This is a genomic window from Enterococcus sp. AZ156, from assembly GCF_051714165.1.
GTDB classification, from domain to species: domain Bacteria; phylum Bacillota; class Bacilli; order Lactobacillales; family Enterococcaceae; genus Enterococcus_B; species Enterococcus_B pernyi.
Genome location: NZ_JBIORI010000001.1, coordinates 1,279,729 through 1,336,853, shown reverse-complemented (window position 1 = coordinate 1,336,853; position 57,125 = coordinate 1,279,729). Strand labels below are relative to the sequence as shown.

At 38.8% G+C, this 57,125-nt stretch carries 64 protein-coding genes (1 of these 64 running past the window's edge); 21 read left to right on the top strand and 43 right to left on the bottom strand.

Annotated features, from left to right (window positions below; translation table 11 throughout):
* Positions 1–393, top strand: partial view of a mechanosensitive ion channel family protein gene (locus IGJ95_RS06420; protein WP_010735586.1) — the 3' portion only. Its footprint begins 525 nt before the window's first position; 393 of the gene's 918 nt are visible here — the last part of the coding sequence; its start codon lies beyond the left edge, outside the window; the stop codon is at positions 391–393.
* 278 nt (positions 394–671) lie between these two features.
* Here IGJ95_RS06420 and cbpB read toward each other — a convergent pair whose 3' ends face one another.
* From cbpB to IGJ95_RS06380, 8 genes are all read right to left on the bottom strand, one after another.
* Positions 672–1,178, bottom strand: a complete 507-nt coding sequence (gene cbpB / locus IGJ95_RS06415) for a cyclic-di-AMP-binding protein CbpB (RefSeq protein WP_010735587.1) — start codon at positions 1,176–1,178, stop codon at positions 672–674.
* Between the two features lie 106 nt (positions 1,179–1,284).
* Complete coding sequence (locus tag IGJ95_RS06410; protein ID WP_010735588.1) at positions 1,285–1,797, bottom strand: metallophosphoesterase; 513 nt, start codon at positions 1,795–1,797, stop codon at positions 1,285–1,287.
* Complete coding sequence (rph, locus tag IGJ95_RS06405) at positions 1,798–3,150, bottom strand: ribonuclease PH (protein ID WP_034691725.1); 1,353 nt, start codon at positions 3,148–3,150, stop codon at positions 1,798–1,800.
* Positions 3,150–3,977: a glutamate racemase gene (racE, locus tag IGJ95_RS06400; protein ID WP_019724592.1), complete on the bottom strand. Its 828-nt coding sequence runs from the start codon at positions 3,975–3,977 to the stop codon at positions 3,150–3,152. The genes rph and racE overlap by 1 nt, the downstream gene beginning before the upstream one ends.
* A 212-nt stretch (positions 3,978–4,189) precedes the next feature.
* A complete protein-coding gene (locus IGJ95_RS06395; protein ID WP_010735591.1) occupies positions 4,190–4,846 on the bottom strand; it encodes an amino acid ABC transporter permease in 657 nt (218 codons plus the stop codon).
* A 14-nt stretch (positions 4,847–4,860) separates the two neighbouring features.
* Complete coding sequence (locus IGJ95_RS06390; protein ID WP_023519564.1) at positions 4,861–5,508, bottom strand: amino acid ABC transporter permease; 648 nt, start codon at positions 5,506–5,508, stop codon at positions 4,861–4,863.
* Between the two features lie 12 nt (positions 5,509–5,520).
* The gene (locus IGJ95_RS06385; protein ID WP_153830409.1) at positions 5,521–6,336 is read right to left on the bottom strand and encodes a transporter substrate-binding domain-containing protein; all 816 of its coding nucleotides are present in this window, start codon (positions 6,334–6,336) and stop codon (positions 5,521–5,523) included.
* A 13-nt stretch (positions 6,337–6,349) separates the two neighbouring features.
* Positions 6,350–7,087: an amino acid ABC transporter ATP-binding protein gene (locus IGJ95_RS06380; protein WP_010735594.1), complete on the bottom strand. Its 738-nt coding sequence runs from the start codon at positions 7,085–7,087 to the stop codon at positions 6,350–6,352.
* A 253-nt stretch (positions 7,088–7,340) separates the two neighbouring features.
* Here IGJ95_RS06380 and trpS point away from each other — a divergent pair, with 253 nt between their 5' ends.
* The gene (trpS, locus tag IGJ95_RS06375) at positions 7,341–8,354 is read left to right on the top strand and encodes a tryptophan--tRNA ligase (protein WP_062805322.1); all 1,014 of its coding nucleotides are present in this window, start codon (positions 7,341–7,343) and stop codon (positions 8,352–8,354) included.
* A 70-nt stretch (positions 8,355–8,424) separates the two neighbouring features.
* Here the strand turns inward: trpS and pheT are convergent, their stop codons facing one another.
* The 6 genes from pheT to IGJ95_RS06345 form a co-directional block, all read right to left on the bottom strand.
* On the bottom strand, positions 8,425–10,845 hold the full coding sequence (gene pheT, locus IGJ95_RS06370; RefSeq protein ID WP_010735596.1) for a phenylalanine--tRNA ligase subunit beta: 2,421 nt from the start codon (positions 10,843–10,845) through the stop codon (positions 8,425–8,427).
* Positions 10,846–10,849: 4 nt separating this feature from the next.
* Positions 10,850–11,893, bottom strand: coding sequence for a phenylalanine--tRNA ligase subunit alpha (gene pheS, locus IGJ95_RS06365; RefSeq protein WP_010735597.1), 1,044 nt, complete (start codon positions 11,891–11,893; stop codon positions 10,850–10,852).
* A 308-nt stretch (positions 11,894–12,201) separates the two neighbouring features.
* Entirely contained in the window at positions 12,202–12,543 is a 342-nt protein-coding gene (locus tag IGJ95_RS06360; protein ID WP_019724054.1) for a winged helix-turn-helix transcriptional regulator, read from the bottom strand.
* A gap of 66 nt (positions 12,544–12,609) precedes the next feature.
* Complete coding sequence (addA, locus tag IGJ95_RS06355) at positions 12,610–16,329, bottom strand: helicase-exonuclease AddAB subunit AddA (protein ID WP_324186878.1); 3,720 nt, start codon at positions 16,327–16,329, stop codon at positions 12,610–12,612.
* Positions 16,326–19,856, bottom strand: a complete 3,531-nt coding sequence (locus tag IGJ95_RS06350; protein WP_438761572.1) for a PD-(D/E)XK nuclease family protein — start codon at positions 19,854–19,856, stop codon at positions 16,326–16,328. Before IGJ95_RS06350 ends, addA begins: the two co-directional genes overlap by 4 nt.
* Positions 19,857–19,999: 143 nt before the next feature.
* Positions 20,000–21,463 carry a peptide MFS transporter gene (locus IGJ95_RS06345; protein WP_010735601.1) on the bottom strand — a complete coding sequence of 488 codons (1,464 nt, stop codon included), beginning with the start codon at positions 21,461–21,463 and terminating at the stop codon, positions 20,000–20,002.
* 373 nt (positions 21,464–21,836) lie between these two features.
* Between IGJ95_RS06345 and IGJ95_RS06340 the strand changes: the two genes are divergently transcribed.
* Positions 21,837–22,433 carry a nitroreductase family protein gene (locus IGJ95_RS06340; RefSeq protein ID WP_010735602.1) on the top strand — a complete coding sequence of 199 codons (597 nt, stop codon included), beginning with the start codon at positions 21,837–21,839 and terminating at the stop codon, positions 22,431–22,433.
* A gap of 68 nt (positions 22,434–22,501) precedes the next feature.
* Here the strand turns inward: IGJ95_RS06340 and IGJ95_RS06335 are convergent, their stop codons facing one another.
* Both IGJ95_RS06335 and IGJ95_RS06330 read right to left on the bottom strand, forming a co-directional pair.
* Entirely contained in the window at positions 22,502–22,990 is a 489-nt protein-coding gene (locus tag IGJ95_RS06335) for a hypothetical protein (protein ID WP_010735603.1), read from the bottom strand.
* A gap of 240 nt (positions 22,991–23,230) precedes the next feature.
* Positions 23,231–23,428, bottom strand: a complete 198-nt coding sequence (locus IGJ95_RS06330; protein WP_010735604.1) for a hypothetical protein — start codon at positions 23,426–23,428, stop codon at positions 23,231–23,233.
* A gap of 271 nt (positions 23,429–23,699) precedes the next feature.
* Between IGJ95_RS06330 and IGJ95_RS06325 the strand changes: the two genes are divergently transcribed.
* Both IGJ95_RS06325 and IGJ95_RS06320 read left to right on the top strand, forming a co-directional pair.
* Complete coding sequence (locus tag IGJ95_RS06325; RefSeq protein ID WP_153830407.1) at positions 23,700–24,449, top strand: C39 family peptidase; 750 nt, start codon at positions 23,700–23,702, stop codon at positions 24,447–24,449.
* A 59-nt stretch (positions 24,450–24,508) separates the two neighbouring features.
* The gene (locus IGJ95_RS06320) at positions 24,509–24,931 is read left to right on the top strand and encodes a hypothetical protein (RefSeq protein WP_066026276.1); all 423 of its coding nucleotides are present in this window, start codon (positions 24,509–24,511) and stop codon (positions 24,929–24,931) included.
* 92 nt (positions 24,932–25,023) lie between these two features.
* On the opposite strand, the gene IGJ95_RS06315 is transcribed toward IGJ95_RS06320, so the two are convergent.
* Entirely contained in the window at positions 25,024–25,395 is a 372-nt protein-coding gene (locus IGJ95_RS06315; protein ID WP_010735607.1) for a YxeA family protein, read from the bottom strand.
* Between the two features lie 159 nt (positions 25,396–25,554).
* Between IGJ95_RS06315 and IGJ95_RS06310 the strand changes: the two genes are divergently transcribed.
* Positions 25,555–25,740: a hypothetical protein gene (locus tag IGJ95_RS06310; RefSeq protein ID WP_019724087.1), complete on the top strand. Its 186-nt coding sequence runs from the start codon at positions 25,555–25,557 to the stop codon at positions 25,738–25,740.
* Positions 25,741–25,903: 163 nt separating this feature from the next.
* On the opposite strand, the gene IGJ95_RS06305 is transcribed toward IGJ95_RS06310, so the two are convergent.
* Positions 25,904–26,092 carry a hypothetical protein gene (locus IGJ95_RS06305; protein WP_010735609.1) on the bottom strand — a complete coding sequence of 63 codons (189 nt, stop codon included), beginning with the start codon at positions 26,090–26,092 and terminating at the stop codon, positions 25,904–25,906.
* Between the two features lie 22 nt (positions 26,093–26,114).
* Positions 26,115–26,378, bottom strand: coding sequence for a hypothetical protein (locus IGJ95_RS06300; protein ID WP_010735610.1), 264 nt, complete (start codon positions 26,376–26,378; stop codon positions 26,115–26,117).
* Positions 26,379–26,548: 170 nt separating this feature from the next.
* Here IGJ95_RS06300 and IGJ95_RS06295 point away from each other — a divergent pair, with 170 nt between their 5' ends.
* Positions 26,549–26,803, top strand: coding sequence for a hypothetical protein (locus tag IGJ95_RS06295; RefSeq protein ID WP_010735611.1), 255 nt, complete (start codon positions 26,549–26,551; stop codon positions 26,801–26,803).
* A 73-nt stretch (positions 26,804–26,876) separates the two neighbouring features.
* Here the strand turns inward: IGJ95_RS06295 and IGJ95_RS06290 are convergent, their stop codons facing one another.
* Positions 26,877–27,311, bottom strand: coding sequence for a universal stress protein (locus IGJ95_RS06290; protein ID WP_023519554.1), 435 nt, complete (start codon positions 27,309–27,311; stop codon positions 26,877–26,879).
* Between the two features lie 341 nt (positions 27,312–27,652).
* Between IGJ95_RS06290 and IGJ95_RS06285 the strand changes: the two genes are divergently transcribed.
* Positions 27,653–28,249 (top strand): LysM peptidoglycan-binding domain-containing protein, encoded by a 597-nt coding sequence (locus IGJ95_RS06285; RefSeq protein WP_016249999.1) that lies wholly within the window; start codon positions 27,653–27,655, stop codon positions 28,247–28,249.
* 63 nt (positions 28,250–28,312) lie between these two features.
* Here the strand turns inward: IGJ95_RS06285 and IGJ95_RS06280 are convergent, their stop codons facing one another.
* On the bottom strand, positions 28,313–28,867 hold the full coding sequence (locus IGJ95_RS06280; RefSeq protein WP_010735616.1) for a ClbS/DfsB family four-helix bundle protein: 555 nt from the start codon (positions 28,865–28,867) through the stop codon (positions 28,313–28,315).
* 344 nt (positions 28,868–29,211) lie between these two features.
* Positions 29,212–29,646 (bottom strand): arsenate reductase (thioredoxin), encoded by a 435-nt coding sequence (gene arsC, locus IGJ95_RS06275; protein ID WP_062805334.1) that lies wholly within the window; start codon positions 29,644–29,646, stop codon positions 29,212–29,214.
* A 261-nt stretch (positions 29,647–29,907) separates the two neighbouring features.
* Between arsC and IGJ95_RS06270 the strand changes: the two genes are divergently transcribed.
* Both IGJ95_RS06270 and IGJ95_RS06265 read left to right on the top strand, forming a co-directional pair.
* On the top strand, positions 29,908–30,090 hold the full coding sequence (locus IGJ95_RS06270) for a helix-turn-helix transcriptional regulator (protein ID WP_010735618.1): 183 nt from the start codon (positions 29,908–29,910) through the stop codon (positions 30,088–30,090).
* Between the two features lie 21 nt (positions 30,091–30,111).
* Positions 30,112–30,366: a hypothetical protein gene (locus tag IGJ95_RS06265; protein ID WP_010735619.1), complete on the top strand. Its 255-nt coding sequence runs from the start codon at positions 30,112–30,114 to the stop codon at positions 30,364–30,366.
* A gap of 212 nt (positions 30,367–30,578) precedes the next feature.
* Here IGJ95_RS06265 and IGJ95_RS06260 read toward each other — a convergent pair whose 3' ends face one another.
* The 4 genes from IGJ95_RS06260 to IGJ95_RS06245 form a co-directional block, all read right to left on the bottom strand.
* A complete protein-coding gene (locus IGJ95_RS06260) occupies positions 30,579–31,025 on the bottom strand; it encodes a GNAT family N-acetyltransferase (protein WP_010735620.1) in 447 nt (148 codons plus the stop codon).
* A gap of 24 nt (positions 31,026–31,049) precedes the next feature.
* Positions 31,050–31,241, bottom strand: coding sequence for a hypothetical protein (locus IGJ95_RS06255; protein WP_023519549.1), 192 nt, complete (start codon positions 31,239–31,241; stop codon positions 31,050–31,052).
* A gap of 175 nt (positions 31,242–31,416) precedes the next feature.
* Positions 31,417–31,875 (bottom strand): GNAT family N-acetyltransferase, encoded by a 459-nt coding sequence (locus IGJ95_RS06250; protein WP_153830406.1) that lies wholly within the window; start codon positions 31,873–31,875, stop codon positions 31,417–31,419.
* Complete coding sequence (locus IGJ95_RS06245) at positions 31,865–32,353, bottom strand: ASCH domain-containing protein (protein WP_062805336.1); 489 nt, start codon at positions 32,351–32,353, stop codon at positions 31,865–31,867. Before IGJ95_RS06245 ends, IGJ95_RS06250 begins: the two co-directional genes overlap by 11 nt.
* Positions 32,354–32,603: 250 nt before the next feature.
* Here IGJ95_RS06245 and IGJ95_RS06240 point away from each other — a divergent pair, with 250 nt between their 5' ends.
* Entirely contained in the window at positions 32,604–33,110 is a 507-nt protein-coding gene (locus tag IGJ95_RS06240) for a phosphoribosylanthranilate isomerase (RefSeq protein ID WP_153830405.1), read from the top strand.
* Positions 33,111–33,397: 287 nt separating this feature from the next.
* Here the strand turns inward: IGJ95_RS06240 and IGJ95_RS06235 are convergent, their stop codons facing one another.
* Both IGJ95_RS06235 and IGJ95_RS06230 read right to left on the bottom strand, forming a co-directional pair.
* Positions 33,398–33,736, bottom strand: coding sequence for a metal-sulfur cluster assembly factor (locus tag IGJ95_RS06235; protein WP_019723739.1), 339 nt, complete (start codon positions 33,734–33,736; stop codon positions 33,398–33,400).
* Between the two features lie 248 nt (positions 33,737–33,984).
* Positions 33,985–34,914 (bottom strand): YitT family protein, encoded by a 930-nt coding sequence (locus tag IGJ95_RS06230; protein ID WP_034691361.1) that lies wholly within the window; start codon positions 34,912–34,914, stop codon positions 33,985–33,987.
* 174 nt (positions 34,915–35,088) lie between these two features.
* Between IGJ95_RS06230 and IGJ95_RS06225 the strand changes: the two genes are divergently transcribed.
* Positions 35,089–35,583: a YajQ family cyclic di-GMP-binding protein gene (locus IGJ95_RS06225; RefSeq protein ID WP_019723741.1), complete on the top strand. Its 495-nt coding sequence runs from the start codon at positions 35,089–35,091 to the stop codon at positions 35,581–35,583.
* Between the two features lie 58 nt (positions 35,584–35,641).
* Here the strand turns inward: IGJ95_RS06225 and IGJ95_RS06220 are convergent, their stop codons facing one another.
* Positions 35,642–37,990 (bottom strand): ATP-dependent DNA helicase, encoded by a 2,349-nt coding sequence (locus IGJ95_RS06220; protein ID WP_438761570.1) that lies wholly within the window; start codon positions 37,988–37,990, stop codon positions 35,642–35,644.
* A 315-nt stretch (positions 37,991–38,305) separates the two neighbouring features.
* Here IGJ95_RS06220 and IGJ95_RS06215 point away from each other — a divergent pair, with 315 nt between their 5' ends.
* The 3 genes from IGJ95_RS06215 (at position 38,306) to IGJ95_RS06205 (ending at position 40,647) form a co-directional block, all read left to right on the top strand.
* Positions 38,306–38,932, top strand: coding sequence for an MBL fold metallo-hydrolase (locus tag IGJ95_RS06215; protein WP_010735633.1), 627 nt, complete (start codon positions 38,306–38,308; stop codon positions 38,930–38,932).
* A gap of 23 nt (positions 38,933–38,955) precedes the next feature.
* A complete protein-coding gene (locus IGJ95_RS06210) occupies positions 38,956–39,660 on the top strand; it encodes a histidine phosphatase family protein (protein WP_010735634.1) in 705 nt (234 codons plus the stop codon).
* A gap of 153 nt (positions 39,661–39,813) precedes the next feature.
* Entirely contained in the window at positions 39,814–40,647 is an 834-nt protein-coding gene (locus IGJ95_RS06205) for an undecaprenyl-diphosphate phosphatase (protein WP_153830404.1), read from the top strand.
* 115 nt (positions 40,648–40,762) lie between these two features.
* Here IGJ95_RS06205 and abc-f read toward each other — a convergent pair whose 3' ends face one another.
* A complete protein-coding gene (gene abc-f, locus IGJ95_RS06200) occupies positions 40,763–42,346 on the bottom strand; it encodes a ribosomal protection-like ABC-F family protein (RefSeq protein WP_153830403.1) in 1,584 nt (527 codons plus the stop codon).
* A 111-nt stretch (positions 42,347–42,457) separates the two neighbouring features.
* Positions 42,458–42,592: a hypothetical protein gene (locus IGJ95_RS06195; protein ID WP_023519545.1), complete on the bottom strand. Its 135-nt coding sequence runs from the start codon at positions 42,590–42,592 to the stop codon at positions 42,458–42,460.
* A gap of 261 nt (positions 42,593–42,853) precedes the next feature.
* Here IGJ95_RS06195 and IGJ95_RS06190 point away from each other — a divergent pair, with 261 nt between their 5' ends.
* Together IGJ95_RS06190 and IGJ95_RS06185 are read left to right on the top strand one after the other, a co-directional pair.
* Complete coding sequence (locus tag IGJ95_RS06190) at positions 42,854–43,186, top strand: PadR family transcriptional regulator (RefSeq protein ID WP_019723123.1); 333 nt, start codon at positions 42,854–42,856, stop codon at positions 43,184–43,186.
* Entirely contained in the window at positions 43,183–44,139 is a 957-nt protein-coding gene (locus tag IGJ95_RS06185; protein WP_010735639.1) for a permease prefix domain 1-containing protein, read from the top strand. The genes IGJ95_RS06190 and IGJ95_RS06185 overlap by 4 nt, the downstream gene beginning before the upstream one ends.
* A 181-nt stretch (positions 44,140–44,320) precedes the next feature.
* Here IGJ95_RS06185 and IGJ95_RS06180 read toward each other — a convergent pair whose 3' ends face one another.
* Genes IGJ95_RS06180 through IGJ95_RS06165 form a run of 4 tightly spaced genes read right to left on the bottom strand, consistent with a single transcriptional unit; the run spans position 44,321 to position 46,565 of the window.
* Positions 44,321–44,560: a hypothetical protein gene (locus IGJ95_RS06180; protein WP_010735640.1), complete on the bottom strand. Its 240-nt coding sequence runs from the start codon at positions 44,558–44,560 to the stop codon at positions 44,321–44,323.
* 22 nt (positions 44,561–44,582) lie between these two features.
* Positions 44,583–44,909, bottom strand: a complete 327-nt coding sequence (locus IGJ95_RS06175) for a hypothetical protein (RefSeq protein WP_010735641.1) — start codon at positions 44,907–44,909, stop codon at positions 44,583–44,585.
* Positions 44,910–44,911: 2 nt separating this feature from the next.
* Entirely contained in the window at positions 44,912–46,150 is a 1,239-nt protein-coding gene (locus IGJ95_RS06170) for a hypothetical protein (protein WP_153830401.1), read from the bottom strand.
* Entirely contained in the window at positions 46,137–46,565 is a 429-nt protein-coding gene (locus IGJ95_RS06165; protein WP_062805341.1) for a DUF1310 family protein, read from the bottom strand. Before IGJ95_RS06165 ends, IGJ95_RS06170 begins: the two co-directional genes overlap by 14 nt.
* 434 nt (positions 46,566–46,999) lie before the next feature.
* Between IGJ95_RS06165 and IGJ95_RS06160 the strand changes: the two genes are divergently transcribed.
* The 4 genes from IGJ95_RS06160 to rpsT all read left to right on the top strand — a co-directional run bounded on the left by IGJ95_RS06160 (position 47,000) and on the right by rpsT (position 48,772).
* A complete protein-coding gene (locus tag IGJ95_RS06160) occupies positions 47,000–47,455 on the top strand; it encodes a DUF441 domain-containing protein (RefSeq protein WP_010735644.1) in 456 nt (151 codons plus the stop codon).
* A gap of 70 nt (positions 47,456–47,525) precedes the next feature.
* Positions 47,526–47,651, top strand: coding sequence for a hypothetical protein (locus IGJ95_RS06155; RefSeq protein ID WP_010735645.1), 126 nt, complete (start codon positions 47,526–47,528; stop codon positions 47,649–47,651).
* Between the two features lie 195 nt (positions 47,652–47,846).
* Positions 47,847–48,116 carry a hypothetical protein gene (locus IGJ95_RS06150; protein ID WP_010735646.1) on the top strand — a complete coding sequence of 90 codons (270 nt, stop codon included), beginning with the start codon at positions 47,847–47,849 and terminating at the stop codon, positions 48,114–48,116.
* A gap of 401 nt (positions 48,117–48,517) precedes the next feature.
* On the top strand, positions 48,518–48,772 hold the full coding sequence (gene rpsT / locus IGJ95_RS06145) for a 30S ribosomal protein S20 (protein WP_010735647.1): 255 nt from the start codon (positions 48,518–48,520) through the stop codon (positions 48,770–48,772).
* A 114-nt stretch (positions 48,773–48,886) separates the two neighbouring features.
* On the opposite strand, the gene holA is transcribed toward rpsT, so the two are convergent.
* The 8 genes from holA to rsmD all read right to left on the bottom strand — a co-directional run bounded on the left by holA (position 48,887) and on the right by rsmD (position 57,046).
* Positions 48,887–49,933: a DNA polymerase III subunit delta gene (gene holA / locus IGJ95_RS06140; protein ID WP_194179716.1), complete on the bottom strand. Its 1,047-nt coding sequence runs from the start codon at positions 49,931–49,933 to the stop codon at positions 48,887–48,889.
* A gap of 36 nt (positions 49,934–49,969) precedes the next feature.
* Positions 49,970–52,246, bottom strand: coding sequence for a DNA internalization-related competence protein ComEC/Rec2 (locus tag IGJ95_RS06135; RefSeq protein ID WP_153830399.1), 2,277 nt, complete (start codon positions 52,244–52,246; stop codon positions 49,970–49,972).
* Complete coding sequence (locus IGJ95_RS06130; RefSeq protein ID WP_010735650.1) at positions 52,239–52,721, bottom strand: ComE operon protein 2; 483 nt, start codon at positions 52,719–52,721, stop codon at positions 52,239–52,241. The genes IGJ95_RS06135 and IGJ95_RS06130 overlap by 8 nt, the downstream gene beginning before the upstream one ends.
* A 19-nt stretch (positions 52,722–52,740) precedes the next feature.
* A complete protein-coding gene (locus tag IGJ95_RS06125; RefSeq protein WP_010735651.1) occupies positions 52,741–53,394 on the bottom strand; it encodes a helix-hairpin-helix domain-containing protein in 654 nt (217 codons plus the stop codon).
* A gap of 122 nt (positions 53,395–53,516) precedes the next feature.
* The gene (locus IGJ95_RS06120; protein ID WP_228065576.1) at positions 53,517–54,659 is read right to left on the bottom strand and encodes a hypothetical protein; all 1,143 of its coding nucleotides are present in this window, start codon (positions 54,657–54,659) and stop codon (positions 53,517–53,519) included.
* Positions 54,660–54,963: 304 nt separating this feature from the next.
* Positions 54,964–56,007 carry a SepM family pheromone-processing serine protease gene (locus IGJ95_RS06115; RefSeq protein ID WP_010735653.1) on the bottom strand — a complete coding sequence of 348 codons (1,044 nt, stop codon included), beginning with the start codon at positions 56,005–56,007 and terminating at the stop codon, positions 54,964–54,966.
* Positions 55,997–56,488, bottom strand: coding sequence for a pantetheine-phosphate adenylyltransferase (coaD, locus tag IGJ95_RS06110; protein WP_010735654.1), 492 nt, complete (start codon positions 56,486–56,488; stop codon positions 55,997–55,999). Before coaD ends, IGJ95_RS06115 begins: the two co-directional genes overlap by 11 nt.
* Positions 56,489–57,046: a 16S rRNA (guanine(966)-N(2))-methyltransferase RsmD gene (rsmD, locus tag IGJ95_RS06105; RefSeq protein WP_023519532.1), complete on the bottom strand. Its 558-nt coding sequence runs from the start codon at positions 57,044–57,046 to the stop codon at positions 56,489–56,491.
* Positions 57,047–57,125 lie beyond the last annotated feature (79 nt).

Sequence of the window (57,125 nt, the reverse complement as noted above, 5' to 3'; positions counted from 1 at the left end):
GTTGGTATCCGGACACTGCAACTCAAAGGTGTTGACGGTACCGTCCACTTCATTCCAAACCGTAGTATCACAACGATCAGTAACCTTTCTCGTTCCAATATGCAAGTCGTTCTTGATATTCGGATCGTTCCGGAAGAAGGCTATGATAAGATCTATGAGATCATTCAAAAAGTTAATGAAACGTTAGCTGTAAAATACGAAGAGGAATTACAAACTGAGCCATCGATCTTTGGATTGGTCGATATCGGCAACAGTAACTTTGCGATTCGGACAATTTGTTACGTTTTAAATGGTAAACAGTTCGAATTGAAAGAAGAATTTTTGAGTTCATATGTCAAAGAACTGACAGCTGCCGGTTACAGCATCCCAAATACACCGATCGTGTTGAAATAGTTTATGTAGTGTCTACGCTGGGAGTGGGACATTAGCCCTCTCCTACCATCTAAAACCGAATGAACAGAAGTGTTTAGGTTTGACCTCTTTTTTAATCATTAGAAAAATGTCTAAAATGACTAAATTATTTGATTCTCAGGACAAACTTTATTCCCACTCGTGCCATTCCTTAATACTTCAAATGAAGCGACGTCCAGAAGTTAGAAATATAATCTAACTTTTAGGCGTCGCTTCATTTGTTTTATGTCTTTCTATTTTGTGAGTAGGATCAATTACCTTTAACTAACGATATCGATTCTTTCTCTTAAATCATCTACATCTATTTTTGGTGATACAATATTTTGACGTTCTAATTCGTGTACCATGTAATTGACTGCTTTCAATAACTCTTTTCGTGTGATGATTCCTTTGAACACTTTATCCTCTGTGACAACTGGCAAGAACGAAGCATCCACTAGTAAATGAAGAACTTCTTCTAGTTCCCAATTTTCATCAATGGTTGGTACATCGGTTTCCATTACATCAGCAACTGTTAGGCCTTCTAATGGTTCCATACTGATTGTTTGTAGGTCCATCATCTTATTGACAACATTCGACAGACTGACTAGACCAACAAAGCGATCATCTTTCCCTAAGACAGGAATTTTAGTGTAGCCAACTTTCGATAAAACTAATAGTCCATGCGATAACGGATGTTGATACATAACATTTGCCACGTTTTCTGCTGGAACCAAAAATGTCTCTTGATTTTGCAGTAATAACTCTCTTACAATTGGTCCAATCATGTATTGGCCCTCCATTTCAAATTCTTTCAATATCTCTATTTTACCGAAAACGGATGCAAAATCTATACAAACATTTCTTTTTTTAGCAAAAATTAGAGTTTGTTTGTCAGCGTTTATATTCAAATGCCATGTTATCAATTTTTTTGTGTGATCGATTATAGTATTGGACAGCAAGTGTCTCTTTCGTACTCTCAATGATTGCGTAAGCTGGGATTTGGATCATTCCTCGAGGTTGGGAAATGCTTCCTGGATTTAAGAACAAGATACCTTCTTCAAATTCACACCCTAGTTGATGGGTGTGCCCAAAAAGAGCAATCGTTGCTTGTTGCTCTTTTGCTTCAAGGGCTAACTGAGTCAAACCAAAGCGGACATTCGATAAATGGCCGTGCGTCATATATACCCGATCAAGCCCAGTATCTACAACTCGTTTGGTCTCAAAGTCTGTGCCGAAATCACAATTGCCTTGTACACCGAGATAAGTTTCCCAAACTTCATCTGTTGCGTCAAGTTCTGAATCGCCACAATGAAAGAAATAATCAACTTGATTTTGATACTGGGTCAGCAATTCTTTGATGATTGCTCGATCCCCATGGTTGTCACTAACGACTAAATAGCGCATCTACTCCACTCCTTCCAACCATCCCTGCCAAACTTGGCTTAGTTTTGCCATAGCCAAGCCTCGGTGACTGTGGTTATTTTTTTCTTCACTTGAGATTTCTGCCGCTGTTTGAGTGTACCCATCAGGAATGAACAAAGGGTCATAGCCAAAACCATTTTCGCCTTTAGGTATCCGACCAATTCGTCCAGGCCACTCTGCTTCCACTACTAAACTTTCTTTATTTGGCTCAGCGAAAACCAACGTACAATGAAATTGTGCGGTGCGTTCTTCATCAGCTACATCGGTTAATTCAAAAAGTAATTTTGCGTTATTTGCCGCATCACTCTTATGTTCGCCAGCAAAACGGGCAGAATAAACTCCTGGTCTACCACCTAACACATCGACTTTCAGGCCAGAGTCATCCGCCAATACTGGCTGGTTCAATACTTGAGCAATCGTTTCTGCTTTTAACCGAGCGTTTTCTTCGAATGTTGTACCTGTTTCTTCGACATCAGGTATCTCAGGATAATCAAACAATGTTTTGACTGTATAGCCTTCTTTCGCAAATAAGGTACGGAATTCTTCTGCTTTGCCTGCATTTCGAGTAGCAATCACAATCGTTTTTTCTGTCGGTTCAGGCGTAGTGTCTGACCATTCACTCAACAAAACATTTTTTTGTTCAAAAATCAGTGATTCGATCGCTGTTTTGCCATAAACAAGCATTTCGTTCAATTGTTCACCATCAAAGGTAGCTTCTTCGCCTGTCCCTTGGATTTCCACAAATTTGCCCGATTCCGTCATCACTAAGTTCATATCGACTTCTGCTGCAACGTCTTCGTGATAATCCAAATCAGTCACACATGTCCCATCAGCTAAAATCCCTACACTGATGGCGGCTAAATGTTCTTTGATTGGATCATTCGCTAACACTTTTTTCTGTAATAATTTTTCGATAGCTAATCTTAAAGCCACAAATGCACCGGTAATACTTGCTGTTCGGGTGCCACCGTCTGCTTGGATCACGTCACAATCAACGATGATACTGCGTTCACCAAGTTTCTCGAGATCGACGACCGCACGCAACGAACGACCGATCAAACGTTGGATCTCCATCGTCCGTCCACTTAACTTACCTTTGCTGCTTTCACGACGATTTCTCGTATTCGTGGCGCGGGGCAACATACTGTATTCTGCTGTCACCCATCCTTTACCAGTCCCTTTTAAAAACGGGGGGACTGTCTCTTCAACCGTTGCCGCACAAATCACTTTCGTATCGCCAAAGCTGATCAAAACTGATCCTTCTGGATGCTTCAGCACATTTGTTTCAATCGTGATTTTACGTAAATCTTGGACATTTCTTCCGTCATGACGCATCATTGCTCTTTTCCTCCTAAATCAATCGATTCAACGATCAGTTCTTTTAATCCTAACCAATCTTGGGCAATCTCATGGAACATTTTAGCTGATCCTGTCGTATAAAACTGACAAAGCGTTCGGCCATTTTGTGGTGAATTACTGATTTCAAAATAGTCAAGTAACATCGAAACTTCGCCAATCGTTTCTGCTCCTGAATCGATTAGCATGACTTTATCCCCCATAACATTCTGAATGATCGGGCGAAGGAGTGGATAATGGGTGCAACCTAAAATCAAGGTGTCGATCCCTTTTAATTCTAATGGAGCTAAAGTTTGGGCCACGATTTTTTTAGCGACTGATGATCGGTATTCTTTACTTTCTACGACTGACACAAACTTTGGACACGCCAAGCTGGTGACTTTCAGTTCGGGTGCTTTATCCAGCAAGGCCGTCTCGTAAGCGGCACTTTTGACGGTTCCAATTGTTCCAATCACCCCTACTCGGTGATTTTTCGTTTGTTTGACTGCCGCTCTCGTTCCTGGCAAAATCACACCGATCACTGGAATCGAGAGTGTTGCTTTGATTTCTTCTAATGCGACCGCAGTTGCCGTATTACAGGCAATCACAAGCATCTTTATGCCTTTTTCAACTAAATAATTCGTCATTTCCCATGTATAAGCGATCACTTGCTCTGCTGGTCTTGGTCCATATGGACAGCGCGCGGTATCGCCAACGTATAATATGTTTTCATTCGGCAATTGCTTCAATGCTTCTTTGACGACTGTAAGACCGCCAACTCCTGAATCAATAAAACCGATCGGACGTTTATCTGTCAATCGAATCATCCTTTTTCAAAAAAATTCTACCTTCTATATTGTGGACTTTTTGACGTGATTTATCAAGTCCTACAATCTGCTTTCCTGCTCTTTTTCCACATGACGACTCAACACGTGTCCCGATGGATTTTTTGGATAACGTAAGAAGGAATCCACAAAAAATTTTTAAAAAAATTTCGTGGATTCCTTCTTAATTCCCATTTAAAATACGATTTTTTCTACTAATAACTATACTTTCTTCTTTCTAGGTAAGAAGAAAGTAAAGAAAGTGCGTAACATACGACAAAATACATGAAAGTCATCATAACGAACATTGGTAAGACATAATTGGTATTTTGACCGTAGACGATCCGCGCTTGGTGTGTCAATTCTGGCAACGAGATGATCACCGCTAAAGAAGTGTCTTTGATCAACGAGATCAACTGACTGACGATAGCAGGGATCATTGACTTAAATGCTTGCGGCATGATGATCGTACGCATCGTTTCCACATAGCTTAATCCCGTGGAAAGCCCTGCTTCCATCTGACCTTTCGGCACAGCATTCAAACCTGCACGGAAAATCTCTGATAACATGGCAGATTCAAAAATCGTCAATGCTGCAACTGCTGACCAAAAGATGTTCATTTGGATACCGATTTGCGGTAAAGCAAAATAAGTGAAAAAGATGATCAGCAATAATGGCAGATTACGAATGATGTCGATAATCAAACCTACTATTTTTGATAAATAAGGAATACTCGCAAAACGAAGAACACCTGTCAGCCCACCGATCAGAAAACTAAAAATGATGGAGAAGAGCGAAACTTCGATCGTTACTTTTAGTCCTTCCAGTAAAAAGCGAATATTCATCCATGAAAATGCACCACTAAAATCCATTGAGATTCTCCTTTCTATGAACGAACTGCCCATTTTTTCTCAAGATAAACCATCAAATAAGACAATGGTAAGGTAATGATCAAGTAAAATAAACCGACGATGATATAGGTATCAAACGTGTTGAAAGTTTCACTAGCGATCAAATCCCCTTGATACATGATATCCAAACCAGCAACAATTGCTAAAATCGATGAATTTTTGACCAAATTGATAAATTGATTGCCTAATGGTGGGATAACGATTTTAAATGCCTGTGGCAATACGATGTAACGCATCGTCTCTGAGTAAGTAAATCCTGATGAAAGACCAGCCTCCATTTGACCTTTTGGCACAGTTTGGATGCCCGAACGAACGGTTTCTGCAATAAATGCGGAAGTATAGATCGTCAGCCCGATCGTTCCTGCTTGAAAACCATCAAAGCTGATCCAATAAAGTGGTAATACGACATAGAAGAACATCACGATGATCAATAACGGGATATTCCTAAAAAATTCAACATAGGCTTTCGCTAAACCACGAATCCATTTATTGTGTGACAATTGAAAAATCGCCATCAACGTTCCGATGATCAAACTGAATAAAAGTGCCAAGACACTTGATAGGATCGTTACTTTAAATCCATCAAGGAAGGCTGGCCCATAAGTTTGTATCAATTCACTCATTGTATTCCCTCCTTAATCAATTTTTCCCTGAGTCGTATCTGGGAACCATTTTTCATAAATCTTATCGTAGGTGCCGTCTTCAACCATTTCCGCTAATGCTTGGTTGACTGCATCTAAGAAATTTTCTTGTCCTTTGTTGATTGCAATACCATAAGGCTCTTTGGTAAATGTTCCACCTGCTAATTCATAGCTAGGGTTCTCCGCTGCCATTCCGAGTAAGATCGCATTGTCTGTCGTCATGGCATCACCTTGCCCCGATTGTAAGGCAGTAAATGCTTCTGCATAGTTCTCTAACTCCAAGATCAGCGCATCAGGTGCATGTTCTCTGATGTTGGCAGCTGAAGTCGAGCCTTTTACCGCTAGAACAGTCGTTTCAGCGTTTAAATCCTCCACACTTTTGATGGGACTACCCTTTTCAACGAGCAATGATTGTCCGGCGTCAAAATAAACTGAAGAGAAATCGACTTGCTTTTTACGTTCTTCGGTAATCGTCATCGTCGCAATGATGGCATCGATATTCCCATTTTTTAATAATGGGATTCTTGTTTTAGAAGTGACTTCGACAAACTCTGCTTTTCCGTCCTCTCCTAAAATCTTCTTCGTGATTGCTTTGGCGATATCGATATCAAACCCTTGAACAGTGCGGCTTTCGATATCCATCATCCCAAACAATCGTGTATCGTATTTGACACCCCAAATGATCTCGTTCGTTTCTTTACTACGAGTTAAAATATCTTTTTCTGCCAAACTGCTACCTTTACAGCCGCTCAATACTAGAAATACTAGCCCAAAAAGAAATAATAAACGAGTGAATGTTGTCTTACGCATATCGTTCCTCCTATCAATGATTGATTACTTTACTGATAAATTGTTTTGCACGTTCCTCTTTTGGATCATCGAAGAAATTGCGTACATCGCGACTATCTTCTAATACTTGTCCGTCCGCCATAAAAATGACACGGTCTGCCACTTCTTTCGCAAAGCCCATTTCGTGTGTGACCACGATCATTGACATGCCATCTCTTGCCAATTTTTTCATTACGTCCAATACATCACCGATCATCTCTGGGTCCAAGGCAGATGTTGGCTCGTCAAATAACAGCATTTCGGGATTCATCGCTAAGCCGCGAGCAATCGCTACACGCTGTTGTTGTCCACCAGATAACATGGAAGGATAGGAATCTTTTTTATCTAGCATATTGACTGTCTTTAAAAACTTTTCCGCATTTTTTACAGCAGTTGCCTCATCTTGTTTTAATACTTTGATTGGTGCCAATGTGATGTTTTCTAAAACTGTTTTATTGGGGTAAAGATTAAAATGTTGAAAGACCATTCCGACATTTTTTCTAATCTCCGTCAATTTTGTGTTTTTATCGCGAATATCGACATCATTGATCAAAAGCTTTCCTGAAGTGATTGTTTCTAAGCCATTGATACAGCGAAGCATCGTACTTTTTCCTGATCCTGATGGACCAATGACAACGACAACTTCCCCTTTTTCAAACTCAAGATTGATGTTTTTCAACGCATGGAATTTGCCGTAATACTTTTCCACGCTATCAAATTTAATCATTGTCATAACATTACACTCCCATTATTATTTAGTAAGATTTCATTTAAAGATATATAATAGAACACATTATATCCGAAAGCGAAGCAACTTGTAAAGTTTCCAAGAAAATTCCTTTGTCCGTTTTCTTTTACCATTTGTATAAATAACGATTTCCTGACTGATTTTTTCAATGATTTTCGGTTTATCCTGTTGTTAATTCTGCAAAAAAACGGTAAGATATTAAGTATTAGTCTTAGAAATTACAAAGAGGTGTTCTTTTTTGAAAAATATTATTTTAACAGGAGACCGTCCTACTGGCAAACTACACTTAGGCCATTATGTCGGGTCTTTGAAAAAACGTGTAGAAATGCAAGCGGATGAGAACAATCAGTTGTTCGTAATGATCGCAGATATGCAAGCCTTGACTGACAATGCGAAAGACCCTGAAAAAGTGTCTTCCAATGTATTAGAAGTTGCTTTAGATTACTTATCGGTTGGTTTAGATCCTGCCAAATCAACATTGTTTATCCAGTCGCAAATCCCTGAATTAGCTGAGTTGACAATGTATTACTTAAACTTAGTAAGTATTGGTCGTGTGCGTCGTAACCCGACTGTTAAAACGGAGATCGAGCAAAAGAAATTTGGCGAAAGTGTCCCAACAGGCTTCTTTATCTACCCTGTCTCACAAGCTGCTGACATCACTGCGTTCAAAGCGAATCTAGTGCCAGTTGGTGAAGACCAAAAACCAATGTTGGAACAAACGCAAGAGATCGTCCAAAGTTTCAATCACACTTATGGAGAAGTACTAGTTGAACCGAAAGCCGTCTTCCCTCCTAAAGGAATGGGTCGTTTACCTGGGATCGATGGTAACGGAAAAATGAGTAAATCATTAGGAAATGGCATCTACATTTCTGACCCTGCGGATGTTTTACAGAAAAAAGTGATGAGTATGTATACTGATCCAAATCACATCCATGTCCAAGATCCAGGACAAGTCGAAGGCAATATGGTCTTTACGTACTTAGATGTTTTTGGTACAGACAAAGAAGCAATCGAAGAGATGAAAGCCCACTATCGTCGTGGTGGACTCGGTGACGTGAAAATCAAGCGTTACTTGATCGACGTATTAGAAGCAGAGTTCGCACCGATCCGCGCACGTCGTGAAGAATTGGCGAAGGACCCACAAGCCGTGATGGATATCTTACGTCATGGTAGTGAAGAAGCGGCTAAAGTTGCGGCAGCCACACTTTCTGAAGTGAAAGCGGCAATGGGCATCAATTATTTCAATCAGTAATCACACAAAAAAGCTGGAACAAAAATCATTGAATGATTTTTGTCCCAGTTTTTTCTTCTATTATTAAGGTTTAACGAATACTTGCATCAACTGTTTCTGTCAACGCCTTTTCAACCTTGCTCATTGCTTGGTTGATTTCTTCATCTGTCAACGTTGCTTCGGGATTTTCAAAGCTTAACGTATAGGCGACTGATTTATGCCCTGCTTCAATATTTGCTCCTTGGTAGACATCGAATAGTTCGACATTTGTCAAGAATCGGCCAGCAGCTGCTTGGATTGTGCGAACGATTTCTTGATTCGTCACTTGTTCAGCTACTAACATCGCAATGTCACGCGTCACACTTGGAAATTTTGTGACTGGTCGGAAAGTGATGCCTTTTTGTGATGCTTCCACAACTGTGGCTAAATCAAACTCTGCCACATAAGTTTCTGGAATATCGTAAGCTTTAGCAGTCATAGGATGCACTTGGCCAACAAACCCGATCATTGTTTCACCTAAATAAATGGCCGCCGTCCGACCTGGGTGAAGTTCATCGATCGTTGTCAACGCTTGATAAGTGATTTCCTCATTGATGGAAAGTTGTTCGAATACATTTTCTAATATTCCTTTTACTGTAAAGAAATCAACCGCTTGTGGCTTACTTTGCCAACTCTTCTCTTCCCATGTGCCAGACACCGCAAGAGCTACGTGAGTGACTTCTTGTGGTAGATGAGTCAATGGATCGTTTTCTTGATAGAAGACGCGACCTACTTCATAAAATGCGACATCTGAATTTTTACGTGCCGTGTTATATTGGACGTTATCCAAAAGACCACTGATCAAGTTCATACGTAAGACAGAACGGTCTTCACTCATCGGCCAATCCAAGCGAGTGATGGCTGTTTCTTTCAAAGCGAATTGACGTGATTTATCTTCCGTTGTCAGTGCATAACTAATGGCTTCAGTTAGACCACTGCCTTCAAGTAATGTACGGATCTTTCGTGTTGTCGCTTGTTCTTGTGTCAAACTACCTGCAACTGTTTCGCCGCTTGGTAACGTTGAAGGTAAACGATCATACCCATAAATACGTGCCACTTCTTCGATGATGTCTGCTTCGATCTGGATATCCCAACGTCTTGGAGGTACAACAACAGTATAAGTTTCTCCATCGAGGTGATAGCCGAATCCTAATGCTTCAAAGATCTCACTTACTTCAGCGACATTTAAGATTGTGCCAAGGTACTGGTTGATGCGCTTCAATGTGATCTGTACTTCGACTTCTTTTGCTTGATACTCAGAACCTTTGACCGCTCCTTGTAACACTTCTCCTCCTGCTAAAGCAACGATCATCGCTGCTGCAACATCGCTTGCTTCGCCGACGGTTCCTTTATTGATGCCTTTTTCAAAGCGCGCAGATGATTCACTACGTAAATTGAAACGTTTGGCTGTGCGGCGAATCAAGATGGGATCGAATAAAGCGGATTCTAACGCAACGGTTGTCGTTGTTTCCGTAATCTCTGAGTCTTGTCCGCCCATTACTCCAGCTAAAGCCACTGGCACTTGTCCATTTGTGATGACCAAGTCTTCTGAAGTCAATGAACGCGTTTCGCCATCTAACGTCACGATGTTCTCTTCTTCTGCTGCATGACGCACCACGATTTCTTCTGAACCTAACTTATCATAGTCGAATGCATGTAACGGTTGACCGAACAATAATAAGATATAGTTTGTGATATCAACGACGTTATTGATTGGTCGGATTCCTTCATTCATCAAGATATTTTGTAACCATTGTGGACTCGGTTGGATCTTGACGTTTTCAATGATGCGGATTTGGTATGCTGGTACCAATTCTTCGTCTTCTACTTTTACCGCAATTTTCTCTGAAGCTTTACGTTCAACTTCTACTAACTTTTCATCATTGAATGTTGGTTTTTGGCGGTAGATCGCGCCAACTTCATATGCCACACCTCTCATTGATAATGCGTCGGCACGGTTAGGTGTGATCGATAGTTCGATGATAGCATCGTCCATATCTAGATAAGAAAAGACTGGTTCTCCATTGACCGCTTCTTGTGGCAAATAGTAGATGCCTTCTGAATATTCTTTCGGTACGACACTGTCAGAATAACCGATTTCTTGTAAGGCACAGATCATCCCATTCGAGACTTGTCCACGCATCTTGCCTTTTTTGATTTTGACATTGCCCGCAATCCGTGAATTTGGTAAAGCCACGATGACTTTGATTCCTGCTTTGACATTTGGTGCGCCACAAACGATTTGTGATAATTCTTCTTCGCCGATGTCGACTTGACAGATCGATAGATGATCCGAATCAGGATGTGGAATACATTCTTTCACTTCTCCGACAACGATTTTCTTCAAGCCTTCTTCAGGTACAGTTACACCTTCGACTTCGATTCCTGTGACTGACATTTTGTCTGCAAGTTCTTGCGGTGTCACATTTGATAAATCAACGTATTGATTCAGCCATTTATATGATACTAACATTCTTTTACTCCCCCTTGAACTGACTTAAGAAGCGCAAGTCATTTTGATAGAAATTACGAATATCGTTGACCCCATAACGTAACATTGCGACACGATCTGGGCCAAGTCCAAAAGCAAATCCGGAGTATTCTTCAGGATCGATCCCTGACATTTCCAAGACATTTGGATGAACCATACCAGCACCTAAGATCTCGATCCAACCTGTGTGTTTGCAGACGTTACAGCCTGAACCACCGCATTTGAAACAGCTGACATCGACTTCAACAGATGGTTCTGTAAATGGGAAGTAGCTTGGGCGTAAACGGATCTGGCGATCTTCACCAAACATTTTCTTCATCACGACTTCAAGTGTTCCTTTTAGATCACCCATCGTCACGTTCTTGTCGATCACCAATCCTTCGATTTGATGGAATTGATGGCTGTGTGTTGCATCATCAGTATCACGTCGGAAAACTTTTCCTGGTGAGATCATGCGTAGCGCACCTTTTGAAAAATCATGTTTTTCCATGGTACGTGCTTGCACAGGCGACGTATGCGTACGGATCAAGATTTCTTCTGAGATATAAAAAGTATCTTGCATATCACGTGCCGGATGGTCTTTTGGTAAATTCATTCGTTCAAAGTTATAGTGGTCTGACTCGACTTCATATCCTTCAACGATTTGATACCCCATACCGATAAAAATATCTTCGATTTCTTCCATGATCTGCGTCAAGATATGGCGTGTACCTTGTTTGACTGAGCTACCTGGAAGCGTTACATCGATGGTTTCTTTTTCTAATGCTTCATTCATTGCAGCGGTTTCCAAGACTGCTTTTCTTTCTTCGATTTCTTGTGTCAATAGATCACGGATCTCATTGGCAAAGCTTCCCACTTTCGGACGCTCTTCGGCACTTAGATCTTTCATTCCACGTAAGACCTCAGTGATCGGTCCTTTTTTCCCTAATGTTTCGACACGGATTTGATTTAGTTCTTTCAAATCCTGCGCCTGCTTGATCTTGACGATCGTTGCTTCTTTCAAGCTTTCGAGTTGTGCTTGTAAAGACATGCGATTTCCTCCTTTAAATTCAACTACAAAAAAGACCTCATTCCTATCAAGGAACGAGGTCTTCGCGTTACCATCCTAATTTACGATCCCAACGAGATCGTACACTCATTTTAATAACGACAGACATACTGCCGGTCTGAAAAATCTCTCAGACGAACTCGGAAAGTGAACTTCATTTTTCAAACACAGGATCTGCTTTCAGTCCATGACAGATCTCCCTATACTGGTTTAGCCAAACTACTCTTTTTCGTCAACATTCTTTTTGTCTATTCAACTAAAAACTAGTGTACAAGATTTTTGATGCAAAATCAACTGCATTCTTCGGGTGTGACCCATTTCTCACTCCAAAGCTGCAACTGGACCATCGCTTTTTGTAGATCTGCCCCTTTTTCTGTCAGCATATATTCTGAACGACTGGATTCATTACACGAAAAATTACGGGTAACGATCTTTTCTTTTTCAAGCTCTTTTAATCGTTCGACCAAGACACGGTCACTGACCATCGGGATTTTTGCAGAGAGATCAACAAAGCGCTGCGGACCATTTTCGAGTAATACATCGATAATCAATCCATTCCATTTTTTCCCTAAAATCGAGAATGTTTTTTCAAATTTGGGACACAGAATGAATTCTGTCTGTGTTAGCTCCATCTTACTCACCTCTTTTCATGAGTATAGCATATTACTTACAAAGTGTAAGTCCAGTTTGCTCACTTCTTATTCTTTATTAAGATTTATTATTTTCTTCGCCTGTAACAAAACCAAAAAGACATCTTGAACGGGTTTATTCAACGCTTCACTCAATGCCCGTTGGTATAAGTTCAATTGCCCGCGGTATTTGCTGATGACCTTAGTGATTTCCTCTGGGTTTTCAGGATGTAAAATAAAATCAGTCTTGAAATCATAAAGCTGCACATACTCCCCAAAATCAAGATATCCATCGACGATCCCATGGATCAATAATTCATCGTCTTCATTCGGGTAGTGATCGAATACCTTTTCTGCTTGTAGAAGCATTGAAAATGGTTGTTCGCGTTTCACTTTTTCTGGATGTTCGATCAGTGATCGGCCAAGGGTAGATTCATAAAACCATAAGATGGAATCAATTGGCATACGTTTCGCTACTTGTTCATCGACTAAACGTTTTTTGACGAGGGTCGTCAGTTCTTTTTCGATGCTTTCTTTCGTCAACTGTTCCAATGGTAGGACTTGTAACAGAAAATGTGTTGCTGTTCCAACAGCTGCGGCAGAAACTTTGCGCTCTTTTTGTACAAAGCGTGGTTCAGCTAATTGGTCTTGCGTATACCTGAAAGGCTGAGCAAAGGCTTTTTTATCACTGCTTTCCCAAGTCAAACGTGCCTCTGGAGAGTCGTCTGGATCTTCAAACAATCGTTTGATCTCAGAAACTGATTGATAACTCGTTGTTTGTGCAGAAGCCTCATAAGGATAACTGAAGGCTAAACGTGCTTGTAGTTCAGTCGTTAATGGGGTTAGATCTCCTTTTTGCTCTTCTGCTTGCTCTCCTTTGACTGTCAATGCTTGGCGTTGGGTTAAAATCTCTTGTTGATCCATCCAGGTGATCGTAAAATCTCCCGGTGAATTTTTCAGTTGTGGTAAAGGCGTGACTTCTGGAAAATATTCGGTCATTTTAGGATGACGGATCAAGCTGTAACCGATCCAATTCATCAAGCTACTCGAACTTTTCAGGCGAATCACAGGATCTAACACTACATCCGTTTGCTCACTTGCTTCTGACCAGGCTTTGAACGTGTCTTCTTTGCTTTTGTACGAACCAACAATAAACAATTTTTGCTCTGCTCTAGTCAGTCCTACGTATAATTTACGCATTTCTTCGGAAAGCAATTTCTTCTGTTTGGCTAATTTGATGGCTTGATAAGGCAATGTATCAAACAAGACCCGCGTGTCTGGCTCCATGTAGCGCACGCCCGCACCTAGTTTTTCTTCGAAGGCATAACGGTTTTTCAAGTCTTGCAGATTGAATTGCTTCGTCATATCTAATAAGAAAACGATGGGGAACTCTAATCCTTTACTTGCATGGATAGTCATGACACGAACGGCATTGTCACTAGAAGCAATCACTGGTTCCGCCAAGTCTTTGTCTTTCTCCTGCATTTTCTCAATAAATCGTACAAACTGATAGAGACCACGAAACGAGCTTTGTTCATAAGCTTTGGCACGATCCACTAACGCATACAGATTCGCTTGACGTTGTGCACCAGCTGGCAACCCAACGACATATTCTAAATACCCTGTTTGGTAATAGATTTCCCATAATAAGTCCGTGATCGAAGAACGCCGCGCTAACTCTCGCCATTGTTCCAGTTGCTCATTGAAATGAAGCAATTTAGCCGCTAATTCATCTTGGTTATTATTTTGATAAGCTAAGACTGCATCATAGTAAGTATGCGCCTTATCGGCTAATCGGATACGTGCTAACTCTGGTTCGATCAAGCCCACGACTGGTGAACGTAACACTGAAGCTAATGGGATATCCTGATAAGGGTTGTCAATCAATTGGAGCAATGAAATCATGATCCTGATTTCTGTCGCTTGGAAATAATTTTGGGCGTCATTGAGTTCCAACGGAATATCAAACGTTTTGAATACTTCTAAAATCGTCAAATTATTTTTCTTCGTTGGTGTCAATAACACGATATCTTTGAATTCGATCGGGCGCTCTTCTTGACTTTTTTTGTCGTAGATCATGAATTTTGAATCGATCAATTCACGGATTTTCAAACCAGTCATCAAGAGTTCCCCTTCTGTTTTGTCTTCCAACATATCGTCCATCGGCAACTCGATTTCTGTCGTTTCTTGTTCCTTTTCATAGATCAAGACTTCTGGTGCAAATCGTTCATTTTCTGGAAACCCAGAAAAACCTAGAACCAGCCGAGCCGCTTCATCATAAGCGATTTGTCCAACTGTTGGGTCCATCAACTGCTCAAAAATCAAGTTGGTAAATGTTAAGACTTCCTGCCTTGAACGGAAATTCTCAGCTAAGACGATTCGTCGTCCCCCTTTTTCTTCCGAGAATTTCTCATATTTATTGATAAATAGAGTTGGATCTGCTAAACGAAAGGAGTAAATCGACTGTTTGACATCTCCCACCATAAAGAGATTGCCTCTCTCTTCATCTGGCTCTCTGACCCAATAGAGCAATTCTTCTTGCAATTGATTGACATCTTGGTACTCGTCGACCATGACTTCTTTAAACTTTCTGCGATAATAAACCGATGCTTCGCTTGGTAGCCACTCTTCCTCTGTTTGTTTCGTCAATATTTGTAACGCCAAGTGTTCCAGATCATTGAAATCTAGTACGCCTTTTTCACGTTTGCGCGCACTGAAGCCTTCCATGAAAAGCTTAGTGACTTCGGTCATTTGTTCCACGAGGGGGAACGCTTTTTGACTCAACTCTTCAATTTGTGCAGGTGAAACCGGGAAGTGGTTTTTGCCAATTTGTTGTAAGATTTTTTTGGCACGGTCTCTCAAGGTTTTTACTTCAGCAGAACGCTCTTTCAACTCTGCTTTCCGACTGCTTTTGAAGGTCGAAAACGTCAGGTTTTCTAAAGCTTGGTAAGCTTCGTCCAACTCATCACCCAGGAAACGTTCATAGATTTGTTGGATACTCGCTTGTTCTTGTGAGACTTGATCAAACATCTTTTCAAGTCCTTCTTTTTGTGCCAAAACGACCATTTCTTCGTATAGCTGCGTACAATGAAGTAAATCAGCCAAGACGAGCGGTCGGATCTGTTCTTGGTACAATGCAGAAGCTGCTAATCCCTCTTCTAGCCGATATGCTTCTGGTAAACGATTCAACCAAGCCAACGGATCAGGGTTCGCTCTGGCAAAATCATAGAGAGAAAACACGAGGTTAGTCAAACCATCGTCTGAGCGATCATTTGAAAAGTTCATCGTCAGCTGAAAAAAAGCTTCGCGATTTTCTGCATAAAGTTGTTCTCTGATCTCATCCCAGACATCTTCTTTCATCAAGATCGTTTCCGTTTCATCCGTCAACATCCGAAAGACTGGATCGATATCGATCAAATAGTAATATTTACGGATCACCGTTAAACAAAACGCATGGAGTGTCGAGATATTGGCGGTGGGTAGTAAAACGAGCTGTTTCGTAAAATGTTTTTGCCAGACCGGATCACTTTCACTATTCACTGCTTCTTGCAAGGCTACTTGGATCCGTTCCTTCATTTCTCTTGCTGCCGCTTCTGTAAACGTCACGATCAGCAACTCGTCGATATTGACACCCATTTTTAACTTTTCGATCACTCGGCGGACTAACACAGTCGTCTTACCTGAGCCAGCGGAAGCCGAAACAAGTAGGTTGTCGCCTTGGTCAAAAATCGCTTGCCATTGTTCATCGGTAAAACGTTCATTTTCCGGTTTTAAAGGAATTGATGTCACTCGTCTTCACTCCTTTTTAGTATTCTGCGCAATGCTTCATCTTTATCCAGTTTTTCTAAACGATGATAATTATTTTCTTTGAGCATGACATCAAACGTACAAATACTTCTGAACGGACAATGCTCACAAGCAATCCGTTGTTTGTCTTTGTAAGCGGGATTCAGTTTGATCTCCCCTGAGGTGATCGCTTCCCCAGCTAAACGCATATTCTCACGATTATGGTTCATGAATAATTGAAGTTCTTCTTCTGTATAGAATTTCTCTTTACTATAACTGCCCTTTTGCAACTCGTCTTTGGCGTTTTTCTTCACCGGATAGATCAACGAACTTTCTTTTGCTTCCAATGAATGATCGAGCACTTCTAACAGACCAGGATCATCGACAAAAACACCGTCATAGCTGAATTTCTTCAAGGTATTCTTCTCGACGTCTGTCGTATCCGTCAAGACTGGATTATGCACATGCAAGTAATAAGAGCCTGCTGGTTTGACTGCAGCTTTCCCAGTCAATCGTACAGCATCCATCAATGCCACATCAAGATATGTCAATAGTTGCATCGCCATGCCGTAGTAAGCTTCAGTCACATCAAACGAACGACCACTTGATTTATAATCGACTACACTTAACCATGTATCACTTTGTTCAGTTGCCACATCGATGCGATCGATTTTTCCGCGAACGTGGAGTTTTCCGCCTTTGTCTAAAGGTATTTCCAAACCTGGTATCCCTCGTGCACCAGCGATCTGACCAAATAAAATCTCGGTCTGTAATGGCTTCATGCCCGTATTCTTGCTTTGTTTTTGTAACGCCCAAGCCACTTTTTGGATCGTTTGCCCTAATTGGTAACGAATATAGTTCATGCGGGCAGAGCTATCTAAAATCTCAAAGCGTAATTCACCAAATACTTCTTGTAAGACTTTTTCAGTAAATTCTTGTCGTTCCTTCTCCGACATCGCCACAAGTGACAGTTGATTCGAGAACAGCAATTTGAAGAAGCGATCCAATGATTCATGATAAAAGTCTCCAGTGGCAGCTGGTGTCAGTCCATAGATATTACGTTCTTTCAGCTTCAAACCAAACTGGACAAAGTATTTATATTCACAGTTATAAAAGTTTTCCATGCGTGAGATCGACGTATAGATTTCTTTGCCATAAAGAGCTTCTGCCATTTCTTCTGATAAGGAAACTGGTACATTTAGATGATCTTGACTTTCAAAAATCGTCAATGCAAAATTTCGTTGATCCGAACGCAGAACTAACTCTTTTAGTTGTTGCCAATAAAGTGGTACTGCTTGTTTGGCTTCTTTCGCTAAACGATAGACCCGATTGATCGTATTGATCCCACTACGGTAAGTGCCAACGTAACAATCTGGCTTACTCGTCAATTGCAACTGGCATTTTGGCTCGACTGGAACACCTAGATAGTCAACGACTCGTTTCAAATACGGAGACATTTTTAACCGATTGGTATCATAGCTCTGCGCGTAGCTCAAGTACAAACGTTCCGTTCCCGAAACAAACACTAAATACGCTTGGAAAGGTTCGAAAGACATACTTTCTTTTGCTGGATCGAATAAAAACTGATCCTCTCCTAACCCTTGATTCAACGCTTCACGTTCTTCACTCGATAATAAACCTTTAGTTTCATGGCGATCTGGAAACACTTGGTCATTCAAGCCGACCGCAAATGTTACTTTTGCTTGATTGGCACGTACAAGTTCCAACCGGTTGATCCTCACCTGATCGATTGCTGTAGGGATCTTCCCATAGCTGAGATTTTCTAGACCACTCGTGATGATCTCTTGAAATAATGACCAATCGAATACTGTTTCTCCGTAGATCAATGAATACTCGTCCAGAAGATCCATCAAAGCACCCCAAGTTTGTTCATGGTTTCTAGCCGCAGCTAACCCGCCACGCGCCACTTCTTGGTCTCGCCAAAAAAGCAATTGTTGTTGTACGCCGCTTTCGATCAAGAAGCGATAAAACAAAGTGACTGCTTCTTGCCCTGTTTGGCATTTTTTGATGTTCTTCAAAAACACCGGCACCATGTCGCGAAAAAGTCTCCTGATCGTATTTGATTGCTCTTCTAGTTGTTTGACGTCTTCTAGCTGTTCTGCTTCAAAATCATAGGCAACAAATTGCCAATCTTTTTCGCGAAGCCAATACTTCCCTTGGTAGTTGTACGCTAGTGCTACGTTTTCCGTGATATCTAAATTCGTGCGGAATTGATTTCTAGTAGCTTCCCAAGTAGCCAGATCGAGCTCTTCATCTGTCCGACCGATCGTCAACTCCGTCTTGAAGAAACGCATGATGTCGTTTAGGCGATATTGATAACGATCCAAAGCAAACAAACTGTTGATCCATTCGATCAATGGATGGTTTTCCATCAGTTGCTCTTCATCCAGATAAAAAGGGATCGCCATCTCTTGGAAAATTGGTCGCAATAAATTGCCATACAGTGTCATATCCTTCGTCAACACTTGGATATCTCGATAGCGAAATCCTTCTTGACTGACCAAACGACGGATCTCCACCGCTAATTGGCGAACTTCTTCCGTTGGATTCTCTGCCTCCCACAGATGTAATGTCTCTTGCGCGCCAAGTTTCACAGGTTGGCTTTTCTGCTGGCTAGATGTTTCTTCCCACATTTGTTGTAATGTTTGAAGTTCGTTTTGGTGTTCTCGATTCGGTGCATAATGATCGACAGCCACAGGAACATTCAATTCTCTTGCTGCGTTGAGAAGTTGGAAATAGATCTTTCCTGTATTGAAGAACAAGGTCAACGGATCGGGTAGATCAGATTTGTAGGGACGATCCAATAGCAAATCGACCACTAGATGTCCTTTTCCCATCATTTTTTGCAGCAACTGGTATTCTTGGGCATTGATCCGGGCAAAACCACTCACTAAGAACTTGATCTTATGATAATCCTGCGTCGCCATATAATTCGCTAACACCGTCAGCGCATCTTCAGATTGTAGGGCGCGTTGGACTAATTCTTCTTCAAATGCAGAGAAAATCAGTTGTAGATCCTTCATTTTCAATTGTCGGTCTTCTTCTTTTGGAGATTCTCCTGTCACAGAAGTTAACAGATCAACAGGGGAAATTTTTCCGACTTGTAGTTCGCTATATAGCTCTTGTAACTGACGGATAAACCCTTTTTTGCGGATTTCTCCTCGAAATATCGTCAGTTCTTCTTGTTTTTTTTCTAAAATTTGGCGGAGGATCATCGCTGAACCAGATTCGGTCAATTCACTACCTGTCAGCAACGTAGTTTGTTGCAATAAGTACCAAGCCAAACGATAGAAACTGAATACTTGCATGTTGGTTGTGCTAAATGAGCTTTTTCCGCTTTTTTTACGCATCTCAGCGAGTAATTCTTGCTCTTGTTCAAATTTATTATAGTTAGGTACAAGGAAAAATACTTGATTGTCTTCATCTTTGTCAAGCCAAGCGGCGGCTTCATCGATCAGTGCTTTGCGGTGGTCTTTTTGACCATTCCCTAAGATAAATTGTAACGACACCTTATTGCCTCCTTTTCCTGGTTGATATACCTCTTCATTATAACAAAGATAGCTGAACATTTGTTCTATTATCGTTTAAATTTTGGAAATAAAAAAAGCCGGAGCAGGACGACTGTCCTCTCCGACAAATGATGTAGATCCAATCAGTGGATCGACCCCATTAATTTTTTGATTGGCTCTTTGATTGCAAATAAAATCACTGCACCGACGATTGCAACGACGCCGATGATACCAAAGTAGGCAGATTCAGTACCTGGTGTATAGAACCGTGCGATTTGTGCATTGATGGCTTGGGAAGAAGCATCTGCTAAGAACCAGATCGCAATCGTTTGCGATTCGAAGGCTCTAGGCGCCAATTTCGTCGTCACTGATAGGCCGACAGGTGATAAGCAAAGTTCAGCAATCACGATGATGAAAAAGCTACCGATCAGCCAAAGTGGGCTGACTTTTCCAGCTGTTCCATATAACATTCCTGGCAACATCAGTAATAGGTAAGACAATCCGGCAAATAACAACCCTAGAGAGAATTTCACTACAGTTGATGGTTGACGTTTACCTAAACGAGTCCATAAAGTAACGAACACAGGTGTCAAAATAAAGATGAAGATCGGGTTCAATGATTGATACCAACTTGCTTGGATCGGAACACCCATCAAGGTCGATTGTGTTCGTTCACTTGCAAATAGGGCAAGGATCGATGACCCTTGTTCTTGCAATGACCAAAAGATGATTGCTGCTAAGAATAATGGGATATATGCCCATACACGTGGTTTTTCTTCCACTGAAACATCTTTTGAAGTCAACATTTTGATAAAGTAATAGAGTGGTAAAACGATTCCTAAGACACTGATCGTATTAACAAAGAAATCGATCGTCAAATGTCCAGTCAGTTGCGCTCCACCAAAAATAATAGCAAATACGATCAAAGCGATCACAACATTACGGATAAATCCTTTACGTTCGCCTTGTGTCAAAGGATTTGGAGGTGTCATACCCACTCCATCCAATGTCTTACGTCCTTGGATCACATATTGCAATAACCCGAAGAACATACCGATAGCGGCTAATGAGAAACCTAAATGGTAGTTATACTCTTGACCAATCGTACCGACGATCAACGGCGCGAGCAATGCGCCTAAATTGACACCCATATAAAAGATCGAAAATCCTGCATCTCTTCGTAAATCGGTTTTCGTATATAAATGCCCGACCATTCCCGAAACGTTTGGTTTTAAGAAAGCTGTACCGATGATGATCAACGCCATCGAGATAAATAAAGTAGAGACACCAAACGGCAATGCCAAAACAACATGACCGATCATGATGAAGACCCCACCAATAAAGACGGTTTTTTTGGCTCCTAACACACGATCAGAAAACCAGCCGCCTACGATACTCGACATATAAATCAACGAACCATAGATCGACATGATCGACAACGCTGTGGCACGAGGTAAACCAAGGCCTCCATTTGCTACCGTGTCGTACATATAATAGATCAGTAAGGCACGCATACCATAATAACTGAATCGTTCCCACATCTCTGTGAAGAACAATGTAGACAATCCCTTCGGCTGACCGAAGAACCCTTTGTCTTGTTTTTCCATATTCCCATACCCCAATTCTTTTAATTTTCAGAAAATAATACACATATTTACCGAAAATCCGTGTAAAAATATTTATTTAAGAAATATATACTTATTTTCTATAAATACAACAAAAATTTAATGGGAAAACAATAAGAAAAAACATAGGTTATTTTTAATAATTATATAGTCTACTTTATGTCATAAAGCTTAAATGTCGGTATATTCAGTATGTAAACGGTATCGTAACGAATTTTTTATGTAAAAGAACATCTTTTTTCTATTCGTACATTTTGTTAAGCGTTTTGTTTTACTTACTTTTTGTAAGGTGATATACTTCGTTTTGTCATCAAGAAAAAAAACGCAGAAAAGCGAATTAAAGGAGAACTAATCTATGACTGAATTTACAAATATCTTAAAAAACCGCCGTTCGATCTATGATCTAGGCCGTAACGTATCACAATCAAATGAAGAATTAACAACATTGATCCAAGAAGCAATCAAAGAAAGCCCTACTGCTTTCAATGCGCAATCAACACGTGCAGTAATCTTATTTGGCGATGCACATGAAAAATTATGGGAAATGACAGAAGAAGCTTTACGTCCACTGACACCTGCTGATGCATTCCCAAATACTCAAAACAAATTAGCTAGTTTCAAAAAAGGTTATGGTACTGTCTTGTTCTTCAAAGACACAGATGTGATCAAAAACTTGCAAGAGCAATTTGCATTATATGCAGATAACTTCCCTGATTGGTCAGAACAATCAAATGGTATTGCTACAGCCAATACTTGGGTGGCATTAAGCGAAGAAGGTTTAGGTGCAAACCTACAACATTACAATCCAGTGATCGATGAAGCTGTCGCAAAAGAATGGTCGATTCCTGCAAACTGGAAATTACGTGCACAATTAGTCTTTGGTTCACCTGAATCTCCAGCTGGCGAAAAAGAATATATGAACGATGCTGATCGTTTCCGCGTGTTTGGCTAATTCTACTAATACAAAAAGACAGCTCCTTCTACTAAAAGAAGGAGCTGTCTTTTTGTCATTTCAATGGATCATTCATCCTCATGCTCGATCATGATATCAAGTTCTGCATCATCATTTAAGTGTTTTGCTAAAAAAGGAATCAATTCTTCTAATGAGACAGAAAATTTCAATAACGGACCACGCCAACCGTTCCGGAAAAAATTCATTTTGACTTCTTTCGAATCTTTTGGTTGGTAAAGAACGACTTTGTTGATTTCAGAATATGGCACTCCACGATGGTCAAAGCTGTTCAAAACTAGCCCATCTGTAGTAAGTCCTCGACTATCTAACAAGAAACTCAATAACACAAGAGAAGCCAAGACGCCTTTCACTAACTCATCAGTGGTTGGTTGACTGACCAATGTATACCATAAAACCAGTAAAGCAAGGAACGGAACAACTAAATAGACCCAGCGATTCCGAACCGTTTTATAAACGATCTCTCGTCGTACAAGCCATAGAAATAAGCACATGACGATGACAAATAAAAAAAGAACTATTGTAAAAAAGGAAACCATCTTATCGATCCACACCTTTATTTTCAACTCTTGAAACTAGAAAATCAAAGGGGTAAATCATATCCCCTCTAACTGAACAAACGGTATTCAAGGAGCAGTACTTCGGTCATAAGCCAAAAAACTCAAAAATGAAATAGGCGTTTTCGTTTTTTCTATCTTATGCCTTAGTGTTCAATGCTCGTTTCATAACCTTAAAAGGACCTGCAACATGATCATTCGATGTTGCATGTCCATATCTTCTTATTCAAATGTATCATATTTAGCTACTACCATGCTAGCTTTTTCTTCTAATAATTCTTGATCTTCTATAGCGCATTGGGCAACTTTGACTACGGCGCAATTCGTCATTTTTGAAACAACTTCTCCAACAACTGATTTGGTAAAACCAATGGGCCTACATGAATATTGTTCTCCTAAATTAATCATTTCTTCCGTCATCAAAATCCTCCTAAACTACTCAAACAGTTTGCCACAGAAAATCATTTCGTTTTATCTGTGTGTTTCGTTAGTGGTGATTTGATCAAACTCTTATTTGATCTATCCGCATTATAGCGTACTGTTTTCGTTTTCACAAATTTTAACAGCTAAACATAATAAAAAAATCGTTTTTTGGACTGTTTTTCCTTGTTTTTTACATTTGATCAGGCAGATTCATGTAGTTTTTTTTAGAAAAACAATTATAATAGAAAGAAGTCTGGGGGAGTCTTTCATGTCAAAACAAAAAAGTAAAAAACGATTACTACTAGGCGGGGCAGTGCTAGTGTTGATTTCAGGCGTCTTTTACTTTACAAATAAACAATTAGAAGATAAAAAATCAATAACGGAGGAAAACATAGAGCAGACAATCAAAACCGAAGAAAAACAAGTACTACTCGACGTACCTCTTGAAAATCAATTCGATGAACCTGCACTAGAGAATGGCTGTGAAGTAACCGCCTTATCGATGTTGTTGCGCTTCTATGGCTACGAAACTACCAAGAATCAATTAGCCGAACAATTAAATTATGTCCCCGTTTTCAATGCTGATGGCACTCATGGCGATCCAAATGAAGGGTTCGTTGGTGAGATCTGGGGCGGTGACTGGGCAATGGGTGTCTATGTTCCACCAATCGCTACGTTAGCCCAAGAAATCCTGCAAACCGATTATCATACCGAACCGCAAACGGATGCAAGCTTGACTGACATCAAAAATACACTAAAAGAAGAAAAACCTGTATGGGCTTCTGTCACGATCGATTTTCAAGTGCCGACAGAAAATGATTTCATGACTTGGACGACTGCAAACGGTGAAGTACAAGTCACGCCATTAGTCCATGCCTGTGTTGTAACTGGCTACGATGATCAATCAATCTATGTCAATGATCCTTATGGCATAAAAAATCGTGCGGTACCAATCGATGACTTTGAGCAAGTATTTACTGCCATGGGCGGACAAATGCTTACTTTAGAAAAGAACTAGTATTTCCTAGAAAAATAGCTTATACTCAAGCTAACAACGCATGGAAGGAGCAAGAATCTGTGGAACGATTTATTCATAAAAAGGCGGATCCAAATGAAATCCCAATCATCTTCGTCCGTGATACTGCTGGTAATATCCAAAAAAAAGTGTCAGTCAATGAATGGACGAACCGATACAGCCCTGCTTCCCTCGATTTACTTGAAATCAAACTTTATCGACAAGCATTGGCTTATTATTCTGAGCAAGACTACGAGAAAGCCATTGATTTGTTGAAATTTTTGATCATTCAAACTGGCTATACTCATTTTGAGTACATCGAACGTCTAGCCACCATCTATCGTAAAATCCATGCAGAAGCACTTGAATATCAGTTGCTCTCTTCTGTCTTAGCATCCGCTGAGATCATCGGCTTGCCTGCTGGTTTGATCAAAAAACTGGAACGGCGGATCGATCAATTGAAATTGAGCATGGCGAGAAAATAAAATAAACCTAAGAACGAATGATTAAGTTATTAATCAATTATTCTTAGGCTTATTTTTTAATTCAACATTTAGTTTACATAATAAAAATAAAATCAACCAATTATAGCTAATGCTTCTTTAGGTACCTCTTCTTTGGGAATTTCTTCGTATGTTTCTACATGAGCGCCTTTATTCGTCAATCTCAAGTAACGGTCTTTTTTTAAAACAGATAACCCGTTAAATTCAATCTCGCGTTCGTTGCCATTTGCATCAACTGCCTTTTGGATATATTTTGCTGTCCCAAATGAATTGACTTCATCAGGCTGTTTTGTTTTGACATACACTTCTCCCTTTGTGACTAACGGATTCAATTGGTCTATAACTGCTGGTAATTCTCCAGTAGCGTCTTGGGTATAAAACTTCAAGCCAAATAACGCCAACCCACTAAATACAACGGCACCTACTAATACTTTGATTACTTTCATTTTTCTACCTCCTCTTTACTCTTTGAGTATAGCTTGTAAAAAAATCACATTCATCCGTCTCTAGATCGAGTTTTTTATCGGACTTTAGCACAGAAGTTATTTTTACAAAATTTCATATATTTTTGCTATTATATTAGGAAAGAAAGGATGTGTTTCATTATGAATAAAGAAGAAATACTTCAGAAAATCAAAGATCTGGTCCAAAGTGGCAATTTCACTGAAGCCAAAACATTTTTCGAAGAGCATAAAGAACAACTAGGTCCTTACAAAGAAAAAGCCCAAGAATTTCTCCAAAATGTCGATTTTCAAGGAATAACGGATAAATTCAAAAATCTATTCAAATAAAATTTATATTTTCATAGGGATGATCGGAGCGAGTCTGTCATGATCTAGAAACAAAAAAATCCTCAACAATCAAGGATTGTCGGGGATTTTTTGTTAGGATTTCTTGTGTTTCAAAAATAAGCGATTGATCTCCAAATCGCCACACTTCTATCAAAACCTACTTTTAATACAATCTTGATGGGTCATAGTGGTACGTCACATTACCATTCAGTTCGGCCTTTCCAACAACAAACTTGCGATTCTCAATTTTTAACCACGCTTCACGAAAAGCCATGACTTCCTCACGTTTGACCTCTATTTTTTGGATTTTTCCATCCATCAACTCTTGGATCATTTGTTCATAGGGATTCATCTTTGATTGCCTCCAGCTTATTTCAATATTCAGTGAAGATCGGTGCATGTATTTCTTTCGTATCTAAATCTTTTCGCACGTTCACTTTCGTATAAATCACTTTTTCAACTGGAATACTGTAGTAACTTTCGTCTCCATCGTTAAATTGATGGACATCCGTTTTTGATAAAATACCATCGATTTTGTTCATTAACACTCGCGGTTCCACACTATTACTAACAATATAATAGCAAATACGGATATTGTTTACTAAATGTAGATCAACTTCTAATATCACTTGGTCCATGAAATACTACACCCTTTCTTTAAAAGAATTATAACAATAAGCACATCAAGAATCAAAAAAACAACTTTATTTAAAAAACAAGAAATTTTATAACATATCCTCTTGTGCACAAACATACAAAGTGTTATTTTTAATTATAGATTTCTTTTTTCCTTGGAGGCGTATATTATATGGACACTTTGGGACAATTGGTTTTTTATGTTCCTTTTTTTCTAATGACAACTTTAGCAATCTACTACACGAAATGGACGAAGCGTAAATTTTCCGTATTGCTGACACTTTTACCAGTCGCTTATTTTTCCCACAAAATATTTTCCCTTCGGCATTGGGAACCCACCCCAAAACTACTTTCACATGAATTAGGGTTGATTATTTCATTAACAATATTGATCTTATGGATTTATTACCTTTACAAACATCCTTAGTTAGCAGTACTACTCTTCACGAACAAAAAAGCCACGTTGGAAATCAGCAACGTAGCTTATCAGGAATCGGCATCTATTTAACGACCAACACATTACAAGGCGCATGAGTCACCACATAAGAAGCTGTCGACCCTACTAACGCTTGTTGGATCGAGCCTTTACCTGTTGCCCCCATCACGATAAGATCAATTGACTCTTGTTTTGGTAAGACAGTGGCGATCAATGTTCTTGGATCACCGGTCTCCACAATTGCATGAATTGTTTCAATCCCGAATTCTTTGGCATCATTGATTCTCTTCAATAGTTCCACTTCTGTTTTTTGTTTTTCTTCTGCATAGATTTTTGAGAACGCATAGGCACTATGTGTCAAATCGATTTTATTGATAATTGAAACGATCAATAATTCTGCTTGGTTATCTCTCGCTAATTCTAAAGCCTCGCCAAATGCTTTCTCTGCTTTTTCCGAACCATCAATCGCTACCATTATTTTTTTATACATATTCGTCATCCATCCCATCTCCTTGTTTCTTTTATTCTATCACTTCGTATAAATTTTATAAAAAATTCACTTTTTTCTCGGCTTTTCAAACTAAAATTGAGCATTTTCTATTTTTTTATTTTGAATCTTTCTAATAAAAAACAAATGTCAGAAGCGCACAATTCTTCATTTATGATGTTTTTCTAATTAAAACGCACATTATTTAAACACATTCTTGTTACAAAAAAGGAGCATTTGTCACAAACTGTTACGTATCTTTCACCTATGAAATATAATCCCATGGTAAAGTATTACTCGTTAGCGAAAACAGCTAATCAAAATAACTTTTTAAAATACGAAGGAGATCTTTCATGAAATCACTTAAAACTATTCTTTTTGGAACAACTTTGGCCGCCGGCGCTGCATTATTTATGGGTACTTCTGCACACGCAGACGAAGCCTACACTGTTCAATCAGGTGATACTTTATCAACGATTTCTCAAAAATACGTTGGTGACAACTCCTTGATCCAAACAATTGCCGAAGCTAACTCAATCTCAAACATTCACCTGATTTTTTCAGGTCAAGAATTAACTATTCCTACTGGTGAGCAAGCAACTGCTCCTGTCGCTACTCAAGCACCTGTAGAACCTGTTCAAGAAACAGCGCCAGTTGTGGAAACACCTGTAGTAGAACAAGCACCAGTTGTAGAACAAGCACCAGCTACTGAAGTCGCTGTTTCAACTGGTACGAACGATGCCAAAGAATGGATCGCACAAAAAGAATCTAGCGGTTCTTATACAGCAACAAACGGACGTTATATCGGCCGTTACCAATTAGACTCTTCTTACTTGAACGGTGACTACTCTGCTGCCAATCAAGAAAGAGTGGCAGAACAATATGTTGCTTCTCGTTATGGCTCTTGGGATGCAGCCAAAGCTTTCTGGTTAGCTAACGGTTGGTACTAAAAAGAACGATTTTGAAAAAATGGGAATCCTATTGATTCCTATTTTTTTTTGTTCTTGTTTCACTTAATTTCCCTTTTGTTTTTGCTTCTGCTTTTGACTTTGTTTGATTTTTTTGATTGCCCAATCATAATGACTCGAAGTAGCAGAAACGAAATAACTGCCAAGCGTTGTATTCCCCACCCAAGAATACTGGTTTTTTTGGAACAGTTGATCGTCATCGAAGGTTTTCGCCAGTAACATCACTTCTGCATGGCTTTCCTTCAACCAGTCAGACGCTTGTCGTAACGTAGTAGACTGATGTTTTTTTGTAAAGCCACGATTCATCTCGGCTGTCGTTCGCCAATTATAGGGTTCCGGCAAAAAAGATACGCCTTCTCCCAATTGATTACTTTTTACCCATGTTAATAATAAAGAATGCCACTCGTACAAATGGATCAACACGTCTTTGATCGTTTGATCTCTTCGCCAATGTGCTTCTTTTCTTTTTTCAAGAAATACTTCCTCAAAATCAAATGTTGCTTCCCTTTGTTCCACAGGTATTGAATCGATCAACTGTTGCAATTTTTCAAAATTTTTAGTTGCAAGTATCAATAACTCCTCTTTTGACTTTGGTCTCATCTTCTTCTCCTTATTAAAAATACATTCGTTTTAAAACGTTTCCAATCCAACTATAATTCTAGTATGCCTGATTTTCAAAAAAAAGACGAGTAATATCCTAGAATGAATATACATTCTAGATCATTACTCGTCTTTATCCACTTGATTCAACGATTTTCATTCCATGTCTTGACTGAAAACCACATATCACTATACACTTTTTTGAGCAAGTCATTCATTTAGCGGTACTCACTTTGGTACGCTGACAATTGCAAAGGCATCTTTTTCTTCCATTCAATCATCCATTGAATTCTCGTTGCCAAAAAAATACTGCATATTCTTAATTATCGACAGGCGTTTTTTCCTTAGTTAGCCATATCCTTTATTTTTTTCTTGATGATTTCGCGGGTCTTTCTAAATTCAGCAAAAATCTCTTCTTCTGTACCAGTAGCTTTTGCCGGATCTTCTAGATCCCAATGTTCATGACGGATATGAGCAGGAATCACTGGGCATTTATCTAACGCATCTCCGCAAAGCGTAATGATCAAGTCCGCATGGCTAAAATAATCTGGATCAATCAAGTCTGAAGTTTGACTCGTAATGTCGATGCCATCTTCTTCCATCACTTTTACTGCACGTGGATTTAATCCATGTGTCTCTACTCCCGCGCTACGAACTTCAAATTGATCTTCCAGATATTCGTGGCCATACCCTTCAGCGATCTGACTTCTGCAAGAATTTCCTGTACATAAAAAATAAACTTTCTTTTTTTCTACACTTGTTGACTTCTCCAAAACCATTCCTCCAATCCATTAATCCTTTGAGGATTAAGTGTATGATATCATAAATTCAAGGGATCGTTAGTTTATTCAAAAAAAAACGTATGGTTTTTAATAAAGCAATGATCCGCCAGTTACATAACAAAAAACTAAGAATACAGACAAAACAGCATTTTAAAGCATGTCAAAGACTTTTTACATGCTAAACCTGGCAATGACAAAAACCTTTGATCGTCGATTTTGACCTCTTCGATCACACTGAGATAAGAAGGAGCGGATACTATGGACTTAAGTCATCAAATAAAAAAATATCGCAAACAACTAGCTTTCTCCCAAGAAGAATTAGCCGAAAAATTATATGTTTCAAGACAAACGATTTCAAACTGGGAGAATGAACGTAGCTATCCTGATATTCATAATTTATTATTGCTGAGTGTCCTATTTGACGTTTCTTTGGATGAATGAATCAAAGGAGATATAGAAAAGATGAAAGAAAATGTTACCCTTACTGAACTGAACAAATATACTAAGATCATGCTAGTTTTCATGCTTCTCACCTTGATTTCAGTAGGCCCATCCTTATTTTTACCCGGTAATTGGCGATTAGCCCTTCCCTTGATCTTTTGGATCGCCAGCATGTACGGCTCAATAAAAGTTGAGGGACTCAAAACAAGAGAATATCAAAACCTACAAAGAAATCGTCGCATTCATGGAAAACAAAGAAGTAGCACCTCTACGTAAACAAAGAAACAAGGTCAGAAATCGGATCGAAAAAAAGTAGGCATCGTCATTTTGTTTGGACTCATTTGTGGAGTGATCGCTTTCCTCGCAAGTCTGCCGTTTATACTTCTTGATCGCTAGTAATCCCATAGAAAAAAACAAGATCCACCTTCAAAGATTGATCTTGTTTTTTTTCACCTAGGCGTTAGTAGACTGCCCATGGTTTGTAGTCATTAAATCTGTCTATTTCTTTCCCACACCATGAGGTATTCTTTCTCACCCGTCGATTCATCCATTTGTTCATCCACTTTTCTAAAGTCATTTTTATAGTAGAAACGGATCGCTCGTTTATTCTTATGATAAACATGCAAGCTTATTCGTTCTTTTTCTTTTTTAGCAGCTTCAATCAATTTTTGTCCAATTTTTCTATTTTGATATGTTGACTCTACAATAATTCCAGCTAAATAAGATTCATCTACGATGCCCATAAAGCCAACAATCTGACTATTCATTTCACAACAATAAATTTCTGCTTTTGGCAATTCTTTTTTCAACAACGCTTTTTTCTCATACCAATATTTCTCATCAATAAAATCATGTGTCCTGATATTGGTCGTTAACCAAATAGCTAGTAGTCGGTCCATTATCTCTTGGTCTAGTTTCTTCACTTTTTTAATCATCCCATTACTCCTGAAAGCTTATAGTTATTCTTCATACCTCTTCAAACGATCATTTAGATTGCCCGCATGGATGTTTACTGATACCCGCGAACGTCCTTCTTCAATTTTGAGGTCTAGAAGACGAAGTTGTTCTGTATAACAAAGAAGTTGTTCCGGAGTGATTTGAAAATCAATATGATTGTAGGTTTTGAGAAGCTTTGTCTGCTTATCTTCCATCAATGCCACCCACAGATCACCGATCAATAAGAATGTTTCTGGAATTAATGAGTATTGTTTTCCTTACTCGAATACACTTCTTTTGCATCAAAGATCTCCGTAAAGACTTCTGTCGAACATTTACGACCACGAACGACAACTGTCATGTGCGAGAGTTCCAACTTCGCTTTCTTTTTTAGTTAAGAATTTTTAGCATTACCAAACATGGATTCCATTCATCCCATAAGGTTGGGAACACTTCTAGCTCAACAAAACCCATCCTTCGATAGAATCCAATCGTCTGATCATAGATAGCGTAATGCCCTTCGGCGACCGTTTTCACTTGTAAAAATAGGTAATGTTCTCTTGCATAGGATTCTAGTTCATCTAGTAATCGCTTACCTAATCCTCGATGATGATAGGCTTTTTTTATCCCCATACAATAGATCTCACCGGTGGCTTTACTTGTTTCTTTTAAACTGATAAACCCTATTGATTCATTTGTTTCTTGCAAGACCCACAACGGATATTTTTGGCAGTTCTCGATGTATTCTTGTGTCGAATCTGGCAAGCCAAACCATTCTGGCAAATCATTCAAGACTTCTTGGACGATTTTTTTCTTTTCTATTGCTTCTTCTACTAAATCAATACGCATTGGTTTCCTCTTTTTTCGGCAAATATCGATCAACAAGTTGGAATCGTTCAAAGACGATTTTTGTTTCTTCATTGAGCAATAGTCCATGTTCTTTATAGTAAGGTTTGAAATAATTGTAATGCCCCTTTTGCCAATACATAAGAGATAAGTCGCCTTCACCTTCTGTAGCTGCCAGTTCTTCGGTGATTTCTTTCCAAGGTAGGATCAACACTTCGACAGTCTGGATAATGCCTATCGGTACTTTAGAGCTATTCACAACGACGGAGTAGTCACCAACTTTAGGTAATGGTTCGTTATCCATTTGGTAAAGCTCATACCCTGAGCTTGTCCCTGTTTTCTTCCCTTCCAATACTAGATCTGCTAATTCATCTGCGTGTTCTTTCGTATTTCCAAAAGCAAAAATTTCATATAATGACGCTTGTGACACACCATTTTTTAAGCAAAAGCTTTCCCAATATTTTTGTGCTTCTAGGTTCAATCTGTCACCAACTTTCTGATTGATAGTAAATCAAGTGTACCAAAAATTGGAAAACTAAGCCATTCACACTCAATTTTTTACAACTCCGATAGTCACATTTATAGTTACTCACCAACTTCACTTCTTAAATACAAGAAATAAAAAACTAGATTCACTTTTTGAGAGAATCTAGTTTTGTTTTCAGGATGAAATGGAAAATTAGACATCTACTTTGTTACAATAAATGCAACCAAAGAAAAGGACAAAATCCATGGAACTTTATTTCAAAGAGTTTTTATTGATCACGCAAAAATTAAACAGGCAACAGATCACTCCGCTACTACTAGGTTCATTAGGCTTGTCTTACTTAACAGATATCGACTGGCAACCAAGAGACATTGACATCCATGTTCCTGGCGATCCACGGGGTTGGGAGGCACCCGACAAAGATCGCTTGCACAATTGGCAAAGCATCATGAAAATTATGGAAACGTTGAATTACCAACTAGTTGATTTACACGAACATGAATTTGCAAAAGATTCTTATAACATCCAGTTTGGCAGCGTGGACAGTCTTCTCGGCTTTGCAGGTATTCCACTTAATGAACTCTCTCTAATCAGAATCGATGACTGTTCCTTTTACTTACCTACAGCGGAACAATATTTGAAAGTATATCAACGTTCTGCTAAAGATAGTTACCGTGCAGAGAAAAATAATCATAAGGATCTAGCAAAGATCGAGTATTTGGAAAAGTACTTGAATAAGAATAAGCAATGAGAAATTCTGAAGCCTTCAACCAATTATCTTTTCAAAGATAATTGGTTATTTCATGTTTAAGTCTCTTTATTCACTGAGACCCTTCCATAGTAAATCCCCTACCAGACGTGCTAAATAGCAGTGGGATATCTTAAGTTGAAATAAGTGAAAGCTACTCTCTTTTTCACAAAATAACCTATCTTCTAGCCAATCATCGACATAAAATTTTGCATAATAAAAAACTCTCCTATCAACTTTTCCTAAAAGTTAATAAAAGAGTTCAGCGTTCATTTAATCATTAGTTATTTCTAACGAATACCAAGCGCAATTCGTGCATAACGACTCATTTTATCGGTTGTCCATGCGGGATACCAGACTAATTTGACTTCTGCTTTCGACACTTCTGGCACTTCTTTTAGTGCATCATGGATCGATTCAGTCAAGATATCAGCTAACGGACAGCCCATCGTTGTCAAAGTCATTTTAACAACGGTATCTCCATTTTCAGGGTCAAATTCGATTTCATAGATCAAACCTAGGTTCACGATATCGATTCCTAGTTCTGGGTCAATCACCATTTCTAACGCGGTGAGAATTCGCTCTTTGATTTCATCTACTTCTTCAGCAGACCATTTTTGTTCACTCATTCTTCGGATTCTCCTTCTCACAATTTTTGTTTATCATACCTTTTTTTAAGAGGTTTGTAAATATTCATTTGGCTAGCAAGGTCTGGACAGAAGTCTTTCACCTCAAGAACTAAGGTGACAGCTACGCAAATTGTTTTTCAAATTTTTTTATAGATCCTCTTAGTTCCTAAGAACTTACTTCTTTTTCCACCAGCTATTCGGTTCAAAGGTGACAAACAAAGGGGTAGATTTGTTTGCCTATCACTTTTTTATTTGCTTTTTGCCTTTTTAGATGCATGTTTGATTTCAGGAAGAACCCCTGTTGAACGATACATTTTTTGTTCGTTCTCATTGGCAAAGCGACCAAAAACGGAATGCGTTGGTAAAATATTGATGAACGCATCTTCGTCGATCTCATGGACGATTTGATCAAGATCATACATTTCGTAACGTGTGATGACCATCATGATCATTTTTCCTTCACGTTTTGAATATCCACCAACTGAAGGTAAGAGAGTCATCCCCCGAACCATGCGTTGCGCAATTTCAGCAGTCACTTCTTCTGGTTTCACAGTGACAATCATGGCGGTCACTTTTTGGTGACTCGTATGGATCGCATCGATGACTTGAGTCATTGCATAGATCGAGATGATTGTATACAAAGCACTTTCCCAATTAAAGAGGAAGCCAGCTGCTACGACGATAATGCCATTTAAAATCAGCATATAGTTTCCTACGGTTTTCCCTGTCGTTTGAGAAAGAACCAATGAAATGATGTCCATTCCACCAGTCGTAAAACCCATTTTTAGAGAAATACCGACACCGACGCCAAGTAAAACACCACCGACTAATGCATTCATCAGTATATTATCTGTTACCTGTCCTGTCGGTAAAACTGTCGTCATGACTGACACACAAACAACGTTGATGAAACTAAGTACAGTTGCGCGTTTTCCGACTTTTAAAAAGCCTAGTATAAATACAGGAATATTCAATAGAAAAATAAACGTTCCAGTATCGACATCTATATGGACCCATTCAGATAATAGTGAAGCAATGATTTGGGCAATCCCGTTCATTCCTGCAGAAAAGACGTTGGCTGGAATCAAAAAATAATTCAATGCCACCGCTGCAGACAAACCGGTCATCAAGATAACCACTATTTTCTTAAGATTTTCGTTTCTTTGATAGACAGTCATGAATCTGCTCACAAGCACCTCTCCTTTTCAAGTTTATTCCAAATGTAAGAATAACAGTTTCTTCCAGAAAATAAAATAGCGACTACTTAAATGAGAAGAATTTTAGTAAAGATGTCACAAAAAAAATAAGCCTATGCTACAATAAAAGAAAACCGAATGAACGAGGAGGACATTATGGCAAAAGATGCAAGTTTTGATATCATTTCAGAAGTATCTGTTGAAGAAGTAAAAAATGCAATCCAACAAACCACGAAAGAATTAACTAACCGTTTCGATTTCAAGGATTCAACGGTTGAGATCAAGTTAGAGAATACAAATAAATTAGTTGTGCTAAGTGACGATGAATTTAAAATCGAACAAATCAAAGATGTTTTGTTTGGAAAATTGAATAAACGCAATGTGCCAATCAAAAATATCCACTTTTCTGAAACGGAACACGCTTTAGGTGGTAAAGCACGCCAATCTGCTGATCTAGTCAATGGGATCGACCGCGATAATGGCAAGAAGATCACGACCGCGATCAAAAATGAAAAACTAAAAGTGAAAACACAGATCCAAGAAGACCAGATCCGAGTAACTGGTAAAAATCGCGATGATCTACAAGCTGTGATCGCACTTTTAAGAAAACTAGACTTGCCGATCGAATTGCAATTTACAAACTACCGTTAGTTCATGGGTACTATTGAGATATCACTAAAAAAGGACAAGCATTTTGCTTTGTCCTTTTTTAATGGTCTTGCCAAAACTGATGGATAGTTTGTGATAGTGCCTCAACTGTTCGAACTTCTTTTGCTTGGTGCCAATGTGGCGGGAAAAGTTTACGATAATTTGATGAGACAAAGCGTTGATCGGCTAAAAGCACAATGCCTTGATCTTCCATATCTCTGATTACTCGCCCAGCTGCTTGCAATACTTTATTCATTCCTGGTAACTGGTAAGCATAAGCAAAACCTAGTTGTTCTTTTTCATCATAGTAAGATTTGATCAACTCTTGCTCATGATTCATTTGTGGTAAGCCCACACCAACGATCATACTACCAATCAAGCGTGATCCGCGTAGATCGATTCCTTCTGAAAAAATGCCGCCAAGTACACAAAAGCCTACTAATGTTTCTTGCGGTTCGACTATAAATTCTGCTAAGAAATCTTCTCGTTCTTGTTCATTCAACTGGGTTCCTTGGATAAGTGTGCGAGTCGAAGGGTAAGTTTCTTTGAACACTTCGGCGACTTGGTCCAAATATTGATAGGAAGGAAAGAAAATCATATAATTGCCCTTCTTCCCTTGAATGAAACGTTGAATCGTTTCGACTAAACGTGGCATACTCTGCTCTCTTTTGCGATACGTCGTTTCAAGATAACTTGCTATAAGTACTTGTTGATTCTCAATTGGGAATGGACTAGGTAAGCGATACGCTAAACTCTCTTTGCCCCCTAATGTTTCTTGATAATAAGAAAGTGGTGAAAAACTCGCAGAAAACAAAAGACTACTCCGTCCTTTATTCAACGATTGTTCTAAAAATAAACTAGGATCGATGCAAAATTGCTTCACGATCAAATCATGGTAACTTTTCTCTACAGTTGTTTCATAGTGATCGTCATAGAATTCACTGATTTTTAAAAAATGATTCAAGTCAAAATAAAATCCTAAAATTTGCTCTTGCATCGGGTGTTCAGGATATTCAGCCAACCATTCTTGAATAAATTCACCGAGTTGAAACCCTGCGTTGATCAATGAATCTGCTGGGGCTTTTTGATGATGATAGTTCCATCCTTCTTCAAGAGCAATTTCTTGGATCTGATCAAAAGCTTTTAAAAGACGATTCCATCGACGACGTAGTTTTTTAAATTCCTTCGGGATCTCTCCATAGATTTTACGTGCTTTTCCATAAGATAATTCAGCAGAATACATTTCTCTTGAACGATTGACTAAATTGTGTGCTTCATCGATCAAGAAAAGATGATCTTCATTTTTCTCTTCATCAAAAAATCGTCTCAAGTAAACCGTTGGGTCGAACAGATAGTTGTAATCCCCGATGATCACGTCACACCATAAACTGACATCTAAAGAGAGTTCAAATGGGCATAAGGTATGTTTCTTCGCATATTTCTCAATTACCTCACGAGTAATCTGGTTTTCGTGGTTTAATAAATCCCATAACCCCTCGTTGATTCGATTATAATAGCCATTGGCATAAGGGCATTGGTCTGGATTACACGTGGTCTCATCTAAGAAGCAAATCTTATCTTTAGCTGTCAAGGTCACACTTTTTGTCTCAGCCCCAACATCTTTTAACGCTGCTAACGCATCTTCAGCCACATGTCTCGTAATGGTTTTCGCGGTTAAGTAAAAAATACGTTCTCCTTCATCTTCTCCGATCGCCTTTAAGGATGGAAATAATGTAGAGATCGTTTTTCCAGTACCAGTGGGAGCTTCCGCGAACAGTTTTTGTTTTGTCCGGATCGTTTTATAGGCAGCAACTGCCAGTTCCCTTTGTCCTTTACGATACTCTTCGTATGGAAACTTTAGTGCCATCAATGAGGCATTACGTACCGTACGCCAATTTTGCTGAAAAATCAGCCACTCTTGGTAATCCTCGGTCAGTTTTTTAAAAAACACTTCCAGTTGTTCTCTCGTCTGATGTTCCACTTTCCGTGTGATGACTTCTTCTGTGGTTTGATAATAGGTTAGCTGGAGGTTGATCTCCTCTAAGTTGTTTTCTTGACTATAAATATAGGCGTACACTCTTGCTTGATGAAAAAACAATTCGACTTGTTCGGGTTCTAAATCTTCAAAGCGTGGTTCCGACGTTTTAATTTCGTCGATGTGGTACACACCATCTTTTTTGAAGATACCATCTGCTCGTCCTTCAACGATCAGTTCATAAGGATCAAGCTGTACACTGGTTTGTAAGAACACTTCTTTTTGATACTCTTCGCCTGCTTCTTTTTGGAGCTTGCGGTGGATTTTTGCACCTTCCAAGGCGGTATGATTACTTTTCTTTCGATTATCGATACTTCCGCGACGCAAGATGAACTCGACTAAGTGACGGACGGATATTTTAGATTTTTTCACCATGGTCGCCTCCTTCTTGTATTAGAGTACCGCAAAATAGACCGTTTCGCAAAAAACAAAAACACCCTGCTCGGATAAGCAGGGATATAGGATATAGAATTTGGATTTTTGGATACACTCAATGTAACAAGAGTAAATGAAAAATCAATGAAAATTTTCTATTCTTCCGTTTAAAATTTTTAAACACTTTTCATATAATCTGACAATTCAGATAACTGATGTTATAAAAGTAGACACTTTTGTTTCTGATCCATATTTGCGTTATACTTATATCGAACGATAGAAGAAAGAATTTTTAAAAGTTGGAGGTTTCCTTTTATGCATGTTTTACAATTAAAAACTGGAACAATCGAGGAAAACTGTTACCTTGTCTACAACGACGAAGCGCTTCTGATCATTGATCCAGGAGCTGACGCTGAAATGATCCAAGAACAAATCAAGAAGACCCAGCAACAACCTGTCGCTATCTTATTGACTCATACGCATTACGACCACATTGGCGCTGTCGAAGCATTGAGAAATACCTATGACATCCCTGTCTATGTCAGTCCATTAGAACAAGAATGGCTTGGAGATCCCATCTTGAATCTCTCAGGACTTGGTCGCCATGATGATATGGATAATATCATTGTTTCTCCTGCGGAATATGAATTTGAAATGAAACAATACCGTCTTGGGAATATGTCATTTGAAGTCGTTCCAACACCTGGTCATTCAGCCGGTAGTGTTAGCTTTATTTTCGATGACTTCGTGATATCTGGAGACGCACTCTTTAAAGGGAGTATCGGTCGCACCGATCTCTACACCGGTAATTTAGAGCAGTTACTCTATAGCATCACGACACAGCTTTTTGTTCTACCAAATGAATTTGTGGTCTATCCTGGCCATGGAGAACCAACAACGATTGAACACGAGAAAAAAACAAACCCATTTTTTAACGCTTAATCAAACTTAGGAGGTCGTTCAACATGAGTGAAACAACCCTGTATATCGTCCGTCATGGTAAAACAATGTTCAATACGATTGAACGTGTGCAAGGCTGGTGTGACACACCATTGACGAAACAAGGACAAGAAGGTATCCATTTTTTAGGTAAAGGTCTAAAAGATATCGATTTTTCTTACGCCTATTCAAGCGACAGTGGCCGAGCAATCGAAACGGCACGGATCGTTTTAAGCGAACATACAAAAGGGAAAGAAATTCCTTACTTTATTGATAAACGGATTCGTGAATGGTGTTTTGGTTCGCTAGAAGGTGGCTACGATATGGAGATGTGGGGTGTCATTCCTCGTGTACTAAATTTTCAAACATACGATGAGATGTTCACCACAGATGTGACCTTTGAACAAATCGCTAATGCCATCTATGAGACGGATACTGCTGGCTGGGCGCAACCTTATGCCGAATTAAAAGAACGTGTCTGGTCAGGTTTTGAAGATATCGCCCATCAGTGTGAGAAGAACAATGGTGGCAATGTTTTAGTCGTCTCCCACGGCCTAACGATTGCTTTTCTTCTTAGCTTGATCGATCCTTCTCAACCAGTTCGTGCTGGATTGTTAAATGGTAGTGTCACAAAAGTAACCTATAAAAATGGTCGTTTTTCAATTGAAAGTGTCAACGATACCAGTTATATCGAACAAGGAAAACAACAGACAAGAGAATCATTTATGTGATGAGTCATTGAATAAGTACATTGAAGTCTTTTGATTTCAGTGTACTTTTTTTGAAGTCCTTTATTTTTGTATGAATCTCAAAGAAACAATTTGGCTTTGGAAACAAAGAACGGTATACTAAATGTTGTATTTTAATTGGGAAGGAAGGAATTTATGTTTTTTGCAAATATCATAAAAGCAGCGATTCTAGGAATCATTGAAGGAATCACAGAGTGGCTGCCAATCAGTAGTACAGGACATTTGATCTTAGCAGATGAATTCATCAAGCTTGATGCGGGTTCACAATTCATGTCGATGTTCAATGTCGTGATCCAATTAGGAGCGATCTTAGCCGTCGTTGTTTTGTATTTCCACAAGTTGAACCCTTTTGCTCCTAGCAAATCCTCGAACGAGAAAAAAGATACGTGGGTTTTATGGTCAAAAGTACTTGTTGCTTGTGTGCCAGCAGCTATTATTGGTTTATTATTGGACGATTGGTTAGATGCCCATTTTTATAAATTTTTACCAGTAGCGATCGCCTTGATCGTTTACGGTATCGGTTTCATCATTGTTGAAAAGCGAAACAAAAATAAAACACCTCGTTGGTCAAACCTGAATGATTTGACTTTCCAAGCAGCGATTCTGATTGGGGCTTTCCAAGTCTTGGCTTTGATACCAGGGACTTCACGCTCCGGCGCTACGATCCTTGGAGCAATCCTGATTGGTGCTTCCCGCTTCGTTGCCACTGAGTTCTCATTTTTCCTTGGCATTCCAGTGATGTTTGGTGCCAGTGGATTAAAGATCGTGAAATACCTTGCTGATGGCAACAGCTTCCAAATGGAAGAAACAGTTATTCTTTTAGTAGGTACTGTGGTTTCATTCATCGTTTCGATTTTTGCGATCAAGTTCTTGATCAACTACTTGAAACGTAATGACTTTACTGTTTTTGGCTGGTATCGTATCATTCTAGGGATCATCTTGATCGGTTACTGGTTCATCGCAATGTAATTTGATATGCTCATCGCAAACCAGCTTAATGATTGGTAAGCGCAACAACAAAACAAAATAGTAGTAAGCTCACGCATCGCTGAGCTTACTACTATTTTTTATATACTTTTTTGAGCTAAAATGAATGATCCTCATACAACAACTTTTCGATTTTTTTATCTTTCACTAATAAGATCTGATCGAAATTCTTTCGCAAGAAATAGCGATCATGAGTAACTGCTAAAATGGTACCGGTAAATGTAGACAATAATTCTTCGACTTCTTCTCTTACATAGATATCCAAGTGATTGGTTGGTTCATCTAGGATCAATACATTGATTTTCTTTTGGAACAGTTTCAAGAGGTACAGCCTTACTTGTTCTCCACCAGAAAGATCTTTGATCCTTTTAGCAACATCCCCACTGAAGAATCCAAAATTCGCTAATACTTGTCGTGCTTTCTGTTCATCAAGTATCAGGTATTTAACATAATTCAATATCCGTTGTTCTGGTTGATCAAACGTTAAGCGTTGAGGTAAATAGCCAATTGACAAACTTGCGCCAGTTTTAATGGCCCCTTCATCTACTCCTATTTCCCCCATCACTACTTTTAATAGCGTTGATTTCCCAGAACCATTCTTACCTAATATGGCGATCCGCTCACCACGATAGACCTTAAACGAACTATCTGAAAACAAATATTTTTTACCTACTGTTTTCTTTATATTTTTGGCAACCCACACTTCTTTCCCCGACAGATCATCTTGACTGATTGTAGTTAGTTTTTTGCGGGGGACCTTAGGCGCATTTATCAGTATCATTTTTTCTAATCTACGCTCGATTTCTTTTGCTTTTTTAAAGAATACTTCGTTGTCTCCTTCATTCCCCCATTGGCGATAGCGTCGTATCATTCCTTTCAATCGTTTGATTTCTTTTTGCTGAAGTTCATGATTTTTTTGAAGTTCCTGTATCCGTTGTTTTTTCAACGTCATGTAACGACTATAATTTCCCGAATATTCGATTATCGGACCGTCCTCGATCTCCATGATTTTTTTGACTACATTGTCAAGGAACGCACGATCATGGGAAATCACGAGGAACGCACAATTTGTCAATCTCAGATATTCTTCTAACCATTGTACGGAGTCGAGATCAAGATGATTGGTTGGCTCATCTAATAGAAGGACATCATTTTCTTGTAATAATACTTTGGCTAATTCTACTCGAATACGTTCGCCTCCGCTTAATTGACCGAGCGGTGTTTCAATTTGTTCTGCAAGGTCTAATCCTTTCAAAACACTCGTGATCCGATCTTCTAATCCATATCCGCCCATCGTCTCAAATCGTTGCTGCAAGTCGCCATATACTTTCATGATATGGTCCAGATCTTCCGTTGCGATACACATTTTTTCTTCATAGTAATTGAGTTGTGTTTGCAATTCTTGGATGTCTTTGAAGCTTTGATACACATAGTCAAAAGTAGCGATTGAGCCATTTTCCATTTTCTGTGGAATATAACCAATCGACAGCCCTTTTTTCCTACTAACTGTCCCTTCATCAACACCTTGAGATCCGATCAACATTTGAAGAAGAGTTGTTTTCCCAGTTCCATTTTGTCCGATCAATCCGATTTTGTCTTGCATATTGAGTGTGCAACTCAAATTTTCAAAAAGAGGTACGTCACTATAATTTTTACTGATCTTATTCGCTTGAATATACATTTTCTCGCTACTTAAGACCAATCAAAAAAGCCATGAAGAAATTCATGACCTGTTGTTATTTCATTTATCTGGTACTTAGCTAAAAATGGAATAAACATATTGAATGGTCATTTATTTTTGATTGGTTTTTCTATTTTTAAGCGCACTGATGCCTTGGATAGAAAATACAAAAATAATTGCATGACTAAAGCTAATATGATATCTAGAATAATTATCTGTTTCTGTTATTTTAGTCAAGCTGCCCATTAAATATGTCCCTCCTTTTCATTATATTTATATCAATTGTACCAAATCACTCATAAAAGCTCAAATGAGACTAAAAGAAATAAACATCTAGACTGAACATTGCTACATTTCTACATGTATTGTCTCTACTGATCGATTTCTACCAAAAAGACTCAGACCTAAGACTGAATTCTAAGTAATTCATTTTATTTACTTTACCTGTCGTAGTAATTGTTTTATAATTATTACGACAGATGTAGTAATTATAAAGGAGGCGATCGAGTGATATCAAGTGATGCAATTCGTGGGTATAATGATGCCATCATCTTATCGATTCTTTCCAAAGAAGATTCCTACGGGTACGAAATCTCTAAACAGATTCGCGAGGGAACTGATTCAATGTATATCATCAAGGAAACAACCTTATACTCCGCGTTTACACGCCTAGAAAAGCAAGGGCTGATCCTTTCTTATCCTGGCGAAGTCACCCATGGCAAGAAACGAACGTATTACCGAATCAGTAGTGCTGGGAAGAAATTATTAGAAGAAAAAAAAGACGAGTGGCAGCAAACAAAAATCGTTGTTGACCGTTTTCTACAAGGAGGAGAAACATGAAAACCATTAAGGATTATCTAGATAGTTTATTTTTAAATGTACCGAATACACCTGAAACAAAAAAAGCCAAAGAAGACCTATTGGCAATCATGGAAGATCAGTATCACGGATTATTAGAAGAAGGAAAATCAGAGCATGAAGCCATTGGTGCAGTCATCAGTGAATTTGGTTCTATTGATGAGATCCTCCAAGAATTGGAACTTTCTCGGTCCTCTTTTGACGAAGAAGTCTGGGAAAACGAGATTGAACTCGATGAAGTGATTTCATTTTGGAACCAAGTCCGTCGTTTCTCCCTTTTTCTTTCAACAGGAATTGCTAGTTGTATCTTAGCTGTAGGAATGCTCTTATTTTTTGCTAATGGTATTAGCGAGATCATCGGTTTTCTGGCAATGTTTCTTCTGGTCGCTTTAGGCGTTGGTTTGATTATTACTACAAGTTTGAGCTATTCAGCTAGTAAGAAGAAACTAAATGATCGACCCTATTCACAACAAGTAAAAATCGAAGCAAGACAACAAACAGAAGCCTATGCGAAAAGTTTTCGAGTAGGACTAGTTTTCGGTATCATTTTATGTATCCTTTCGGTCACACCTATCTTGACGAATAGAGCCTTTGGCTTACCGATTGGATTCGCTTTATTACTTTTCTTTGCTTCCGTGGCACTCGGCGTCTTCTTTATCGTCTACGTCAGTATCATCTACACTTGGTTTTCAAAAGTCGCTGAAGGCACGTTCTTTATCTCAGATGAAGATGAGCCAGGACCACGAGCATCTCAACACATGTACGGAGACTCAGCAAAAGCGATTCGTTTATTTGAACGTTTATACTGGCCGGGCATCTTCATCGTTTACATGGTTTGGTCCTTTATGACCCGAAGCTGGGCTTACTCTTGGCTCATCTTTGTACTAGGCGGTGTATTAGAAGACTATTTTCTTGAAAGATTGAAACGTAAATAACTTCTCAATCGCGGTCGGGGCAGAATTGTTTAGCCTCAAGAAATAAGGCGCAATCCACGAAAATTGTTTTTCAGATTTTTATGGATTGCGCCTTATTTTTCGAAGAGGTTACTTTTGTTCCCAGCGTTTACTCAGTTTAGGTAGTGCGAGAGGATGGATGTTCCAGAGATTTTTCTGTTTTCTAACTAAAAGCTTTTGTTATGTCTTTGACCACGTTCGTTGCCTTATCGACCCATTCTCCTTTTGCCGCATCAGTTAAGCGATCGGTATACTGTTTTATCCTATCTTTTAATTCTTGGTTTGTGAGTTCTCGCGTGACTTGGATCGTCTTCTTCTTTGTATCTGAACTGGCACGGCTATGACTAGCAATAAACCAAGAAATCAATGCTTTTTCTAGTCCCCTTATTTGCTCATCAAACATTGCTCTCTTTCCCTTCCATTGATTAATTTTTATGATTTAATTTAGCTGACTGATAGTTTTGCTGATTTTCTGCTAATTCGTCTTCAATCCTATGTAATGCTTTACGTACAAGATATTGCCCTTCTTCGCTTGCATCATTGATCAAGCGATACGCGATACGAGGATCGATAGTTCCTCCGTCTGAAAATATTCGTTGAGTCAGCGGGATTTTTTCTCCTAATTGATCTAAGTAGCGTGTAAATGAACGTTTTTCTGCTTCAAGATCCGCTATTTTATTCTCTAATTCATCTTTCTTGCGCCAATAATCTTCTTCGATTTTTTTCATTTCTTTCGACTCATTATTAGCCATCACTAAAATGTTCCTTTCTTGAATTGGCTCGCTAATTCACTATCCAATTGTATTTGCTGATCAATCGTCTGATTGATTTGGTAGATCAGATCTTCGTAACTTGATTTGATCGAGCGAAGTTGATTCAACGCCGCTTCATAGTCAGTGACTGGTTCGATTAGTACGTGTTGTCGAGTCACCCCTCCTCGCTCTAACGCTTCTATTTGTTCCATTTCTGTAAGATTGCTTCCATATGAACGCGCATTAGCGATTGTATCTTGCCACAGTTGATTCGCCTGATCGATGCCTGTTTGATAGACCGTCATCAGTTCAGTGATTTTTTCATCAATCGCTGTCTTCATTCCTGAAACAATGCTTTTCGCTTGAACTGCATCCAGGTAAACTTCTTTAGCTGCCGAAATTCCCCATGTTTGTCCGCTCCATTCACTTTTAATACTAGCAATTGATCTTTTTTTCAATCGTCTTTGATACTCAGCTAATACAGTGCCACTGCTATTCGTTGTTAATAAAGAACCATCTTCCTCAAATTGGTAACCTCCCCACATATGTTGATCGATCGTGCGCCTCAAGCCCAGCCGTTCAGATAGTGGATAAACGATCTGCCCAACTGCCTTTTTGCCTCCCCCATATCCAATCGCAACTAAGTCTTTTGAGTCAATGTAATTCAAAAGACGATACTCTGCGGTCAAATAATCCGCTTGCCGTTTTTGCTCAGGCGTTAATACCTCATAGATATTCGGTCCCTGATACACATAGCCATAAACACGATCCGCATCACTTGAAGAAATACTCGCTAACGCATATTGCGCATTCATTGATCCTAAAGAATGACCATATACATAAAATTCAGCATTTGGATAAGCTTCCAATGTTTGTTGTAGTGTTGTCGCAGAAGATTGAAGCTGAGGCATCGCTGCTGCCCCACCACCATTGATCACCGGAAAAGCTGTAAAAATATTATTGTACTGCCAATCTAATTTGGTATCTAATGAAGAATCAAACGACGAACCACGATATAAAACCATGACTTCTTTTACGCTTTCCCTTTCGCTAAGAGATGCTGATAAGGGAACATATTTGTCGGTAATGATAAAGGATTGTTCGCCGGTGATTTTGCTGTTGATGTGGGAGACGTAACCGATGAACTCTTTATCCTCATTTTTAAAGAAAGGCTCTTTTAAGCGCAAAGTTTCATATTGTTGCTTGGCTATTCCAACCTTTTCTTTTTCAGTATTCTTCACTATCTTCCCCTCCTTCTTTTAGTAATTCATATAGGTCAGAAGTAGTACGCACAATATCATTTTTTAGCTTACTTAGCTCCCCGTTTATCTGATTTCGATCTAGTAGATTAAAAACAAGTAACTTATTATTATCATTTATAATTAGAGGTACACTAATCCCACCCATTGGATTTCTCTTGATATTTTTATAATCAATTTTATAGTTTTTTATCACTCCTTCAGATGTCAACGCCTTAGAGTCAAGATTTTTCAATGTTTTCTCCAAAACGATTTTTGCTTCTTCACTATTCACAACTCGAATCATTTCTTCTTCTAACTTCAAATGGTCCATATACATTGTTCCTCCAATCCATAATAGGCATATGCCAGTGATGATCAGTACGATTTGGCGCTTCTTGATCGGTTTTCGCTTCATAAATGACCTCCTTTTTTATTATGTCTATCATAATTTTGTTGTAAGCAGTACGTCACAGCTTTTATGTATGTTTAATTGATCAATCAGTGTATGGAATGACATGCCACATAATCTTCTTCTCTTTTTCCCATCTCCTCTTATTTAATTACGCCATTTCAACTGACTCTCACAAACATTCACCCTTTCTTTTTTATATATTTTTGATCTGTTACTTTTTCACATCAAGTATACATGATAAATCAGACACTCTATTCTTCACCTCATAAAAACATGTTTTGACATCATCAACGTAGGTATTTTTCTCATTTTGCCTTTTCGTCTAATTCTTCGTACCTTTTTGTTCCTTCTATGGTCGATCAAATATTTTGCTAATGACTCTTTTGCATCGTATTAAAAAAATGGTATGATGAATAATTAGAAAGTGAGGTTTTTTGATGGAAAGTTGGTTATTTCTTGGGTTGATCATGCTGGTAGCCGTCCTTGCTAAAAATCAAAGTCTGATGTTAGCGACTGGTTTTATTTTACTTGTTAAGTTTATTCCTGCATCAAAAGATTTTTTGACATGGCTCCAAGGGAAAGGAATCAATATTGGCGTGACGATCATTACTGCGGCGATTTTAGTGCCTATTGCTACAGGTGATATTGGTTTAAAAGATTTGCTTGATGCGTTCAAATCACCTATGGGTTGGGTAGCGATCTTCTGTGGTGGCTTAGTTGCTGTATTGTCGTCTAAAGGCGTTGGCTTGATTGCGACAGATCCACAAATCACTGTGGCTTTAGTTTTTGGAACGATCTTAGGCGTTGTGTTCTTAAAAGGAATCGCAGCGGGCCCTGTGATTGCTTCTGGAATCGCCTATTGCATTCTCCAATTGTTTTCTTTTAATAAATAATGATGCATCTAGTGGTTGAGAAAAGGATAATTTTTTTGTTCGTGGTATACTAGTTTTGAGGTGATCGCATATGCAAAAACTAAAATATTTCTTTGGGACTGTTGGATGGTTTTTATTGGCTGTTCTATTGATTATTGGATTGACCTACTTACTATTTCCTGATTTAATCCAAAACGTCTTTGATGCCAATTTTTAATATACGTAACTATTTTTTCAAATATCTATAAAAAAAGGCGGAAAACTTGAAAGATCTTGGGATTATTCAAGTTCTTTCGGCTTTTTTTTGGCTTGGTGCTTCTTTTTTGTTATACTAAGTGTAAGTGCACCTCTTTTATGCAGGAAATTTTAAAAAAAGTGCGAAATGTTTGATTTAGAAGAAAGGAAGACGCTCGTGGAAACTTTTGAAGGTCTTTTGATTGATACGTATGTTTTACAAGAACAACCAATGATGTTGACTGGTTTGAATCTCCAACTTGAAGATCGGGTAATCAATTGTCTAATTAAAGATCGCTACTTGGCAAAATATGTTTTACGTTTACCTTTAAACAAATATGTATTGGAAGTTAGCGGAAAATGGAATCGTCGAAATCAATTAGTCATCAAACGAATGATGATCAAAAACATCGATGAATACATCAAAATCATTGGAACACCCGAATAGCTCCTTTTCATGCATTCTAATTAGTTATAAAATAACTAATCTATGTTAACGTTATGATTCATTGATTTGAAGCAATCGTATCCCTTTTCAAAAAAAACTTTGCAAACGGTTGACTTTGTTATATACTATTTCAGTACCAAACATCCCATTCAATTATTTATTTACCAAGATAAATTAAACCACGTTTGGTTAAGCGCTCGTTGTCTCCCACAACAGCGCTTTTTCTTTTGTTTTTTTGTTTTTCTGCCACTCATAAATCCACGCTCTCTGATATTTCTTACGTGTTAAGGAAAAAAACTTGTCATGTTGATATTGCAATGCGCGCTCGCATTAGGTATAATAATGAATGTTGAATTATGCGGTAACACGCGTAAGAACTTTACTTATCGGAGGTGAAACAAATGCCAAACATTGAATCTGCAATCAAACGTGTTCGCACAAGCGAAAACGCGAATGTAAAAAATTCATCTCAAACTAGTGCTATGCGTACTGCAATCAAAAAATTTGAGGATGCTGTAGCTTCAGGTGCTGACAACGTAGATGCGTTATATAAAGACGCTGTTAAAGCGATCGATATGGCTGAAACTAAAGGTCTTATCCACAAAAACAAAGCAAACCGCGACAAATCTCGTTTAAGCAAAAAAATCGCTAAATAAGGAAATCGGCCACGGCCGGTTTTTTTATTTCCTTTTTCTATACACACATACACACAGTTTGGCTGATCCCTTTGATGATCAACCGAACTGTGTGTATTTGTGTTGCTATTGTTTTTATTTATTATTTAATCTTTCAGCTGCCTGAAACACAAATAATTGAAAACTCAATTTCTTTTCGATCTGTCCACTTTTTACTTGATAGTCCATCTCGACTAATTGGTCGAACAATTGGACTAATGTTCGTTCATCGAACTTCCTAACTTCTTGCATTGCCAATTTTACCCGATAGGGATGGATTTTCAAAGTTTCCGCAATGTTTGCTTGTTGGTACCCGATTTTGACTAAAAATTTCGTTTGGAGATACAATCGTAGTTGGGAGAGTAGGATCGCATTGATCTTGATGATCTCTTCCCCTTGTGTGACTAAATCTTCAAATAATCGCAGGGTATGTTCCGTATCTCCAGAAAGCATATATTGTGTCATGTCAAAGATATTATGTTCCAATGTCTTAGGCACTAATTGTTCGATTTCTTTCGCAGAGATTGCTGATTGATTCTGTCCATATAACATCAATTTATCTAATTCTGCCATCATTTTTGATAAGTCTAAATCAGTCAATCGTAAAAAAAGGTCGATTGCTTTACGATCTAGAGTAAGCGGTGTATTTTCTAATGTATTCAATAAATACTGTCGCACTTCTTTTTCATTCAATTGCTGAACATTGATCGATACCGCTGTTTTCTTCAATTGTTTCGTGACTTTTTTGCGTTCATCTAGTTTTTCGTAAGACGCAAAAAAAACGAGTACAGTCGATTCAAGCGGTTTTTTTAAATAGTCTACTAAAAGATCCGTATTTTGTTCGATACTGTTGCTGTTTTTTTCACCCGTCAAAAAATAAGGGTTTTCGACAAAAACTACCCGTTGATCACCGAAAAACGGTAAGGTTTCTGCTTCAGCGATTACGTCATCGATCGTTGCTTGGGTCATATCAAATTTCAGAAAATTGAGATCATCTTCTCCTGATATTTGTATTTTCTTGAGGATTTCTGTACGCACTTGGTCTTGTAAAAACTTCTCTGTCCCTAAAACGAGATAACAAGGTGCGAGCTTATCTTTACGTATTTTTTGTAGTTCAACTTGGATACTCACATCTCTCACCACTTTCCAATTTATCCTATCACGAGAAAACAAAAATTACTAGTCTATCATTTTCTGAAGTCGGCCATTTTTTGCCCAGATAGGATGCCAATAAAAAGTGATCGCTCCATTTTTATCTGTTCGATAAACAGCAATTTCTAAGCTTTCCAACGTTTCAAGAACCTCAGGATGTGGATGGCCATAGCGATTGTCAAGCCCGTTAGATAAAATCCCCATCTTCGGTTGCAATGCAGTCAAAAACATAGGATGACTCGAACTACGACTCCCATGATGTCCTAGTTTCACGACCTCCGCCCTTAATGTTGGGTAAGCATTCAACAGGTCGAGTTCCCCTTCTTGATCCAAATCCCCCAGTAATAAAAAGCGCTGCTTCTTATATGCGAACCAGAGAACCACTGAATCTTCATTTTTTCCTTGCCCTTCTTTACTTGGCATCAAAACGTACAAGTCAAAGCAAGCAGATATTCGATCTCCTTGCCTGACTTCTATGATCTTGGTTCCTAACTGACTAATTTTTATCAATCGTTCGCGAAACTTTGGCTCTTTGGCAGCGCCCCAACCAATATATATCTTTTCAATGGTGAAATGTGACGAGAGTGTCTCTAATTCTCCGATATGATCAGTGTCATTATGTGTGAGAAATAGTTTTGTGATCGTGGTGATCCCTTGTCCTTTTAAATACGGAACGATATTATTTTCTGCATAAGGACGAGTAATACGTTGCTGCCACGCTTCTGTTTCAACATTTAATCTGCCCCCAGTATCGATTAAAATAACTTCTTGTTTCATCGGACTTTTTAGTAGGATACTGTCGCCTTGTCCGACATCGATAAAGGTGATCGTAGTCGAGGCATCAAGTAATGGTATCAAGAAATAACTGAGGAGGAGTGATAATGAATAAATGATTTTTTTCCATGGCGGAATCGTTACGCTCTCAAACAAAAGTAAGAGGACGACAATACTCAATAAAACGAAATAAAAAGCGGGTTGCCCGATCGTCAGTGTGGAGAAATCAAAACAAGAGAGGAAGTCTTCAAAGAGAATCAAACACGATTCGAGGATTTCTAATAAGGACTGCGGAAGGATGTTGCCTGCTAAAAAGAGAATGATCACCCCTGGAAGAAGGACGTATTGGAATAATGGAATACCAAGTGTCGTGAATAGGCCACCTAAAAACGACCACTCATAGAAATACCAAGCACTTAAAGGTAATTGGATTGCACTTGTTTGGAATAAATAGAATAAACGATTGTTCCAACCTTTTGATGAGTGAGAAAATGTCAAAAACAATAAACTCATCCATATACTTAATTGCGCGCCCATTTGAAGCAGAATCAATGGATCGAACAATAAAAGCAACCATAGATTCAAAGAAAAGCAATCAAGCGTAGATAGTTTGATTGCTGCCAAATTAAGTATAAGCTTCAACATAAATAAGCTCCCTGCTCTAACCACAGAAAATGAGCCTCCAGCTAATAGGATATACCCCACTGTAAGTAATGTCAGTGGAAGAATCGTAATAGACAAAAGACAGCCACTTCGTCGAAAAAGATAATACAAAAATCCTAAATAATAGTGGACATGCATCCCAGAAACTGCGAATAGATGCAGTAACCCAGTGGCTTTAAAAATTGATTCGGATTCGCGAAAAGAAGCATCACGATAACCGTAAAGTAACGCGTTGATATACATCCCTATTTTTTCAGGATAGCGTTTTTTTACATAATTGATTGCTTTGCCACGGAGGTCACGAAATAGAGTCACCCCTCCCATTGTTGAAGGCAGGACTTGAAAATCAGTTCCATGAAACTGACCACTGGTTCGTGATCCCTTCAGATATTTGACCGCATCAAATGCATAACGATTACGCAGGGATTCAGGTTTCTGATAACTGCCAGTTACTCGAAGTTCGATCGGATACCCGCGAAAGTCTTCCCATTGTTGTGCTTCTGCTTTTGTTTTGGCTTGATAACTTAGCTGTACTTTTTGTTTCGTTGGGATTCTTCGCGCCTCTACAATCAACCAGTCGCCATTCCGTTGAATTGTATCGGTCATCAATAGAAACTCTTCAGTTGTTTTTGTGTGATCAATCGAGGGAACCTCTGAACGAAGACAAGCCAACCAGACTGTCAGACTGCAAAAACAACAAAGATAGATCACCGCTTGCTTGTGTTTAAATAGGACCAGAAGAAAAAGACCAGCAATGATCAAGCGAGAAAGATCATGCTCCTTATAGTAAACGAAACATAAAATGACCGAAGACATTGCTGGTAAAATCAAGTAATTACGAACTTGTTCGCCAAATTGTTTAATCAAGTTCTCCTGTTGACTCTTGTTGAAGTTTAGCAAAATATTTCATATCTAAATTGACTTGATGGACGGATGCACCTAATTGGGTAATCAATGACTGTGCATAAGGGTCATTGCGATAATCATGCAAGTAGTGGATTTTCCTGATTCCTGCTTGAAGCAATGCTTTTGTACATGCCAAACATGGAAAATGGGTGACATAGATCTCTGACCCTTCTGTAGGAACTCCAAGTTTTGCACATTGGAGTAACGCATTCATTTCTGCATGGATCGTTCGTAAACAGTGACCATTCACGACATAGCAACCTTCGTCGATACAATGAACATCCCCACTCACTGCGCCGTTATAACCACCCGCAATGATTCGTTTCTCTCTAACTAATGTGGCACCTACTTCTAATCGTGTACATGTACTTCTTAATGATAATAACACGGCTTGTGCCATAAAATACTGATCCCAAGGAATTCGTTCATTTCTCATAATTTGTCTCCTCATTGGTTTATTCTATTGTAATTGTAACGAAGTTTTTCAGTTTTTCAACTGTCTTTTCGCCAAATCCCGATATTTCTTTCAAACTTTCAATTGTTTGGAAGGAACCGTTGGTTTCGCGATAATTGATGATCTCTTGTGCTTTCATTGCCCCGATTCCTGGAAGCTCCTGTAATTCAGCAAGGCTGGCAGTATTAAGATTGACTTTCTTTTCCTCTGGCTGTTCTTTTTCCTTTACTTCCTCAACGAACTGAGGCATCTCTTCGCCAACTTGGGGAATATATAGCACTTGTTGGTCCGAAACTTTTGCAGCAAAATTGATTTGTTTTTCATCAGCGTGTGCAGTCAATCCTCCTGCTTTTTCAATGATATCAAATACACGTTCCTCGTCGGTAAATGCGTATATTCCTGGCCGATGGACATTGCCTTTCACGTCTACATACATAATTGGGTCGTTTGTCGTTGTTCCGGTTGTCGCAGTCTTTTGGTAACTATCCGAGCTTGTAGCAGTTAGCAACGGTACGTTACTAGCTTCATTGATCTTAGTTGGACCGATCTGACGGTATAAGACCACTCCTACTATCATACTAACTGATACACTGCATATAAAAAATAGAATGAAACGTTTTGGCGAATCAAAGATTTCTTGAACTATTTTCTTCATTGGTATTCTTTGCTATTTCATTTTCCTTTCTAAAAAATAGTGAAAAAACATCTATACTTCGATGTTCCTTCACTATTAGATACGCCTCAAATGATGATTTCTTTTATTTTTATATCCACGGTTTATTTAGTTGGTTCTATCCTTGGTTTCGGCTTCAAACTTGGAGAAGGCGGAGCTGGTCGTCGATTTTCCCCTGACTTACTCATTGCTGCTTGTTTGGTCATGCCAAATGAACGTTTGCCTGAGTCATTATGACTATTAAAAACCATACGGTCGGACTTCCCAGATCTGTTCTCTATTTCCCAGATTCGTTGTTTCACCGATTGCACAGCACCTTCTACAGATAAGTTTTTTGACGAAATAAGTCCTTGATTGATCGCAGATTTTACTTCTCGAGGTTTCGAATCACGTCGTTCAACCTCATCTTTCAATGAACTTTTTCTTCCATTATTTTCTTGCAACTCTGAAATTGTTGATAACCGTCTTGGTTGTTTGCTTTGTTGCTCCTGGTGACCAGTAAATGCTACCTCGCCATGAACGGAAGGATTTCTGTGGTGTCTAGTTATAGGTTTTTCGATTAGTTTCTCATTATTATGGGAAACTTCTATATTTAATGAGACTTTTTCCCCCTTGTTCTCTCGTCGGATTACTGCGTAAATGACGGGGTCAGCTTTTCTATTGATAGTTATCTTGCGCGACTTCTCGCTTTCTCCACCTTCATCTAGGAAAGAAAGGGTACTGTAGTGTAATTCTTCTTCTGTTTCAGGTTGACGCCATTTTTTTTGCTCCGAAGGTTGTGCTCGAAACTGTTCCCTTAGTTCCAACCCGCGAGCCGTAGGGATAGATTTCGCTCTTGAAGCTAAGCGCTTGATTTCATCAACGATTTCTTTTGGATCAATCCATACATCTTTATCAACAATCGATTGAATATATTCTGAATTAAAATATTTACTGTTCAAATCCTTTAGTGTATTCTCATATTTTTCAGGCTCTTTATTCTTACGCCTAAGAATAAAATTGAAAACTCTACCCGATTTGCTCAACTTTTTTTGTCGAAATTCTGCAAGTAAGCGTCTGGTCCACAACACACCGTTTCGATGTTTTGACAGTTGATCTTTCGTTTCTTCCAGTTGTTTGTCAAAATCAATTAATACACGTTTAAAGTCTGCTGTTTTCCGCAAATGCCCAAAATTTTTTTTATACTTTTTTTCGGAGTAATATTCTCCGATATCGAATGATGATTCTCGATTGCTTGGTTGTTCCATATTTATCTTGCCCCTTTCTAACTCTTTTTTATATAGTAGCAAACTTACTTAAAATTACCTACAAAATAACAAAACATTTTTTTGCTATTTTTGAAAAAAAAGAAAAAGAGTGAGACATTAGCCCTTCGTACTACCTAAACCAAATAAACGGCTGAAACAGAAGGAACCTCATCGAAAAATAATACGCCACCCACAAAAATTTGAAAAAACAATTTTCGTGGATGGCACATTATTTCTTGAGGCTAAACATGTCTTGACCTCTCTTTAAAAATATGAGTACAAAAAATTCAAGTCGATAAACTGTTTATTTCATGTTCTCAAGATACTCTAAGGCATCTTGCACTGTTTTGACCGGAACGATCTTCATCGATGTATTGAGTTTTTTAGCCGCAGCTTTGGCTTCTTCATAGTTCGTTTTGATATCTGGATTTTCTTTTTTCACTTCCTCAGAAATCGTATCATCTGGCGCAAAAAAGATATTCATTCCTGCTTCGTCTGCACTTGCCACTTTTTTATCGATTCCACCGATTCGTCCCACTTCACCTGCACGATTGATTGTCCCTGTACCGGCTATTTTTTCCCCTTTACGGATATTTTGATGGGTCAACTGTTCATAGATCTCCAAAGTAAACATCAAGCCTGCTGAAGGACCACCGATTGAACCAGAATTGATTGCCACTTCTGTATCTGTGGCGATTTCTGTATGGTCGGTCAACGTGATCCCGATTCCTGGTTTTTTATCTGTCGATAACTCGATCAGTTTACCTGAAGCTTCTTCTTCTTTACCATTGTGGATGAAGGTAATTGTGACAACCTGTCCTACTTCTTGTCCTTTCACGTACTCCATAAATTCTTCCGCACTCTTAAAACTCAAGCCATCTACTTTCGTCACCGTATCTCCAACAGATAATTTCTTGTAAAAGCTCGAATTTTTTTCGACACCCATGACATAGACACCTTTGAATTCCAACGTATAAGGAATATTCGCTAGTTTCAATGCTTGCTCGATAGCGGCATTTTGTGAGGACTCCATATAATATTTTTGCATCTGATTATATTCTTCATTTGTTGATCCACCAGTCAACTCTTCTTCACTGATAACATCTTTGAAATCTGATAGCAGTGCGGAGACGACACCAAATCCTGTTGCTCTTCTGATTCCTACAGAAGTGAGAGAGAAAGAGCCTGATTCTTTATCTTCTTGGTCATTGACTGTGATCATATCTTTAAGATCAATTGTGGCACCTGGAGCCTCCACATAATAGGGTAAAGGAACAATGACAAAGCCTGCTAATAACGTACCTAAAAGGATTACGGATAATGTTTTCCACCATTTTTTATTCTGCATCACTTTCACGCTTTCTAGCTAATGCTTCGTTGATCACAGTAGGTAAATAGGTGCTCACGTCCCCACCAAAATAAAGAACCTCTTTAAGCATACTTGAGCTGATATGGCTATACTCTGGTTTTGCCATAAAAAGCACCGTCTCCAATTCAGGACTCAAATGATGATTCATTTGCGCAATGTCACGTTCATATTCAAAATCTTTGAAGCTGCGAACACCTCGAACCAGCGCTTGAATACCTAGTTCTTTTGCCGTCGTCACTGTCAACTGTGTCTCTTGGTGGATCACTCGGACATTTTCTAAGTGTGCGACTGCTTGTGTGATCAATTCCAAGCGTTCCTCAGCCGTGAACAATGTTTTTTTTGATGTATTGATAAAGATACCGATGATCACTTCATCAAACAACTTCGCAGCTCGTTCGATCGTGTCTAAATGTCCCATAGTCAATGGGTCGAAACTCCCTGGAAATAAAGCTCTTCTCATTTATATTTCCTCTTTTCTATAAATGGTCACCGCAGAGATGCCATAGGTCTGCTGTTTGATTTGTTGAAAATTTCCTATTGTCTCAGGAAGCTCCACTGACTTATCTGTTTCGCATACGATCAAGGCAGCATCCTGAAAAAGAGCCAATTCTTCCATACGTTTAATTTGATCGACGATTTTTTGTTTAGCATAAGGTGGATCTAAAAATAGAATATCAATCTTTTGATCTTCTTTCGCCAGTGACTCAATCGCTTTATCAGCATCTAATTTCATTGTATTGAATTTGTTCGGTTCTTTAGTGATTTCAATATTTTCTTTGATTATTTTTAGTGCTTGATAGTTTTTCTCCACGCAGATTGCGTAGCTACAGCCTCTGGAAACTGCTTCGATCGCTAGACCCCCGCTTCCTGAGTAAAGATCCAAAACGACCTCTCCATTAAAATAAGGACCGATCATGTTGAATATCGACTCTTTGACTTTATCAGACGTCGGTCGAGTATTTGGCCCTGCTAAACTTTTTAAACGGCGACCGCCGTAATCTCCTGAAATTACTCGCATCTACTCACTCCTTGAAACATACTGTTATTAGTATACCAAAAAAATAGACTTGATTCCGACTAAAATCGTCAATTCTCAA

Bases quoted from the DNA above. Each gene is read 5' to 3' on its own strand.
- cbpB (WP_010735587.1), bottom strand. From the start codon at position 1,178: ATGATTGGACCAATTGTAAGAGAGTTATTACTGCAAAATCAAGAGACA.
- IGJ95_RS06410 (WP_010735588.1), bottom strand. From the start codon at position 1,797: ATGCGCTATTTAGTCGTTAGTGACAACCATGGGGATCGAGCAATCATC.
- rph (WP_034691725.1), bottom strand. From the start codon at position 3,150: ATGCGTCATGACGGAAGAAATGTCCAAGATTTACGTAAAATCACGATT.
- racE (WP_019724592.1), bottom strand. From the start codon at position 3,977: ATGATTCGATTGACAGATAAACGTCCGATCGGTTTTATTGATTCAGGA.
- IGJ95_RS06395 (WP_010735591.1), bottom strand. From the start codon at position 4,846: ATGGATTTTAGTGGTGCATTTTCATGGATGAATATTCGCTTTTTACTG.
- IGJ95_RS06390 (WP_023519564.1), bottom strand. From the start codon at position 5,508: ATGAGTGAATTGATACAAACTTATGGGCCAGCCTTCCTTGATGGATTT.
- IGJ95_RS06385 (WP_153830409.1), bottom strand. From the start codon at position 6,336: ATGCGTAAGACAACATTCACTCGTTTATTATTTCTTTTTGGGCTAGTA.
- IGJ95_RS06380 (WP_010735594.1), bottom strand. From the start codon at position 7,087: ATGACAATGATTAAATTTGATAGCGTGGAAAAGTATTACGGCAAATTC.
- pheT (WP_010735596.1), bottom strand. From the start codon at position 10,845: ATGTTAGTATCATATAAATGGCTGAATCAATACGTTGATTTATCAAAT.
- pheS (WP_010735597.1), bottom strand. From the start codon at position 11,893: ATGTCTTTACAAGCACAACTCGAAAGCTTGAAAGAAGCAACGATCGTC.
- IGJ95_RS06360 (WP_019724054.1), bottom strand. From the start codon at position 12,543: ATGGAGCTAACACAGACAGAATTCATTCTGTGTCCCAAATTTGAAAAA.
- IGJ95_RS06345 (WP_010735601.1), bottom strand. From the start codon at position 21,463: ATGGAAAAACAAGACAAAGGGTTCTTCGGTCAGCCGAAGGGATTGTCT.
- IGJ95_RS06340 (WP_010735602.1), top strand. From the start codon at position 21,837: ATGACTGAATTTACAAATATCTTAAAAAACCGCCGTTCGATCTATGAT.
- IGJ95_RS06335 (WP_010735603.1), bottom strand. From the start codon at position 22,990: ATGGTTTCCTTTTTTACAATAGTTCTTTTTTTATTTGTCATCGTCATG.
- IGJ95_RS06330 (WP_010735604.1), bottom strand. From the start codon at position 23,428: ATGACGGAAGAAATGATTAATTTAGGAGAACAATATTCATGTAGGCCC.
- IGJ95_RS06325 (WP_153830407.1), top strand. From the start codon at position 23,700: ATGTCAAAACAAAAAAGTAAAAAACGATTACTACTAGGCGGGGCAGTG.
- IGJ95_RS06315 (WP_010735607.1), bottom strand. From the start codon at position 25,395: ATGAAAGTAATCAAAGTATTAGTAGGTGCCGTTGTATTTAGTGGGTTG.
- IGJ95_RS06310 (WP_019724087.1), top strand. From the start codon at position 25,555: ATGAATAAAGAAGAAATACTTCAGAAAATCAAAGATCTGGTCCAAAGT.
- IGJ95_RS06305 (WP_010735609.1), bottom strand. From the start codon at position 26,092: ATGAATCCCTATGAACAAATGATCCAAGAGTTGATGGATGGAAAAATC.
- IGJ95_RS06300 (WP_010735610.1), bottom strand. From the start codon at position 26,378: ATGGACCAAGTGATATTAGAAGTTGATCTACATTTAGTAAACAATATC.
- IGJ95_RS06295 (WP_010735611.1), top strand. From the start codon at position 26,549: ATGGACACTTTGGGACAATTGGTTTTTTATGTTCCTTTTTTTCTAATG.
- IGJ95_RS06290 (WP_023519554.1), bottom strand. From the start codon at position 27,311: ATGACGAATATGTATAAAAAAATAATGGTAGCGATTGATGGTTCGGAA.
- IGJ95_RS06285 (WP_016249999.1), top strand. From the start codon at position 27,653: ATGAAATCACTTAAAACTATTCTTTTTGGAACAACTTTGGCCGCCGGC.
- IGJ95_RS06280 (WP_010735616.1), bottom strand. From the start codon at position 28,867: ATGAGACCAAAGTCAAAAGAGGAGTTATTGATACTTGCAACTAAAAAT.
- arsC (WP_062805334.1), bottom strand. From the start codon at position 29,646: ATGGTTTTGGAGAAGTCAACAAGTGTAGAAAAAAAGAAAGTTTATTTT.
- IGJ95_RS06270 (WP_010735618.1), top strand. From the start codon at position 29,908: ATGGACTTAAGTCATCAAATAAAAAAATATCGCAAACAACTAGCTTTC.
- IGJ95_RS06265 (WP_010735619.1), top strand. From the start codon at position 30,112: ATGAAAGAAAATGTTACCCTTACTGAACTGAACAAATATACTAAGATC.
- IGJ95_RS06260 (WP_010735620.1), bottom strand. From the start codon at position 31,025: ATGATTAAAAAAGTGAAGAAACTAGACCAAGAGATAATGGACCGACTA.
- IGJ95_RS06255 (WP_023519549.1), bottom strand. From the start codon at position 31,241: ATGGAAGATAAGCAGACAAAGCTTCTCAAAACCTACAATCATATTGAT.
- IGJ95_RS06250 (WP_153830406.1), bottom strand. From the start codon at position 31,875: ATGCGTATTGATTTAGTAGAAGAAGCAATAGAAAAGAAAAAAATCGTC.
- IGJ95_RS06240 (WP_153830405.1), top strand. From the start codon at position 32,604: ATGGAACTTTATTTCAAAGAGTTTTTATTGATCACGCAAAAATTAAAC.
- IGJ95_RS06235 (WP_019723739.1), bottom strand. From the start codon at position 33,736: ATGAGTGAACAAAAATGGTCTGCTGAAGAAGTAGATGAAATCAAAGAG.
- IGJ95_RS06230 (WP_034691361.1), bottom strand. From the start codon at position 34,914: ATGACTGTCTATCAAAGAAACGAAAATCTTAAGAAAATAGTGGTTATC.
- IGJ95_RS06225 (WP_019723741.1), top strand. From the start codon at position 35,089: ATGGCAAAAGATGCAAGTTTTGATATCATTTCAGAAGTATCTGTTGAA.
- IGJ95_RS06220 (WP_438761570.1), bottom strand. From the start codon at position 37,990: ATGGTGAAAAAATCTAAAATATCCGTCCGTCACTTAGTCGAGTTCATC.
- IGJ95_RS06215 (WP_010735633.1), top strand. From the start codon at position 38,306: ATGCATGTTTTACAATTAAAAACTGGAACAATCGAGGAAAACTGTTAC.
- IGJ95_RS06210 (WP_010735634.1), top strand. From the start codon at position 38,956: ATGAGTGAAACAACCCTGTATATCGTCCGTCATGGTAAAACAATGTTC.
- IGJ95_RS06205 (WP_153830404.1), top strand. From the start codon at position 39,814: ATGTTTTTTGCAAATATCATAAAAGCAGCGATTCTAGGAATCATTGAA.
- abc-f (WP_153830403.1), bottom strand. From the start codon at position 42,346: ATGTATATTCAAGCGAATAAGATCAGTAAAAATTATAGTGACGTACCT.
- IGJ95_RS06195 (WP_023519545.1), bottom strand. From the start codon at position 42,592: ATGGGCAGCTTGACTAAAATAACAGAAACAGATAATTATTCTAGATAT.
- IGJ95_RS06185 (WP_010735639.1), top strand. From the start codon at position 43,183: ATGAAAACCATTAAGGATTATCTAGATAGTTTATTTTTAAATGTACCG.
- IGJ95_RS06180 (WP_010735640.1), bottom strand. From the start codon at position 44,560: ATGTTTGATGAGCAAATAAGGGGACTAGAAAAAGCATTGATTTCTTGG.
- IGJ95_RS06175 (WP_010735641.1), bottom strand. From the start codon at position 44,909: ATGGCTAATAATGAGTCGAAAGAAATGAAAAAAATCGAAGAAGATTAT.
- IGJ95_RS06165 (WP_062805341.1), bottom strand. From the start codon at position 46,565: ATGAAGCGAAAACCGATCAAGAAGCGCCAAATCGTACTGATCATCACT.
- IGJ95_RS06160 (WP_010735644.1), top strand. From the start codon at position 47,000: ATGGAAAGTTGGTTATTTCTTGGGTTGATCATGCTGGTAGCCGTCCTT.
- IGJ95_RS06155 (WP_010735645.1), top strand. From the start codon at position 47,526: ATGCAAAAACTAAAATATTTCTTTGGGACTGTTGGATGGTTTTTATTG.
- rpsT (WP_010735647.1), top strand. From the start codon at position 48,518: ATGCCAAACATTGAATCTGCAATCAAACGTGTTCGCACAAGCGAAAAC.
- IGJ95_RS06130 (WP_010735650.1), bottom strand. From the start codon at position 52,721: ATGAGAAATGAACGAATTCCTTGGGATCAGTATTTTATGGCACAAGCC.
- IGJ95_RS06125 (WP_010735651.1), bottom strand. From the start codon at position 53,394: ATGAAGAAAATAGTTCAAGAAATCTTTGATTCGCCAAAACGTTTCATT.
- IGJ95_RS06120 (WP_228065576.1), bottom strand. From the start codon at position 54,659: ATGGAACAACCAAGCAATCGAGAATCATCATTCGATATCGGAGAATAT.
- IGJ95_RS06115 (WP_010735653.1), bottom strand. From the start codon at position 56,007: ATGCAGAATAAAAAATGGTGGAAAACATTATCCGTAATCCTTTTAGGT.
- coaD (WP_010735654.1), bottom strand. From the start codon at position 56,488: ATGAGAAGAGCTTTATTTCCAGGGAGTTTCGACCCATTGACTATGGGA.
- rsmD (WP_023519532.1), bottom strand. From the start codon at position 57,046: ATGCGAGTAATTTCAGGAGATTACGGCGGTCGCCGTTTAAAAAGTTTA.